General features: G+C 68.3%; 53 protein-coding genes and 1 pseudogene. 27 read left to right on the forward strand and 27 right to left on the reverse strand.

Annotated elements, in window-relative coordinates; genetic code table 11:
- The 5 genes from D0D37_RS26740 to D0D37_RS26760 all read right to left on the reverse strand — a co-directional run.
- Positions 1-1,202: serine hydrolase domain-containing protein (locus tag D0D37_RS26740; RefSeq protein WP_162834487.1), on the reverse strand; the 1,202-nt coding region annotated here is incomplete at its 3' end.
- 23 nt (positions 1,203-1,225) lie between these two features.
- Positions 1,226-1,849 carry a response regulator gene (locus D0D37_RS26745; RefSeq protein WP_116203360.1) on the reverse strand — a complete coding sequence of 208 codons (624 nt, stop codon included), beginning with the start codon at positions 1,847-1,849 and terminating at the stop codon, positions 1,226-1,228.
- Positions 1,846-3,036: a sensor histidine kinase gene (locus tag D0D37_RS26750; protein WP_244223685.1), complete on the reverse strand. Its 1,191-nt coding sequence runs from the start codon at positions 3,034-3,036 to the stop codon at positions 1,846-1,848. Before D0D37_RS26750 ends, D0D37_RS26745 begins: the two co-directional genes overlap by 4 nt.
- Positions 3,015-3,830, reverse strand: coding sequence for an ABC transporter permease (locus D0D37_RS26755; protein ID WP_116203362.1), 816 nt, complete (start codon positions 3,828-3,830; stop codon positions 3,015-3,017). Before D0D37_RS26755 ends, D0D37_RS26750 begins: the two co-directional genes overlap by 22 nt.
- The gene (locus D0D37_RS26760) at positions 3,827-4,666 is read right to left on the reverse strand and encodes an ABC transporter ATP-binding protein (protein ID WP_116203363.1); all 840 of its coding nucleotides are present in this window, start codon (positions 4,664-4,666) and stop codon (positions 3,827-3,829) included. The genes D0D37_RS26755 and D0D37_RS26760 overlap by 4 nt, the downstream gene beginning before the upstream one ends.
- Before the next feature lie 152 nt (positions 4,667-4,818).
- Here D0D37_RS26760 and D0D37_RS26765 point away from each other — a divergent pair, with 152 nt between their 5' ends.
- Both D0D37_RS26765 and D0D37_RS26770 read left to right on the forward strand, forming a co-directional pair.
- A complete protein-coding gene (locus tag D0D37_RS26765; protein WP_116203407.1) occupies positions 4,819-6,525 on the forward strand; it encodes an SDR family oxidoreductase in 1,707 nt (568 codons plus the stop codon).
- Positions 6,526-6,539: 14 nt separating this feature from the next.
- Positions 6,540-7,121: a TetR/AcrR family transcriptional regulator gene (locus D0D37_RS26770; protein ID WP_116203364.1), complete on the forward strand. Its 582-nt coding sequence runs from the start codon at positions 6,540-6,542 to the stop codon at positions 7,119-7,121.
- Between the two features lie 54 nt (positions 7,122-7,175).
- Here the strand turns inward: D0D37_RS26770 and D0D37_RS26775 are convergent, their stop codons facing one another.
- Entirely contained in the window at positions 7,176-8,315 is a 1,140-nt protein-coding gene (locus D0D37_RS26775) for a citrate synthase 2 (RefSeq protein ID WP_116203365.1), read from the reverse strand.
- 479 nt (positions 8,316-8,794) lie between these two features.
- Here D0D37_RS26775 and D0D37_RS26780 point away from each other — a divergent pair, with 479 nt between their 5' ends.
- The 10 genes and pseudogenes from D0D37_RS26780 to D0D37_RS26825 form a co-directional block, all read left to right on the forward strand.
- The gene (locus tag D0D37_RS26780) at positions 8,795-9,097 is read left to right on the forward strand and encodes an urease subunit gamma (protein WP_116203366.1); all 303 of its coding nucleotides are present in this window, start codon (positions 8,795-8,797) and stop codon (positions 9,095-9,097) included.
- A gap of 10 nt (positions 9,098-9,107) precedes the next feature.
- Positions 9,108-9,413, forward strand: a complete 306-nt coding sequence (locus tag D0D37_RS26785; protein WP_116203367.1) for an urease subunit beta — start codon at positions 9,108-9,110, stop codon at positions 9,411-9,413.
- On the forward strand, positions 9,413-11,134 hold the full coding sequence (locus D0D37_RS26790) for an urease subunit alpha (protein ID WP_116203368.1): 1,722 nt from the start codon (positions 9,413-9,415) through the stop codon (positions 11,132-11,134). The genes D0D37_RS26785 and D0D37_RS26790 overlap by 1 nt, the downstream gene beginning before the upstream one ends.
- Positions 11,134-11,820 (forward strand): urease accessory protein UreF, encoded by a 687-nt coding sequence (locus tag D0D37_RS26795; RefSeq protein WP_116203369.1) that lies wholly within the window; start codon positions 11,134-11,136, stop codon positions 11,818-11,820. Before D0D37_RS26790 ends, D0D37_RS26795 begins: the two co-directional genes overlap by 1 nt.
- On the forward strand, positions 11,810-12,511 hold the full coding sequence (gene ureG / locus D0D37_RS26800) for an urease accessory protein UreG (protein WP_116203370.1): 702 nt from the start codon (positions 11,810-11,812) through the stop codon (positions 12,509-12,511). The genes D0D37_RS26795 and ureG overlap by 11 nt, the downstream gene beginning before the upstream one ends.
- A complete protein-coding gene (locus D0D37_RS26805) occupies positions 12,508-13,221 on the forward strand; it encodes an urease accessory protein UreD (RefSeq protein ID WP_116203371.1) in 714 nt (237 codons plus the stop codon). The genes ureG and D0D37_RS26805 overlap by 4 nt, the downstream gene beginning before the upstream one ends.
- 162 nt (positions 13,222-13,383) lie before the next feature.
- On the forward strand, positions 13,384-14,049 hold the full coding sequence (gene pdxH, locus D0D37_RS26810; RefSeq protein WP_116203372.1) for a pyridoxamine 5'-phosphate oxidase: 666 nt from the start codon (positions 13,384-13,386) through the stop codon (positions 14,047-14,049).
- A gap of 282 nt (positions 14,050-14,331) precedes the next feature.
- Positions 14,332-15,609: an MFS transporter gene (locus D0D37_RS26815; RefSeq protein WP_116203373.1), complete on the forward strand. Its 1,278-nt coding sequence runs from the start codon at positions 14,332-14,334 to the stop codon at positions 15,607-15,609.
- 36 nt (positions 15,610-15,645) lie between these two features.
- Positions 15,646-16,209: a DUF3558 family protein gene (locus tag D0D37_RS26820; RefSeq protein WP_167493575.1), complete on the forward strand. Its 564-nt coding sequence runs from the start codon at positions 15,646-15,648 to the stop codon at positions 16,207-16,209.
- A gap of 88 nt (positions 16,210-16,297) precedes the next feature.
- A pseudogene (locus D0D37_RS26825) lies at positions 16,298-17,059 on the forward strand (amino acid permease); the annotation flags it as partial.
- Here D0D37_RS26825 and D0D37_RS26830 read toward each other — a convergent pair.
- Both D0D37_RS26830 and D0D37_RS26835 read right to left on the reverse strand, forming a co-directional pair.
- Positions 17,019-18,647 (reverse strand): thiamine pyrophosphate-binding protein, encoded by a 1,629-nt coding sequence (locus D0D37_RS26830; RefSeq protein WP_116203375.1) that lies wholly within the window; start codon positions 18,645-18,647, stop codon positions 17,019-17,021. The pseudogene D0D37_RS26825 and the gene D0D37_RS26830 overlap by 41 nt on opposite strands.
- Positions 18,644-19,441, reverse strand: coding sequence for a cyclase family protein (locus D0D37_RS26835; RefSeq protein WP_116203376.1), 798 nt, complete (start codon positions 19,439-19,441; stop codon positions 18,644-18,646). The genes D0D37_RS26830 and D0D37_RS26835 overlap by 4 nt, the downstream gene beginning before the upstream one ends.
- 257 nt (positions 19,442-19,698) lie before the next feature.
- Between D0D37_RS26835 and D0D37_RS26840 the strand changes: the two genes are divergently transcribed.
- Together D0D37_RS26840 and D0D37_RS26845 are read left to right on the forward strand one after the other, a co-directional pair.
- On the forward strand, positions 19,699-20,841 hold the full coding sequence (locus D0D37_RS26840) for an aminotransferase class V-fold PLP-dependent enzyme (RefSeq protein WP_116203377.1): 1,143 nt from the start codon (positions 19,699-19,701) through the stop codon (positions 20,839-20,841).
- A 9-nt stretch (positions 20,842-20,850) separates the two neighbouring features.
- The gene (locus D0D37_RS26845) at positions 20,851-22,287 is read left to right on the forward strand and encodes an amino acid permease (RefSeq protein WP_116203378.1); all 1,437 of its coding nucleotides are present in this window, start codon (positions 20,851-20,853) and stop codon (positions 22,285-22,287) included.
- Here D0D37_RS26845 and D0D37_RS26850 read toward each other — a convergent pair whose 3' ends face one another.
- Positions 22,288-22,851, reverse strand: coding sequence for a TetR family transcriptional regulator (locus D0D37_RS26850; RefSeq protein WP_116203379.1), 564 nt, complete (start codon positions 22,849-22,851; stop codon positions 22,288-22,290).
- A gap of 86 nt (positions 22,852-22,937) precedes the next feature.
- Here D0D37_RS26850 and D0D37_RS26855 point away from each other — a divergent pair, with 86 nt between their 5' ends.
- Positions 22,938-23,663 (forward strand): SDR family oxidoreductase, encoded by a 726-nt coding sequence (locus D0D37_RS26855; protein ID WP_116203380.1) that lies wholly within the window; start codon positions 22,938-22,940, stop codon positions 23,661-23,663.
- Here the strand turns inward: D0D37_RS26855 and D0D37_RS26860 are convergent.
- Genes D0D37_RS26860 through D0D37_RS26875 form a run of 4 tightly spaced genes read right to left on the reverse strand, consistent with a single transcriptional unit; the run spans position 23,650 to position 26,646 of the window.
- Positions 23,650-24,402, reverse strand: a complete 753-nt coding sequence (locus tag D0D37_RS26860) for an MBL fold metallo-hydrolase (protein ID WP_116203381.1) — start codon at positions 24,400-24,402, stop codon at positions 23,650-23,652. The two genes, D0D37_RS26855 and D0D37_RS26860, sit on opposite strands and share 14 nt — an antisense overlap.
- 8 nt (positions 24,403-24,410) lie before the next feature.
- A complete protein-coding gene (locus D0D37_RS26865; protein WP_116203382.1) occupies positions 24,411-25,259 on the reverse strand; it encodes an MBL fold metallo-hydrolase in 849 nt (282 codons plus the stop codon).
- Entirely contained in the window at positions 25,256-26,071 is an 816-nt protein-coding gene (locus tag D0D37_RS26870; protein WP_116203383.1) for an MBL fold metallo-hydrolase, read from the reverse strand. Before D0D37_RS26870 ends, D0D37_RS26865 begins: the two co-directional genes overlap by 4 nt.
- A complete protein-coding gene (locus D0D37_RS26875; protein ID WP_116203384.1) occupies positions 26,071-26,646 on the reverse strand; it encodes a TetR/AcrR family transcriptional regulator in 576 nt (191 codons plus the stop codon). The genes D0D37_RS26870 and D0D37_RS26875 overlap by 1 nt, the downstream gene beginning before the upstream one ends.
- Before the next feature lie 88 nt (positions 26,647-26,734).
- Between D0D37_RS26875 and D0D37_RS26880 the strand changes: the two genes are divergently transcribed.
- The 3 genes from D0D37_RS26880 to D0D37_RS26890 are packed head-to-tail and all read left to right on the forward strand — an operon-like array spanning position 26,735 to position 29,351.
- On the forward strand, positions 26,735-27,640 hold the full coding sequence (locus D0D37_RS26880) for an aldose 1-epimerase family protein (protein ID WP_116203385.1): 906 nt from the start codon (positions 26,735-26,737) through the stop codon (positions 27,638-27,640).
- The gene (locus D0D37_RS26885) at positions 27,637-28,110 is read left to right on the forward strand and encodes a GNAT family N-acetyltransferase (protein WP_425266972.1); all 474 of its coding nucleotides are present in this window, start codon (positions 27,637-27,639) and stop codon (positions 28,108-28,110) included. Before D0D37_RS26880 ends, D0D37_RS26885 begins: the two co-directional genes overlap by 4 nt.
- Before the next feature lie 20 nt (positions 28,111-28,130).
- A complete protein-coding gene (locus D0D37_RS26890; RefSeq protein ID WP_116203387.1) occupies positions 28,131-29,351 on the forward strand; it encodes an amidohydrolase in 1,221 nt (406 codons plus the stop codon).
- 25 nt (positions 29,352-29,376) lie between these two features.
- Here D0D37_RS26890 and D0D37_RS26895 read toward each other — a convergent pair whose 3' ends face one another.
- Entirely contained in the window at positions 29,377-29,952 is a 576-nt protein-coding gene (locus tag D0D37_RS26895) for a Uma2 family endonuclease (protein ID WP_116203388.1), read from the reverse strand.
- 5 nt (positions 29,953-29,957) lie between these two features.
- Positions 29,958-30,782: an NmrA family NAD(P)-binding protein gene (locus D0D37_RS26900; RefSeq protein ID WP_116203389.1), complete on the reverse strand. Its 825-nt coding sequence runs from the start codon at positions 30,780-30,782 to the stop codon at positions 29,958-29,960.
- 66 nt (positions 30,783-30,848) lie between these two features.
- Here D0D37_RS26900 and D0D37_RS26905 point away from each other — a divergent pair, with 66 nt between their 5' ends.
- On the forward strand, positions 30,849-31,211 hold the full coding sequence (locus D0D37_RS26905; protein ID WP_116203390.1) for a winged helix-turn-helix transcriptional regulator: 363 nt from the start codon (positions 30,849-30,851) through the stop codon (positions 31,209-31,211).
- On the opposite strand, the gene D0D37_RS26910 is transcribed toward D0D37_RS26905, so the two are convergent.
- Positions 31,208-32,353 (reverse strand): acyl-CoA dehydrogenase family protein, encoded by a 1,146-nt coding sequence (locus tag D0D37_RS26910; RefSeq protein WP_116203391.1) that lies wholly within the window; start codon positions 32,351-32,353, stop codon positions 31,208-31,210. The two genes, D0D37_RS26905 and D0D37_RS26910, sit on opposite strands and share 4 nt — an antisense overlap.
- A gap of 104 nt (positions 32,354-32,457) precedes the next feature.
- On the opposite strand from D0D37_RS26910, the gene D0D37_RS26915 reads away from it, so the two are divergent.
- The 4 genes from D0D37_RS26915 to D0D37_RS26930 all read left to right on the forward strand — a co-directional run bounded on the left by D0D37_RS26915 (position 32,458) and on the right by D0D37_RS26930 (position 36,971).
- The gene (locus tag D0D37_RS26915) at positions 32,458-33,045 is read left to right on the forward strand and encodes a TetR/AcrR family transcriptional regulator (protein ID WP_037369544.1); all 588 of its coding nucleotides are present in this window, start codon (positions 32,458-32,460) and stop codon (positions 33,043-33,045) included.
- Positions 33,046-33,100: 55 nt separating this feature from the next.
- Positions 33,101-34,042, forward strand: a complete 942-nt coding sequence (locus D0D37_RS26920) for a carbohydrate kinase family protein (RefSeq protein ID WP_116203392.1) — start codon at positions 33,101-33,103, stop codon at positions 34,040-34,042.
- Between the two features lie 190 nt (positions 34,043-34,232).
- On the forward strand, positions 34,233-35,549 hold the full coding sequence (locus tag D0D37_RS26925; protein WP_116203393.1) for a citrate synthase: 1,317 nt from the start codon (positions 34,233-34,235) through the stop codon (positions 35,547-35,549).
- A 63-nt stretch (positions 35,550-35,612) separates the two neighbouring features.
- Complete coding sequence (locus tag D0D37_RS26930; protein ID WP_116203394.1) at positions 35,613-36,971, forward strand: cryptochrome/photolyase family protein; 1,359 nt, start codon at positions 35,613-35,615, stop codon at positions 36,969-36,971.
- On the opposite strand, the gene D0D37_RS26935 is transcribed toward D0D37_RS26930, so the two are convergent.
- A complete protein-coding gene (locus D0D37_RS26935) occupies positions 36,958-37,395 on the reverse strand; it encodes a MerR family transcriptional regulator (protein ID WP_116203395.1) in 438 nt (145 codons plus the stop codon). The genes D0D37_RS26930 and D0D37_RS26935 overlap by 14 nt on opposite strands.
- 37 nt (positions 37,396-37,432) lie before the next feature.
- On the opposite strand from D0D37_RS26935, the gene D0D37_RS26940 reads away from it, so the two are divergent.
- Positions 37,433-38,062 (forward strand): class I SAM-dependent methyltransferase, encoded by a 630-nt coding sequence (locus tag D0D37_RS26940; RefSeq protein ID WP_116203396.1) that lies wholly within the window; start codon positions 37,433-37,435, stop codon positions 38,060-38,062.
- A gap of 8 nt (positions 38,063-38,070) precedes the next feature.
- On the opposite strand, the gene D0D37_RS26945 is transcribed toward D0D37_RS26940, so the two are convergent.
- On the reverse strand, positions 38,071-38,406 hold the full coding sequence (locus tag D0D37_RS26945) for an EthD domain-containing protein (protein ID WP_116203397.1): 336 nt from the start codon (positions 38,404-38,406) through the stop codon (positions 38,071-38,073).
- A gap of 106 nt (positions 38,407-38,512) precedes the next feature.
- On the opposite strand from D0D37_RS26945, the gene D0D37_RS26950 reads away from it, so the two are divergent.
- Positions 38,513-38,890, forward strand: coding sequence for a MerR family transcriptional regulator (locus D0D37_RS26950; protein ID WP_116203398.1), 378 nt, complete (start codon positions 38,513-38,515; stop codon positions 38,888-38,890).
- Here the strand turns inward: D0D37_RS26950 and D0D37_RS26955 are convergent.
- The 5 genes from D0D37_RS26955 to D0D37_RS26975 all read right to left on the reverse strand — a co-directional run bounded on the left by D0D37_RS26955 (position 38,887) and on the right by D0D37_RS26975 (position 43,561).
- Complete coding sequence (locus D0D37_RS26955; RefSeq protein ID WP_116203399.1) at positions 38,887-40,065, reverse strand: ABC transporter permease; 1,179 nt, start codon at positions 40,063-40,065, stop codon at positions 38,887-38,889. The genes D0D37_RS26950 and D0D37_RS26955 overlap by 4 nt on opposite strands.
- Positions 40,062-40,961 (reverse strand): ABC transporter ATP-binding protein, encoded by a 900-nt coding sequence (locus D0D37_RS26960; RefSeq protein ID WP_208720161.1) that lies wholly within the window; start codon positions 40,959-40,961, stop codon positions 40,062-40,064. Before D0D37_RS26960 ends, D0D37_RS26955 begins: the two co-directional genes overlap by 4 nt.
- 2 nt (positions 40,962-40,963) lie before the next feature.
- Positions 40,964-41,218: a helix-turn-helix transcriptional regulator gene (locus D0D37_RS26965; protein ID WP_116203401.1), complete on the reverse strand. Its 255-nt coding sequence runs from the start codon at positions 41,216-41,218 to the stop codon at positions 40,964-40,966.
- Between the two features lie 166 nt (positions 41,219-41,384).
- Positions 41,385-42,920 carry a glycerol-3-phosphate dehydrogenase/oxidase gene (locus tag D0D37_RS26970; protein ID WP_116203402.1) on the reverse strand — a complete coding sequence of 512 codons (1,536 nt, stop codon included), beginning with the start codon at positions 42,918-42,920 and terminating at the stop codon, positions 41,385-41,387.
- Positions 42,917-43,561, reverse strand: coding sequence for a TetR/AcrR family transcriptional regulator (locus D0D37_RS26975; RefSeq protein ID WP_116203403.1), 645 nt, complete (start codon positions 43,559-43,561; stop codon positions 42,917-42,919). Before D0D37_RS26975 ends, D0D37_RS26970 begins: the two co-directional genes overlap by 4 nt.
- A 16-nt stretch (positions 43,562-43,577) precedes the next feature.
- Here D0D37_RS26975 and D0D37_RS26980 point away from each other — a divergent pair, with 16 nt between their 5' ends.
- Positions 43,578-45,188, forward strand: a complete 1,611-nt coding sequence (locus tag D0D37_RS26980) for an FAD-binding oxidoreductase (RefSeq protein ID WP_208720159.1) — start codon at positions 43,578-43,580, stop codon at positions 45,186-45,188.
- A gap of 28 nt (positions 45,189-45,216) precedes the next feature.
- Positions 45,217-45,948 (forward strand): class I SAM-dependent methyltransferase, encoded by a 732-nt coding sequence (locus D0D37_RS26985; protein WP_116203404.1) that lies wholly within the window; start codon positions 45,217-45,219, stop codon positions 45,946-45,948.
- A 27-nt stretch (positions 45,949-45,975) separates the two neighbouring features.
- Here D0D37_RS26985 and D0D37_RS26990 read toward each other — a convergent pair whose 3' ends face one another.
- The 4 genes from D0D37_RS26990 to D0D37_RS27005 form a co-directional block, all read right to left on the reverse strand.
- Positions 45,976-46,506 carry a gamma-glutamylcyclotransferase gene (locus D0D37_RS26990; protein WP_116203405.1) on the reverse strand — a complete coding sequence of 177 codons (531 nt, stop codon included), beginning with the start codon at positions 46,504-46,506 and terminating at the stop codon, positions 45,976-45,978.
- 92 nt (positions 46,507-46,598) lie between these two features.
- A complete protein-coding gene (locus tag D0D37_RS26995; protein ID WP_116203406.1) occupies positions 46,599-47,696 on the reverse strand; it encodes an S-(hydroxymethyl)mycothiol dehydrogenase in 1,098 nt (365 codons plus the stop codon).
- A gap of 127 nt (positions 47,697-47,823) precedes the next feature.
- Positions 47,824-48,330 (reverse strand): DinB family protein, encoded by a 507-nt coding sequence (locus tag D0D37_RS27000; RefSeq protein ID WP_208720160.1) that lies wholly within the window; start codon positions 48,328-48,330, stop codon positions 47,824-47,826.
- A 45-nt stretch (positions 48,331-48,375) separates the two neighbouring features.
- Positions 48,376-49,535 (reverse strand): peptidase C39 family protein (locus D0D37_RS27005; protein WP_162834488.1); only part of this gene is annotated, 1,160 nt, incomplete at its 5' end.

A 49,535-nucleotide genomic window follows, 5' to 3' on the forward strand; every position in this document is an offset into this window, starting at 1 on the left:
GAGCCGTCCCGGCCGGTCCAGGTGTCCGGTCCCTCGGGACGGAACGGCGACGCCCGTCCGCCGCCGACGGCCGGGTTCAGCGAGATCAGGCCGTCGCCCTGCACGCGCAGGAAGTACGGCGACGGGCCCCAGTGCCACAGGCCGGTCAGCGCGAGCAGCTCCGGGTCCACAGTGGACGGAAGCCACTCGTCGGGCAGCGCGGGTTCGAGGTCGTCGGCGGTGGTGAGCAGGTCCAGGCACAGCTGCGTGATGTTGACGCCCGAGGTGGAGTTCGCGAGGCACAGCGCGCCGGTGCCGCTGCGCGGGTCGACCAGGGTCGCGGCGAGGAAGCCGGGCATCGAGCCGGTGTGCCCGGCCAGGTGCCTGCCCTGGTAGCGCACGACCATCAGGCCGAGGCCGAACCCGGTCGACCACACCTCGGTGTCGTCGACGGTGTTCATCGTCCGCATCTCGTCGACGGTGTCGGCGGACAGCACGTCTCCGGTGTGGCCGCCGAGGAACGACGTCCAGCGGCCGAGGTCGGTGATCGTGGACCAGAGCTGGCCCGCGGGAGCCATCGCGCCGGCGTCCGGCCACTTCTCCGGCATCAGCACGTCGGCGAACGGGTGCACGGCGAATCCCTCGGCGTGTGCGCCTTCCGGGTGCGGGGTCGTGCGGTTCATTCCCAGCGGGGTAAGGATTTCGTCGCGCACGACGTCATACCAGGGCCGCTCGCGGTGCCGGGCGACCAGCTCGCCGAGGACGCCGTAGCCGACGTTCGAGTAGTGGAACTTCGAGCCGGGACGCAGCTTCGTCGCGCCCTTTTCCAGGCTCGAGACGAGTGCCGCCCAGTCCGCGCCGGGCGCGCGTTCCCACCACTGGCCGGGCGATTCCGAGGTGAGGCCGGAGGTGTGCGACAGCAGCTGCGCGATGGTGACCGAGCCGAACGCGGTGCCCGGCAGGTGCCGCTCCAGCGGGTCGGTGAGGTCGAGCTTGCCCTCGTCGCGCAGCCGCATGACCGCGGTCGCGATCATCGTTTTGGTGATCGACCCCAGCCGGTACTGCGTGTCGTCGTCCGGGCGCTGGTCGCCGACGCGGCCGCGGGCTCCGGACCAGACGACCTCGCCGCCTCGCACGACAGCGGCGAGCAGGGACGGGGCGCGGCTGACGGACTGCTCCTGCGCGAGCCGTCGGTACAGGGCGAGTTCGGTGGAGTCGAGCATGGTCGTCATTCTGCCCGGGCGGCTCAGCCGAGCAGCTGCCGGTCCAGCGCCGTCGTCACCGCCGCGGTGCGGTCGGAAACGCCGAGCTTCGAGAACACCCGCAGCAGGTGCGTTTTGACCGTTGCCTCGCCGATGTGCAGCTCGCGGCCGATTTCGGCGTTGGTGCGGCCCTTCGCGACCAGCCGCAGCACTTCCACCTCGCGTGCGGACAGCGGAGAGGCCGGTGTCGGGTTCCGCATCCGGTGCACGAGCTTGCCCGCGACCGACGGCGCCAGCACGGTCTCGCCACGATGCGCGGCCCGGATCGCACCGGCCAATTCGGTGCGCGACGCGTCTTTCAACAGATATCCCGACGCGCCAGCCTCGACCGCGCGCAGGATATCCGCGTCGGTTTCGTACGTGGTCAGCACGACGATCCGCCGGGCGGGCGTTTCCTTGAGGATCGCGTGGATCGCGCCGACGCCGTCTAGGCCCGGCATGCGCAGGTCCATCAGGACGACGTCGGGCTGTTTCACGCGGTCGAGCGCGATTGCTTCGTCGCCGGAACCAGCTTCGCCGACCACCGTGAGGTCGTCCTCGGCTTCGAGCATGCCGCGCAGTCCTTCGCGCACCACAGGATGGTCGTCGACGAGCATGATCGTGATCACGCGGGCACCTCCAGTTCCAATTCGGTGCCGCCGTTCGCGCCGGTTCGCACTTCCAGCTTGCCGCCTACTTGTTCGGCCCGGGAACGCATGCCGCGCAATCCGAATCCGGTTCCGTCGGCGTCCGGGGCGAACCCGCACCCGTTGTCCTCCACCCGCAACCGTATCGCTCCATCCACAGCGGACAGCCGCACGCGGACGAGGGACGCGCCCGAGTGCTTGCGCACGTTCGACAGCGCTTCCTGCGCCGCGCGCAGCAGCACCACTTCGACCGCAGTGGACAGTGGCGGCAGCGCATCGTCCACTTCACACTGGACCGGAATGCCGATCTCCTCGGAGAGCCGATCTGCCTGGCGCTGCACGGCTTCCGGCAAGGACCCAGTGGCCAAATCGGACGGTGCGAGCGCGGCGACCATCGCGCGCGCCTCGGAGAGATTCTCCCGCGCGGTGCGATGTGCGAGAGCGAGATGTCTGCGCACTGTGGACAGATCAGTGTCCAGTTCGGACTCCATCGCCTGAGTCAGTGTGATGATGCTGGTGAATCCTTGCGCGAGAGTGTCGTGGATTTCCCGCGCCAGCCGTTCGCGTTCGGCGGCAGTGCCCGCTTCCCGCGACAGCCGGGCGACTTCGGCCTGACTGGACTCCAGTTCGCGGATCAGCTCGGCGCGGGCGTGGCTCTCCTTCAGCACGTCGGTGGTGAACTTCCCGGCCAGCACGCTGAAGGTGATCAGGATCGCGGTCATCGGCAGCAGGATCGACAGCAGCCTGCTGTTCCAGCCGCCGTTGAGCACCGCCGAAACAGGCTCGAACGCGATCAGCAGCGTTGCCGCTGCCGCCGCCGGGCGCAGCTCCAGCAGCATGAACAGCAGCGGGCAGGCGATGAACAGCGCGAAACTGGCGGTGGTGGTCGCGAGGATGGCGGTGACCATCAACGCCATCAACACCCCCGCCGCCACGATCTGCGCGCGTCCGCTGTGGTCTCTCTGAACGAGGCGCCGCCCGACGGCGAGGTACCCGGCCGCGATCGCCGCCAGCGCCGCCTCGGCCACGATTTTCGCCGTCGTCGGCCCGTTGTCGTCGAAGAGCACCAGGAGGGCGGTCGCCACGTAGGCGACCGCGAACAGCACCTCCCAAGACCAGTACGACCGCTGCCACACGCCGGTCTGGTTCACTTCGCTTCGTTCGTCCACCGGAACGTCACCCTCGCGAGCACCAGGCCCACCACGCACCACACCGCCAGCACCAGCGCCACCTTCGGAAGCTCCCATGTCCCCGCCATTTCCTGGGTCGCGGCCTCCGGCGGCAGGAACACCGAGCGGAAGCCCTGGCAGATCCATTTCAGCGGGAAGAACGACGCGACGTCGACCATGATCCTCGGCAGGTGCGTGATCGGCGTGACGAACACCCCGGAAATGAACTGCAGCACCAAGTACACCAGCTGCACCAGCGCCACGGTTCCGGCCGCGGAACGGGCGACCGAGCTGATCGAGATGCCGAGCAGCGTCGAGGAGACGATCCCGAGCAGCAGCACCCAGAGCAGGGTCAGCCACTTCGCCGGGTCGGACGGCAGTTCGAGGTGGAACATCAGCATCGCCACCGCGGCCATCAGGACGGTCTGCGCCACGCTGGTCACGGCGACCATCACCATCTTGCCGACGAAATACGCCGCCGCGGGCATCGGTGTGCCGCGCAGTCGTTTCAGCGCACCGATTTCCCGGTCCGCGGCGATGCCGATGCCGACGCTGTTGAACGACGTCGACACGATGCCGGCGCCGATCATCCCGGCCGCGAGCAGTTGCCCGGAGGACACCCCGGTCTGCGCGGTCGGGCCGTCGAGGATGGAGCCGAGCAGGATCATCAGCACCGCGGGCAGCGAGAAGGTGAACACCACCTGCTCGCGGTTGCGGAAGAACTGCCGCAGTTCGAGCGCGCCGCGGGCCAGGCCGAGGCTGAACGTGCCCGGTACGGCCGTTGTCGTGGTCACGGTTTATCCCCGATCAGGTCGAGATAGACGTCTTCCAGGCTGGGGCGCGTCACGGTGAGCCCGGCGAGTTCCCCTTGCGCGCCAGCGAGTTGCGAGACGAGCTTCGTCGGGAACTGCGTGCGTTCCTCGTGACTGCCGCGTTCGTCCTGCCACCGCACGACGGCCTCGGCGCGTTCGCGGCCACCGAGCGTCGCCGGCGTCCCCTCCGCGACGACCGAACCTCGGGCAAGCACCGCGAGCCGGTCAGCCAGCGCTTCGACCTCGTCCAAGTAATGCGTCGTCAGCAGGATCGTGGTGCCCTCGTGGGCGAGCCCGTCGATGAGTCCCCAGAACTGCCGCCGCGCCTCCGGGTCGAAGCCGGTGGTCGGCTCGTCGAGGAACAGCAGTTCCGGACGGCCGACGATGCCGAGCGCGACGTCCACGCGGCGGCGTTGCCCGCCGGACAACGACTTCACCCGCGCGCCCGCCTTCTCGGTGAGGCCGACCTGGTCGATCACCTCTTCCGGATCCGGCGGGTTCGGGTAGTACTTCGCGAAGTGCCGCACGGTCTCCGCGACGGTCAGTTCCGCCGCGTCGGTGGCCGTTTGCAACACGATGCCGAGGCGGGCGCGCCACGCGCGTCCCGCGGTACCCGGGTCCTCGCCGAGGACAGCGGCTTCCCCCGCCGTCCGCTGCCGGTGCCCCTCCAGGATCTCGACGGTGGTCGTCTTGCCCGCGCCGTTGGGCCCGAGCAGGGCGAACACCTCCCCGTCGTGGATGTCGAGATCGATCCCGGCCACGGCGAGGTGGCCCGGGTACTCCTTGCGCAGTCCGCGCACTCGCACTGCTGTGCCCATGCCGTTCAGCGTGCGCCGTGGAGAGCGATGCGCGGGACGTCCGGGCAGTGGAATCCGGCTGTCCACCGAACGGTGGACACGCTGGTTTCCCGTGGAACCACGACACTCACTGTTGACAAGTTGTCTAACATGACAAGATGTCTCACAAGCAGGTGACTGCCAGCGACGGAGTCCGCCTTTCGGTCCGGGTGAGCGGCAACCCGGACGGGCCCACGGTCGTGCTCGTGCACGGGTACCCGGACAACAGCTCGATGTGGGACGGCGTCGCCGAGGAGCTGCGCCGCGAGCACCGCGTGGTCGTCTACGACGTGCGCGGCGCGGGCGAATCCGACAAACCGCGAGCGCGCTCGGCGTACCGGCTGGACCAGCTCGCCGACGACCTCGCCGCGGTGGTCGACGAGGTGCAGCCGTCCGGCAAGGTCCACCTCGTCGCGCACGACTGGGGTTCGATCCAGGCCTGGCACGCGGTCACCGGCGACCAGTTGCACGGCCGGATCGCCTCGTACACCTCGCTTTCCGGACCCAGCCTCGATCACGCGGGCGCGTGGTTCCGGGACCAGCTGACCCGGCCGACGCCGCGTCGGCTCGGGCACGCGCTGCGGCAGTTCCTGCACTCGTATTACATCGTCGCGTTCCAGGTTCCGTTGATCCCGGAACTGTTGTGGCGCACCGGAATCATGCGCACGATGATCCGGAAGCTGGAGCCTGCCGAAACGTCGCCGAAGACCGCGGACGGCGTGCACGGCCTGAAGCTGTACCGGGCGAACATGGGACCGCGGTTGTCCCGGCCGCGCCCGCGTCCGGCGGAAATCCCGGTGCAGGTGCTCGCGCCGAACGGCGATTCGTATGTGACCACGCCGCTGCAGACCGAGGTCGAGCGCTGGGTGCCGGATCTGCATGTCCGGCGCGTGATCGGGTCGCACTGGATCACCCGGACTAAGCCCGCAGTGGTCGCTTCCGCGGCTGCGGAACTGATCGCGTCGGTGGAAACCGGTGAGGAAACCCGGGCGCTGCGGCGGGCTCGGGTCGGCGGCTCCAGCGGTCGCTTCGCGCACCGTCTCGTGGTCGTGACCGGTGCGGGCAGCGGGATCGGCCGGGAGACCGCGCTGGCGTTCGCGGCCGAGGGCGCGGACGTGGTCGTCAGTGACATCAACGGCGATTCGGCCGCGGAGACCGCGAAACTGGTGCGGGAGCGCGGAGTCGACGCCGGTGAGTACACAGTGGACTCTTCGGACGGCGAGGCGGTCGCTCGGTTCGCCGAGCAGGTGCGCGACGAGTTCGGCGTGCCGGACATCGTGGTCAACAACGCCGGAATCGGCATGTCCGGCCCGTTCCTCGACACGACGATCGAGGACTGGGAGAAGGTCGTGGACGTCAACCTGTGGGGCGTGATTCACGGCTGCCGCGCGTTCGCGCCGATGATGAAGGACCGCGCCGAGGGCGGGCAGATCGTGAACCTCGCGTCGGCCGCGGCTTACCTGCCGTCAAAGATCCTGACCGCTTACGGCACCACGAAGGCCGCCGTTCTCGCGCTGAGCAATGGCTTGCGCGCGGAGCTGGCGGCCGAGGGAATCGGTGTCACGGCAGTGTGTCCGGGACTGGTGAACACCAACATCACCAGCACCACCAAGTTCGTCGGGGTGGACGAGGTCGAGCAGAAGCGGCGGCAGAAGGAATCGTCGAAGCTTTACGCCCGGCGCAATTTCGGCCCGGAACGAGTGGCGCGCGACATTCTGCGTGCGGTGGAGAAGAACGTCGCTATTCAACCGTCCACTCCGGAAGCTAAGGTCGCGCTGGTCCTTTCGCGACTGACGCCCGGATTGCTGCGTGCGGCGGCGAAACTGGACGTCACGCCGTGAGCCGTCCGCGCCGGATGACCGCGCAGGCCCGGCGGGACGACCTCATCGCGGCGGCGCTGGACCTGTTCGGCACCAGGGCTCCGGAATTGGTTACGGTGGATGACATCGTCGCGCGCGCTGAAGTGTCGCGGCCGTTGTTCTACCGGTATTTCCCGAGCCTGCGGGAACTGCAAATGCAGGCGCTGCGGACGGTCACCGACGGTTTGGTCGACCGGCTCGCGACGCTTGAGGAAGGCCCGCCGGAAGAACGGCTGCGCGCGGCCGTGCGCGGTCTTGTCGATGTCGCCGCGCATTACCGCGAGGGCTATGTCGCGTTGCTGCGCAGCGGTTCAGTCATCGCTACTTCGGAAACGGACGCGGCGATCGACGAAGTCCGCAACCGGGCCGTCGAGCTGATCCTGGAAGCGCTGCCGATCCCCGAACCATCGCCGCTGGTCTTGTTGACCCTGCGCTGCTGGACCGCAGTCGTCGAAGGCGCTTTGTTGTCGTGGCTCCAAGAAGGCACCGTCCCGCGCGAAACGCTGGACGGCTGGCTCGTCGATCAGCTCACCGCGATGCTCGCCGCCACCGACGCGCACCTGGCCAAAACGCCGTGAAGGACTCCTTGAGGGAATCTGATTCCCTCAAGGAGTCCTTCACGGACAAACGGCTCAGGCCTGGGAGATGAGGTTCCAGCCCTCGACCTCGGAAGGCGTGCGCGGGCCGGGGCCGACGTACTTCGCCGACGGACGGACCAGTCGGCCGGTCTGCTTCTGCTCCAGGATGTGCGCCGCCCAGCCGGCGGTGCGCGCGGAGGAGAACATCGCCGGCATCATGTGCGGCGGCACCTTCGCGAAGTCCAGGATGACCGCGGCCCAGAACTCGACGTTCGTTTCGATCGGGTGGTCCGGACGGCGTTCGCGCAGTTCGGACAGCGCGGCCTGCTCCAGCGCGGCGGCCACCTCGTAGCGTTCGGCGCCCAGTTCCTTGCAGGTGCGGCGCAGCACGCGGGCCCGCGGGTCCTCCGCGCGGTACACGCGGTGGCCGAAGCCCATCAGCCGCTCCTTGCGGTCGAGGATGCCCTTGACCAGCGCACGGGCGTCACCCGAGCGCTCGACCTCCTCGATCATCGGCAGCACGCGCGCCGGGGCGCCACCGTGCAGCGGGCCGGACATCGCGCCGATCGCACCGGACATGGCCGCCGCGACGTCCGCCCCGGTGGAGGCGATGACGCGCGCGGTGAAGGTGGAGGCGTTGAGGCCGTGCTCGGCGGCGGAAACCCAGTACGCGTCGACCGCCTTGACGTGCGCCGGGTCCGGTTCGCCGCGCCAGCGGATCATGAACCGCTCGGTGATCGACTTCGCCTCGTCGACCCGCGACTGCGGCACCGCGGGCTGCCCGATGGCGCGCGCGGACTGCGCGACGTAGGACAGCGCCATCACCGAAGCGCGGGCGAGCTGGTCGCGCGCGTCGGCGTCGGTGATGTCGAGCAGCGGACGGTAGCCCCAGATCGGGGCGAGCATGGCGAGCGCGGCCTGGACGTCGACCCGGACGTCACCGGTGTGCACCGGAAGCGGAAACGGCTCGGCGGGCGGAAGCCCCGTGCCGAACCGGCCGTCGACCAGGAGGCCCCATACGTCGCCGAAGGTCACCTTCCCGGCGAGGTCCTCGATGTCGACGCCGCGGTAGCGCAGTGCACCGCCGTCCCGGTCGGGTTCGGCGATCTCGGTCCGAAACGCGACGATGCCCTCGAGGCCAGGCCGGAACCCGTCGTCGGCTTCGTTGGTTTTGCTGATCGTGGAGGTAGTCACTCTTCGCGAACCCTTTCGATGCGCATTCCCCGGCTGTGTTGTGCACGCGCGGACGGGATACACGCTGGCTCCTGGCGCGCCTCATCGCACGGTGGGACAAACCATGCTCCCTTTGCCCGGCTGAGGCAACGGAAGAAGTCGTGGTTTCGGTCACGATTACGAGAACGATTCAGTCCAGGTGAGCTTAGGACGCCACTTTCTCCCGTCCAGTGAGGTGGCGACAGTCTGGTACCCCGGTGGACTGGAGGTGAACCCCGGCTTGCCGCGGCGGAGGAGGTGTCACGCTCGGTGAGCGGGGCGGGTGTCGGCGTGCTTCGGGAGCGGCAGGCCGCTGCAGGGCGGAATTGCGGAATCCTCGCCGAGGCGTTCCCGGCTTGTCCGAATTCTTTTCGAGTTCGGCCGACAAGCGCTGTCCGCGCTACGTAAACACTGCGTTTCCGAAGCAGGCGGAGCGCGCCCTCCGGTGGTAGACCTTTGCCATGCACCTGAGCCCGCAGGAACGCGACAAACTGCTGGTCCACGTCGCGGCGGACGTTGCTCGCAAACGGCTCCAACGCGGTGTCCGGCTCAATTACCCCGAAGCCGTCGCGCTCATCACCGACTACGTCATCGAAGGCGCCCGCGCCGGTCGCACGGTCAGTGAATTGGCCGAGGGCGGGCGGTCCGTGCTCACGCGGGCGCAAGTGCTCGACGGGGTGCCGGAAATGGTGGATTCCGTGCAGGTGGAAGCGACCTTTCCGGACGGCACAAAGCTCGTCACGGTGCACGAACCGATCGGTTGAGGAGGAGTTCTTGCGGCCAGGCGAGATCATTCCCGGCGACGAGCCGGTGCCGCTGAATCCGGGTCGCGCCCGGGTTCGGCTGCGCGTGCGCAACCTCGGCGACCGGCCGGTGCAGGTCGGTTCGCACTATCACTTCGCCGCGGTGAACCCCGGCCTGGAGTTCGATCGCGAAGCGGCCCGCGGGCATCGGCTCGACGTGCCCGCTGGGACCTCGGTGCGCTTCGAGCCGGGCATCGATCGCGAGGTTGACCTGGTGCCGCTCAGCGGAAATCGCCGGGTGCCGGGGCTGCGCGCCGAATACGCGGGGGAGTTCTGATGCCGGAGATCGACCGCGTCCGCTACGCCGAACTGTTCGGCCCGACCGCGGGCGACCGGATCCGGCTCGCCGACACCGATCTGCTGATCGAGGTGACCGAGGACCGGTCGATGGGCCCCGGCGGCAGCGGCGACGAGGTGCTTTTCGGCGGCGGCAAGGTGATCCGCGAGTCGATGGGCCAGGGCATGGCCACCCGCGCCGAGGGAGCGCCGGATCTGGTCATCACCGGCGCGGTCATTCTCGACCACTGGGGCGTGGTGAAGGCCGACGTCGGCGTCCGCGACGGCCGGATCGTCGGCATCGGTAAGGCGGGCAATCCGGACACTATGGACGGTGTCGATCCGGCGCTGGTGATCGGACCGTCCACGGAAGTGCTGGCGGGCAACGGGAAGATCCTCACCGCGGGCGGCATCGACTGTCACGTGCACTTCGTCTGCCCGCAGCTGGTGGACACCGCGCTGGCGGCCGGACTGACCACTTTGGTCGGTGGCGGCACCGGGCCGAACGAGGGCACCAAGGCGACCACGGTGACTCCCGGTACCTGGAACCTCGGCCGGATGCTGTCCGCAATGGACGGTCTGCCGGTGAACGTGTTGCTGCTGGGCAAGGGAAACACTGTCCGGCACGAGGCGTTGCGCGAGCAGTTGGCCGCCGGTGCGGGCGGGTTCAAGCTGCATGAGGACTGGGGTTCGACGCCCGCCGCGATCGACGCCTGTCTCACCGTCGCGGACGAATCCGGCGTGCAGGTCGCGATCCACACCGACACTCTGAACGAGGCTGGGTTCCTGGAGTCCACTGTAGAGGCGATCGGCGGCCGGTCGATCAACGCCTATCACACCGAAGGCGCGGGCGGCGGGCACGCGCCGGATATCATCGAGGTGTCCGGGATGGCGAATTTCCTTCCGTCGTCGACGAATCCGACCCGGCCGCACACCGTCAACACCCTCGACGAGCACCTGGACATGCTGATGGTGTGCCATCACCTGAACCCGTCGGTGCCCGAGGACCTGGCATTCGCGGAAAGCCGGATCCGGCCGAGCACGATCGCCGCCGAAGACGTCCTGCACGACCTCGGCGCGATCTCGATGATGAGTTCCGATTCGCAGGCCATGGGACGGATCGGCGAGGTCATCATCCGAACTTGGCAGACCGCGCATGTGATGAAAGGCCGCCGTGGTGCGCTGCCCGGCGATGGCGCGGCGGACAATCTGCGCGCCCGTCGTTATGTCGCGAAGTACACGATCAACCCGGCGATCGCGCACGGAATGGACGCGGAGATCGGGTCGGTCGAGGTCGGCAAACTGGCCGATCTCGTGCTGTGGGAACCGAAATTCTTCGGCGTGCGCCCGCATGTGGTGGTGAAGGGCGGTTTCCCGGCGTGGGCGGCGATGGGGGACGCGAACGCTTCGATCCCCACACCGCAGCCGGTGCTCGCGCGGCCGATGTTCGGCACCGTGCCTGCCGTGGCGGCCGCGTCCAGCCTGCACTTCGTCGCCCCGGAAGCACTGGAGTCCGGTTTATCCGAACGCTTCCGCATCGGCCGGCCGCTGGTGCCGGTCGCCAACACCCGCCGCCGGACGAAAGCGGACATGGTGCTGAACGACGCGACCCCGGAGGTGCGAGTGGATCCGGACAGCTTCGCGGTACGGGTGGACGGGGAACTGATCGAACCGCATCCGGTGGCCGAATTGCCCATGGCGCAACGGTATTTCCTGTTCTGATGGACCCAGTCGCACTCATCCTCGCCGACTCCCGGTTCCCGGGTGGCGGACACGTGCATTCCGGCGGTCTCGAAGAGATAGCAGCACGAGGTCTTGTACGGTCCGAACGGGACTTGCCGGGATTCCTCTTTGGACGGTTGCGCACCGCGGGATTCCTCGCTGCCGCATTCGCCGCCGCCGCAGCGCATGCGGCCGCCCGAGGCGTCGAGAGCAGCCATTGGCGTCGGTTGGATCAGGAACTCGACGCCCGCACGCCCTCGCTCGCGCAACGGGAAGCGTCACGGGCCCAAGGTCGAGGCACCGCGCGGTCCGGACGTGCGGCGTGGCCGTCACCAGTGCTGTCGCAGCTTCTTGCCGAAACTCCGCGCCCGCACCACCCGATCATCAGCGGCGCACTCGTCGGAATCGGCGGCGGGAGCCCGTACGACGCAGCCATGACGGTGGCCTACCTCGCCGTGAGCGGTCCGGCGAGCGCGGCCGTGCGGCTGCTCGGGCTGGATCCGTTCGCCGTGAATGCGGTGGTCGCGCGACTGGCCGGACCATTGCGCGAAGCAAGCGGCCAGGCCGCCGAGACCGCCGGTGCCGATCCGGCCGATTTGCCAGCACCAGCGTCGCCGGCGCTGGATTTGTTCGCCGAGGAACACGCTCGGCATCACCAGGAAGAGGTGCGTCTCTTTGCCAGCTGAACACGGTCACGGGCATTTCCACGCCGTCAACTTCGACCCGACCGCCTCCGAACCGGATCACTACGACGCGGCACCGACCGCCGGACGGGCGTACCGGATCGGCATCGGCGGCCCGGTCGGCAGCGGCAAGACCGCGCTCACCGCGGCGTTGTGCCGGGCGTTGGGCGGCGAATACAACCTGGCCGTGGTCACCAACGACATCTATACGACCGAGGACGCGGACTTCCTGCGCCGAGCAGGCGTGCTGGACCCAGAACGGATCGAGGCAGTGCAGACCGGAGCCTGCCCGCACACCGCGATCCGCGACGACATCACCGCGAATCTGGACGCGGTGGAAAAGCTGGAAGAGAAATTCCCCGGCCTGGAACTGGTCATCGTGGAGAGCGGCGGCGACAACCTGACCGCGGTATTCAGCCGCGGACTGGCCGACAGCCAGATCTTCGTGGTCGACGTCGCGGGCGGGGACAAGGTGCCGCGCAAGGGCGGCCCCGGCGTCACGACGGCCGACCTGCTGGTGATCAACAAAACGGATCTCGCGCCGCTGGTCGGTGCCGACCTGACCGTGATGACCTCGGACGCCCACCACATGCGGGGCGAGCTGCCGGTGTTCACGCAGTCCCTAGTGGACACTCCGGACGCCCCGGCTGTCGCGGACTGGGTGCGCTCGCTGGTGCCGGTCAGGCAGGGGTGAAGGCACACGCACGCCTAGTCGCCGTCCTCGACAACGGACGGACGGTGCTGCGAGAACTGAAGTCGATGGCACCGCTGACGCTCGTCCCGCGTCGCCAGCGCGGTCCGGGAGCGGTGGTGCACCTGGTCAACTCGGCCACCGCCCCGCTCGGCGGTGATGAGCTGCGGCTCGAGATCCACGTCGCGGCTGGGGCAGACCTGACGCTGTCCGGCGTCGCGGCGACCCTTGCGCTGCCCGGTCTGCGTGAGGTGCCGAGTTTGTCCACTGTGGAGGTGGTCGTCGAGGACGGCGGATCGTTCGAGTACCTGCCGGAACCGACGGTCGTTACCGCTCGCGCCGACCACGTCGCCGTGCTGCGCGCCGACCTGGCTTGTGCTGCCCGGTTCCACACCCGCGAGGTGCTCGTCCTCGGTCGAGAAGGCGAGCGCCCAGGCCGCTTGTCCTCCACAGTGCACGTGACCTGCGGCGGCGTCCCGGCACTCCGGCAGACGCAGACCGTCGGCGACGCTTCCCTGGACGCGAGCCTCGCTGTGCTGGCCGGACACCGCGTACTGCTGACGGACGTCGAGTTCGGCGGGCCTTCTGGCCGAGCCGAGTCGGGTCCGTGGTGGTCGCGAACGCCGTTGGCCGCGGGCGGGATGCTGACCACCGCGCTGGCCCCGGACGTCGTGACAGCGTCCTCTCTGGATCGATCCCGCACCGGCAGGTGAACAGCGGAATGGCAGCTGGTTTCCGCCGGATTGCGGGCCGGTGGCGGGGCGGGCGTGGCAGGAGTCACCGTTCGGTGGGTTTCGCCGGGACCGGCGACCCAATACCGTCGCTGGATAGCCGTGATTCGACACCCTCACCAGGGGTAACGGAGGTTGGGCCGGATGACACCGGAGATCGACGAGGCGGTCGTGCGGCTGCCTGGCATGCGGGTGGCCTACGACGGTGCGCCGTTTGACGAGTCGGCGCTCGCGGCCACGTGGCATGAACAGCTGGAAAGCTGGCTGAGCCAAGCGGTTTCCGAAGCGCTCGCGGAACCCAACGCGATGGTGCTCGCGACCGCCGACGCCGAGGGCAGGCCCTCCTCTCGCACGGTGCTGTGCAAGGGCCTCGACGAACGCGGAGTGGTTTTCTACACGAACTACACCTCGTCGAAGAGCCACGACCTCACGGCCACGCGCTACGCGTCGGCCACCTTCCCCTGGTACCCGCTGCACCGCCAGGTGACGGTCCGCGGCGAGGTCGAGAAGGTCAGCGCGGACGAGACGGCCGCCTACTGGGCCCAGCGCCCGCGCGGTTCGCAGCTGGGAGCGTGGGCGTCGCCGCAGTCGCGAGTGGTCGACGGACGGCGCGCGCTGGACAACGCCCTGCGCAACATCGAACGCCGCTTCGCCGACGTCGAGCAGATCCCCGCCCCGCCGCATTGGGGTGGTTGGCGGATTCGGCCGGACTTTGTTGAGTTCTGGCAGGGCCGTGAGGATCGGCTGCACGATCGGCTTCGCTTCCACCGCACCCACGACGGGTGGCATGTGGAGCGGTTGGCTCCCTGAGGTTTCGTTGCGGCTTGTCGCCTGGCGGCGACATTGCGCACGGATGGTGAGGCGGGCACCCCGATTTTTTAGTGTGACTACGGCGCCGGGGTGCGTCGGCTGCGGGGGCGGTCGTGAGGGGAACCCTGAGGGACTCTGAGTTCGTGAGGGTTCCCCTCACGAACTTCACGGGGTCGGGGAGCAGGCGGTGTGGAGGCCTCGGCTGCCGTGCGGGGAAAATCACCTGCGCCAGCTTCGTTAGCGCAACTAAGCTGACAGCTCGTGACTTCAGAACCGGGGATAATGCCGCCCCGAAACGGGGCCCGCAAGCTCCTCGGCCGGATCGTCGTCGACACTCGTCCGCTCAAGATTCCGGCTTTTCGGCGGCTGTGGATGTCCACCGCGGTCACCGCGGTCGGGTCGCAGCTCACCGCGGTCGCGGTGCCGAAGCAGGTTTTCGACATCACCGGATCGTCCGGTTACGTCGGGCTGACCGGCGCGGTCGCGCTCGTGCCGTTGCTCGTGTTCGGGCTGTGGGGCGGGGCGATCGCCGACGCCGTCGACCGGCGGAAGTTGCTGCTCGTCACCAACGTCGGCGTCGCGGTCACCTCCGCGCTGCTGTGGCTCCAGGCGTTCGCCGGGATGCATTCGGTGTGGCTCGTGCTCGGGCTGCTCGCCGCGAACCAGGCGTTTTTCGCGATCAACATGCCCACTCGCGGCGCGGTCGTCGCGCGGCTGGTGCCTGCCTCCTTGCTGCCGTCGGCGAACGCGCTCAACACCACGATGGCCACGTTCGGCGCGGTGTTCGGTCCGTTGTTCGGCGGGGCGCTGATCCCGGTGATCGGACTGTCCACTTTGTACTTGGTGGACGTCTGCGCGCTGGCGATCACGTTGATCGCGGTGTGGCGGCTGCCCTCGATCCCGCCGCTCGGCGAGGGGGCGCGCAAGGCGGGGATCGGCTCGGTCATCGACGGATTCCGTTACCTGGCCAAGCAAAAAGTGCTGCTGGCGTCGTTCGTCGTGGACATCATCGCGATGGTCGCCGGCATGCCGCGTGCGTTGATTCCGGAGATGGCCGAGCGGACGTTCGGCGACCCTCCCGGCGGCGGTCCGGCGCTCGGCATGCTCTACGCCGCGCTGCCCGCGGGCGCGATGCTGATCGGGTTGTTCTCCGGCTGGCTGCACCGGGTCCAGCGGCAGGGGGCCGCGGTCGTCATCGCGATCTGCTGCTGGGGCGCGGCGATGGCGGCGTTCGGGCTCGCGCATTCGCTGTGGCTGGCGCTGGTGTTCATGGCGCTCGGCGGCGCGGCGGACATGGTCAGCTCGGTGTACCGGCAGGCGATCCTGCAGACCGCCACCACCGACGAGATGCGCGGACGGCTCCAGGGCGTGTTCACCGTGGTCGTCGCGGGCGGGCCGCGGATCGCCGACCTCACGCACGGCTGGTCCGCCGCGGCGTGGGGGACCAGGATCGCGGCGACCGGCGGTGGGCTGCTGGTGATCGTGCTGACGGTGGCTTCGCTGGCCGTTCTGCCGGGGTTCTGGCGGTACCGGGCACCGGTCGAAGAAGAGGGCCACTGACACTCGCGTTACTCCAAACGGAATAGCATGCCCGATATGCGTGCATACCCGATCGCTTTGTTGATCTCCGCCGCCGCTGTCCTCACCGCCTGCTCTTCTGGCGAGCAGAAAGCAGCCGCGCCGCCGCCCGCAACCAAGGCTCCGTCCTCTCCGCCTTCTTCGTCCGCGCCCGCCAACAAGGCGTCGGACACCTGCGCTCTGCTGCCCGCCGACGACGTCAGCAAGGCGATCAAGATCCCCGGCATCTCGTCGAAGGCCGGTCCCGCCCACGACAACCCTGCCAACGGCGGCAAGGCCACGAGCTGCGAATACGTCGTCGAAGGCAAGACCGCCGGCGCGCTCGCGGTGACCCGTTACGAGGGTCGCAAGGCCAAGACCGCGGACATGATCGCCGCGATCAAGAAGGCCAAGCCGGGCGCGGTCGACGTGCCGGGCTTCCCGGACGGCGCCGTCTTCTACACCGACGAGCAGAAGACCGCGACGCTCGCCGCGGCCAAGGTGTCCAACGGGGTTCCGGTGCTGGTCAACTACACCGGACCGGTCAAGATGACCAAGGAAATGATGACCCCGCTCGTGCACACGGCGGTCGCCAAGGCCTGATCGGCCGACTTCCCGTCCAGGTCCGGACAAGGCACACTAACCGCCCATAGCGGACGTGAGCGAGGGTGCCGCCAAGGTCGGCGAGCCGTTCCTGACCTTCATGGTCGCGTTCGCGGTGATGTGTTCCGGGATCACCTCGGCGTCGTCGGCGGCTGTCGCGTTCGGCGCGACCTATCTCGCGGCGTTCGTGAAGCTGCCGACGGTGCTGGTCGGCATCGCTTTCGTGGTGCTGCTGGCGCTGATCAATTTCCGCGGCGTCGGCGAGTCGGTGAAGGCCAACGTCGTCCCTACCTGCATCGAGCTGTCCGGCTTGCTGATCATCGTCGGCGTCTGGGCGGTGCTGAACGGCGACGGCGAACCGTCCCGGCTGGTCGAGATCGACACCGCGGACAAAACGTGGCTGGTCGCCATCTCCTCGGCGACGTCGCTGGCGTTGTATGGCCTCTCGAATAAACGCGTCCTGCCGCCGGTGTTCGGCCGCGTGCACCCGACTCGCCGCACGCCGTGGGTGTCGATCATTTTCACCAGCGTCATTGCCATCGGATTAGCGTCCTTTGTGGACACAAGTGCACTCGGCGGCACGACCGCGTTGCTGCTGTTCGTGGTGTTCGCCATCGTCAACATCGCGCTTCTGGTGCTGCGCAAGGACAAGGTGCCGCACAAGCATTTCCGTGCCCCGACAGCCGTGCCGGTGCTGGCCGCGATCTTCTGCCTGTACCTGGTGAGTCCACTGTCCGGCCGACCGGCGCAGGATTACCGGGTGGCTGGCATCCTGTTGTGGGTGGTGAACCTCCTGGTGAAGCGCGCGCTCAGTGGTGCGTCATCGCGGCCTGAAGCCACCAGGCGCTGAACCCGGCGATTTTCGCGTCGACCACCAGCGGACGGTCGAGTCCGGCAGCGACCCGGGTGGCCACTTCGTCGAGGTCTCCCTTGCTGCGGACGGTGATCCCGTCACAGCCGTAGCCGCGGGCGATAGCGGCGATGTCGGTGTCCGGGAAGGTCACCGTGTCGGCGGGGTGGCCGCCGGGTTCGAAGAAGTAGACCTCGGCACCGTAGGCGTGGTCGTTGTAGACGACGATCAGCATCGGCAGCTTCAGACGTACGACTGTTTCCAGTTCGGCGATGCTCATCAGGAACCCGCCGTCGCCGCACGCCGCGACCGGGAAGCGGTCTGGCTGGGCGAGTGCCGCGCCGATCGCGGTGGCCAGTCCGAGGCCGATCGACTGGAACGCCTGGGTGAAGCAGAAGCCGTTCTCGTCGGGGACGTCGAGGTACATCGTGGGGTAGCCCATGAAGTTCCCGGAATCGACGCCGACGACGCGGTTGGCCGGAAGGAGGTCATCCAGCGCGACGGACAGGGTGCGCGGGTCGATGACGTCGGTGGTCCCGGCATCGTCGTGCTCGTTGTCCCGCCAACGGATTCCCTCGGCGATCCGTGCTTTAAGCTCATCGCTTCGGTATCCATTGTGGACCTCGACCTGCTCGGCCACCGCTGCAGCGGTACCGGCGACGTCGCCGACAATGCCTAAGTCGACTGGTCGGATCCGGCCCAGCGCAGCAGATTCCAGGTCGACCTGCACGAGAGTCGTTTCCGGCGAGAGCAACCGTCCGTGCGCGGTGGTCCAGTCGTTGAGCGCGGAACCCCAGCCGACTACGACGTCCGCGCCCTGGATCAGCTCGGTCGTCAGCGGAGACGAAAACCCGCCGGACACCCCGATCGACCAAGGCTCACCAGTGAACAGTCCTTTCGCGACGGCGCCCTCGGCGAGTAGCGCACCACAGCGGTCCGCCAGCGCGACCAGTTCCGTCCGCGCGGCCCGGGAACCGCGTCCACATAGGAATACCGGACGTTCGGCGCGTTGCAGGATCGAAGCGAGCGCCTGCACCTCGGCCTCCGCGGCTCGCGGTTGAGGCAATGGCGCGATGGCCGCCAGACCGTCAAGGAGGCTTTCCTCGAACGGCTCGGCTTGCACGTCCAACGGGAGTCGCAAAAGGACAGTCCGTCGATCCCGCCGCGCTTGAGTGAACGCACGCCGCACATCGGCCAACGCGGTTTGAGCGGACCGCACCAGGATGCTGCTCGCTCCCACCGACCGGGCGAGCGCGTCCTGGTCGATGTGGAAGTTCGACAGCGGATCAGTCGCCTCGCCGGTCACGATGATCAGCGGCGTCCGGCTCTTCGCCGCCTCCCCGATCCCGGTGGTCGCGTTGCCCAGCCCGCAGCCCTGATGCACCGACACCGCCGCGACCTCGCCGCTGCACCGCGCGTAGGCGTCGGCCATGGTGGTCGCGCCGCCCTCGTGCCGGGCCGCGACGAACTCGGCCCCGCCCTCGATCAGGCCGTTGGTGAAGTGGAAATTCCCGCTCCCGACAACGCCGAACGCCTTGCGGACGCCGAATCGGGCCAACGCGATCCCGACGGCTTGAGCGACGTTCACGCCTGGCCTCCTGGCGTCACCGCGAGCACCCGCGCCGGGCTGCCGGTTCCGCCGACGATCGGCAGCGGGCAGACCACGACAAGCGCCCCGGTCGGCGGCAGCGAGCCGAGATTCTGCAACGAGGTGATGCCGTACTTGTCCGCGCCGAGCAGGTGGTGGTGCGCGGGCATCGGCGGGTCGAGCGCGAAGCCGTTCCCGGCGTCGATGCCGACAGTTTCCACGCCGTAGCCAGCGATCGGCGTCTCCTCGGCGAGCCACTTCGCCGCCTCGGCGGAGATGCCGGGAGTGTGGCTGGCCCCGTCGGAGAAGTTGAGGAACGCGTCGCGGTCTTGCGCGTATTGGTCCCACCCGGAGTGCACGAGCAGCCAGCCGCCCGCCCGTAACGACCCGTGCTCGGCTTCCCAGGCCCGGATGTCGTCGATCTCCAGCAGGAAGTCCGGATCGTCCGCGACGCGCGCGGAGATGTCGAGGACGTGCGCGGGCCCGATCAGCCGGCCGACCGGCAATTCCGAAACGTCCGCGCCGTCGCGGTTGGAGATCCAGTGCCGCGGCGCGTCGAGGTGGGTGCCGATGTGCTCGCCGGTGTGGATGTTGTTGTGCCGCCACAACGGCCCGGAGTCGTCGAACTCGCTGACCGATTCGAGGCTGAAGTCGATCAGATTCGCGAACGGTTCGGGCAGTTGCAGGGTCGGGGTGGCGGCGCTGAGCTTGTTGGTGAGGTCGACGACCTGCAGCCGGCCCTCGGCCAGCTGGGTCAGGAGCTGGTCGACCGCGGTGTCGGCGGGGGTGCTCATCGGTGCGTCCTCTCGGTCGCGGGGCGCGCTATTGCGGATCCTTGACGGTCGTTGACAGCGCGGAAGGCCATATCTACAGTACCGGTTTCAACAGCACTGACGGAATAGCTGCCGAAGATCAGTCAGGGTGAACACGGGGCCTCGACCAGGGCTTCCGGTGCCGCAAGGCCGCCGGGACGGAGCATCGACGCACGGTGCTCGCGCCGTTACGGTGGCGAACGGACCGGTCTCGCCCGCCAAGCAAGGAACGGAGTGTCGTGACCGACCAGCCCAGCCCAGTCGCTTTCCGGGCGCATTTCCCTGCCTTCGCCGACTCGGTGCACCTCGCGAGCTGCAGCCAGGGCGCGCTGTCGGACGCGCTGACCGCGGAGCTTTTCGAGTTCCAGTACACGATCCGCGAGTACGGGGCGCCGTGGGACAAGTGGATGGCGAAGGTCGCCGAGGCGCGGACGTTGTTCGCCCAGTTGATCGGCGCGGACGCCGACGACATCGCCGTCGTGCCGTCCGCGTCCGAAGGCGCGTATCAGGTCGCGTCCACGCAGGCGTGGTCGAAGCGGCCGGGAATAGTCACGACCGACCTGGAATTCCCGTCGCTGGGCCATGTTTGGCTGGCGCAGCAGGGTCGCGGCGCGGACGTCCAGTTCGTCGCACACCACGACGGCCTGGTCGACACCGAGGATTACGCCGCGCTCATCACCGAGCAAACGCAACTGGTGTCCGTCCCGTTGGTCAGCTACGCCAACGGCTTGCGGTTCCCGGTGCGCGAAGTTGCCGCACTGGCCAGGGAAAACGGTGCCCGAAGCTTCGTCGATGCCTACCAGGGTCTCGGCGTCGAGCCGGTCGACGTCACCGAACTCGGCTGCGACTATCTCGTCAGCGGCAGCCTGAAGTACCTGCTCGGCATCTCCGGGATCGCCTTCCTCTATGTGCGGCCGGGCTTGCGCGATGAGGTTTCCCCGCCGCTGACCGGCTGGTTCGGCCGGACGAATCCGTTCGAATTCAACCCGCGGCACCTCGACTATCCCGAACACGCCCGCCGATTCGAGACCGGGACACCGTCGATCCCGTCCGCGTACGGCGCGGTCGCCGGGCTGAAACTGTTGCACCAGTTGGACGCGCACCGCGTGCGTGACCACATTGGCGGGTTGACCGGGCAGCTGCAGCAGCGGTTGCTCGACGATGGGGAGCAGCTCCGGTCCCCGCTGGACGACGCGCGGCGCGGTCCGCTCGTCGCCCTGGCCGACCGGGATCCCGACGCGCTGGCGGCGTTCCTCGCCGGGCGGCGGATCGTGTGCAGTGCCCGCGGCGACGTGCTGCGGATGTCCTTGCACTACTACAACGTCGAGTCCGATCTCGACGCCGTCGTCGCGGCGATCGCCGAGTACCGGGCGAGCCAGTAGGGAGCAGACATGGCCGAGTCCCCGTCCCCGAACCGGTTGCAGCGGAGGCTGCGTGGCAGGCAGTTGACGATGATCGGAATCGGCGGGGCCATCGGCACCGGCTTGTTCCTCGGATCGAGCCTGGCGATCTCGCACGCGGGACCGGGCGTGGTGCTCGCTTACGTCCTTTGTGGACTGGTGGCGCTGACGATTTCGTGGGCGCTGGCGGAAATGGTGGTGGTGCACCCGGCCGCGGGCGCGTTCGGCAGCATCGCGCAGAAGTATCTCGGCGCGGGCAGCGGGTTCGTGGTGCGCTGGGCGTATTGGGCGATGCAAGTGATCGCGATCGGCGGCGAGACGATCGCGGCCGGCGTGTACGTCCAGTTCTGGTGGCCGCAGATTCCGTTGTGGGTGCCGGTCGCGGTGTTCTCGCTGCTGGTGATCGTCGTCAACGGCGCGGCGGTGCACATTTTCGGCGAGTTCGAGTACTGGTTCGCGATGATCAAGGTCTGCGCGATCCTGGTGTTCGTCGCGCTCGGCTTGATTCTGGTGTTCTTCGGCCTGCCGAAGGCGCCCGCACCCGGTCTGACGAATCTCAGTGCGGGCGGCGGATTCCTGCCGAACGGGATGTCCGGTCTGTTGCTGGCTATGGTGTTCGTGCTGTTCAGCTACATCGGCACCGAGGTGGTTTCGGTGACCGCGGCCGAATCCGAGAACCCGACCCGAGACATCCCGCGTGCGGCTCGGGCGATGGTGGTGCGGCTGGCGATCTTCTACGTCGCCGCGATGCTCATCGTCGTCTTGGTGGTGCCGTGGACTGTCACCGGCGAGGGCGGTTCGATCACCGCCAGCCCGTTCGTCCGCGTCTTCCAGGCTGCTGGAGTTCCGGCGGCGGCAACAATCATGAACTTCGTGGTCCTGACTGCCGCGTTGTCGAGCGCGAACACCAACCTTTACCTCACCACGCGGATGCTGCATTCCCTTGCCGAACACCGGTTCGCCCCGTCCTGGGCGGGACGGCTCACCCGGTCCGGCGTGCCGCGCAACGCGCTCGTCCTGTCCACCGCGGGCCTCGTGATCGCGACCATCCTGTCCAAGAATTCCGATTCCAACGCGTATCTCGTGCTGTTCGGCATTTCGATCTTCGCCGCGCTCATCGTGTGGATGATCATTCTGGTGACGCATGTGGCGTTCCGGATCCGCCGTCGCCGGGCCGGATTGCCGCCGTCGCCAGTGCGGTTGTGGGGCGCGCCGGTGGTGAACGTCGTAGTGATCGCTTTCCTTGCCACGGTCCTGATTTCGACGTTCTGGATCGAAGGTCTCGACCCGGCGTGGAAGTTCGGGATTCCGTTCTTCGTCCTGCTGGTGGTGGCCTACCTGGTGCTGCGGGCGACCGGGCGCACGAAACAAGCCACGGAAGCGGAATTGGAAGACTCGACGTTGGTCGAGGTGCGCGAAAAGGCGTGATCACGGGGTCAGGTGGGCGGCGAGTTCGGCCGCCGCCTCCTGTACCCGCGCCGCGAAATCCGCGCCTTCGGGATGATCGGTCCATCGCTCGAACGCGGTTTGGAAGACCGCGATGCCGACCTGTGCGAGCATCTTCGCGCTCGACTCGGTCGCACCTCGTTCTCGCAACGCCTCGACGACTGCTTCGGTGACGGCCGCGAGTTTCGTGCGCTCGCGTTCCTGCAACTCCGGGCTGGACGCGATGACCGCACGGCGTTGCGCGGCATGCGAAACCAGGCCAGCGAACAAATCACCAGCCTCGACCAACGCGGCCAGTAGCGCTTGGAACGGCGGAAGCGCGAGGTCCGCGCGCCGGACAGCGTCGGCCATGGCGTCCGGGAGCTGCTCTGACCCAGCGAACAACACGTCGCGTTTGTCGGCGAAGTAGCGCGAGAACGTGCGACGGGTGAGCCCGGCACGCTCGGTGATCTGCGTGACCGTGGCGTTCTCGTAGCCATGCTCAGCGAACAGCTCCAGCGCGGCCGCGCGGAGCCGCTCCTTGGCTTCCGGATCCCAGCGCGGCATGGGGTGATCCTAGCAGTGATGACTCAATGGGACATCACTGCTACTGTTGATGTCTCACTGAGTCATCAACTTCGAGAGGACCGATCATGTCTTTGGTTGACCAGCGGGTCGTCGTCATCGGCGGCAGTTCGGGCATGGGATTGGCGACCGCGCGCGCCGCGGCGGAGGCGGGCGCGTCCGTCACGATCGCGTCGAGCGGCAAGGAACGGCTGGACGCGGCGCTCGCCGAATTGCCGGATAGCTGTGAAGGATTCGTCGCCGACGTACGCGACGACGCGAACGTCGCGGCCCTGTTCGAGCACGTCGGCACGCTCGACCACCTCGTGTACACCGCAGGCGACGCGCCACATCAACAGCCGCTCGCCGACCTTTCGCTCGATGACGCGCAGAGCGGGTTTTATGTCCGTTATTGGGGCGTCGTGAGTGCGGTGAAGCACGCTGCGCCGCGGATCCGGCCGGGCGGTTCGATCGTGCTGACGTCCGGGATCATCGGCGTCCGCCCGACGCCCGGCGCGGCGCTCGCGGCCGGTTCCGTGGGCGCGGTCGAGGGGCTCGCGCGCGGTCTGGCCGTCGACCTGGCCCCGGTGCGGGTCAACACGGTCCGCCCGGGACCGGTCCACACGCCGATGTGGGACGGGCTGCCGCAACCGCAACTGGACGCGATGGTCGCCGCGTTCACCGAACGAACGCTGACCAAATCGGTCGGCGAGGCGGACCAGGTGGCGGCGACCAACGTGTACTTGATGGAGAACAGTTTCGTGACCGGTGCGGTGATCACCGTCGACGGAGGGTTCGTGCTTACGGGAAGCTGACCTGCTCGCCGGGCTTGAGCAGATGCAGCCGGTCCGCGAGCCCGGCCTGGGCGAAAGCCGGTCGAAGGGTGTCCGGGCCCTGGGTGAAATGCGCCCAATGCTCGAAGTGCAGCGGGACGACCTGACGCGCGTTCAGGATCCGGGCCGCCTCGGCCGCGCCGTCGCTGGGCAGCGTGAGGTACGCGTCGCCGACCAGCGGAGTTTGCGCCCCGCCCGCGAACAGGACGGCGAGGTCGATCCGCTCGAAGCGTTCGGCGATCTGTCGCACTACGTCGAGGGATGCGTTGTCGCCGCTGACGTAAACGGTCGGCTGGCCCGCGCTTTCGAGCACGAAACCGGTGACCTCGCCGACGAGATGCTCGCTGCCGTCGGGACCGTGCTGCGCGGGCACTCCGGTGATGCGGACGCCGCCGAGGTCGTACGACTCCCAGTTGGCCAGCGCTCGAACGGGGTCGCCGATCCGTTCCCTCGCCGAGGCGGTGGACAGGACGAGCGGGGCGTCGAGGGCGTACTTTCGCCCCGCCGCGTCCAGGTTGTCGGGGTGCTGATCGTGGGAGAGCAGCACCGCGTCCACCGCGCCGACCTCCGCCGCGGTGAGCGCGGGGCCGACGGTTTTCGCCAGCTTGCGGGTGCCGATCGGGTAGTCGCCGGGGGCGTCGAAGGTGGGGTCGGTGAGCAGGCGGGTCTCGCCGTACTCGATGAGGGCGGTCGGGCCGCCGACGTACCGGATGCGCGTCATGCGGGTACTCAACTCGGGGAGGGCTGCGAGGTATTCCGGCGCAGCGCCTGGAATTCGACCGGGCTGTGCGCGCTGAACACCGACACCTCGTCCTGCTTTTCGCGGGCGAGAGTCTGCAACCGGGCGAGGTTGGCGCGGCGGGCGGACCCGTCCATCTGATTCATCACCTCGAACGCGCGCATGCCGGGCGGGCAGTGCGGGCGCACCGGGGCGACTTCGCCGTGGAAGAAGTACGCGTCGCCGGCGTGCAGGAGCCAGCTGTCGCCGGTGTCGACCGCGACGCCGGAGTGACCGTGCGTGTGGCCGGGCAGCGGGACGAGCAGGATTTCCGGCGGCAGACCCCGCAGCGGCTGCACCGCGTCGAAGCCGAACCACTTTTCGCCGGCCTCGTCGTAGGTGCTCCACAGTGGACTGTGCGCGAATTGTTCGGCCCGGTAACGCGTTTTCTCCGGGAAGCTCTTCGGGTTGTCCGCGGCGCGGCGTTCGGTGGTGCGGACATGCACTGTGGCGTCCGGGAAATCGGCGAGACCGCCGGCGTGGTCGACGTCGAGGTGGGTCATCACGATGTGCCGGACGTCGGCGGGGTCGTGTCCCAGCGCCCGGATCTGCGCGACGGCGGTCTCCTCCATGGTCGGCTTCGCGCCGACCATCGCCATGAACGGACCGCCGAGCCAGCGCCGTGATTCGGTGACGCCGCGGGTGCCGAACCCCGTGTCGACCAGGACGAGCGAGTCGGCGGTCTCCACGAGCAGGCAGTGCGCGACGATCGTGCTGCGCCGCAGCATTCCGGGGCGGCCGTCGAGCGCCTTGCCGCCGAGCGGGCGCATCGTGCCGCAGTTGAGGTGGTGCACCTTCATACCGTGCTCCTCTCGCTGAGCCGGACGAAATCGGTCAGGTCGTGCGAGGCGAACACGGTCACCTCGTCGGCGTGGTCCCGGCGCAGCTCGCGCAACCGGCGCTGGTTCTCGCGCCGCGGCCCGGGCAGCGTCTGGACCCGCCGTTCGAACATAGCCAATCCGGGCGGGCAAGAGGAATCGGCGTCGATCTCCTGGTGGAAGAAATACGCGTCGCCCGCGTTGAGCACCCAGCCGGACCCGGTGTCGACGGCCACCCCGGCGTGTCCGACGGTGTGCCCGGCGAGCGGCACGAGCGCGACGCCCTCGACTCCGTCCAGTTCGCGGACCGCGTCGAGGCCGAACCAGCTTTCGCCAGCGTCCGAATAGGACTTCCACTGTGGACCGTGCCGGAACTGGACGTCGCGGTACCGCGGATTTCCGGCGCGGTAGGCGTCAAGTTCCTTGCCGTAGACGTGCACGCGTGCCTGCGGGAAGTCGACGAGCCCGCCGGCGTGGTCGAGGTCGAGGTGGGTGAGGACGATGTCGCGGACGTCCGCCGGGTCGAAGCCCAGCGCGCGGATGCGGCTCAGCGCGGTTTCGCTTTCGTCCGCCACCGGGTTCGACGTCCGCAGGAAACGCGGACCGAGCCAGCGCGCCGCGTCGGTGACGGTGGGTGAACCCATTCCGGTCTCGATCAGCGTCAGCCCGGTGCCGGTCTCCACGAGCATGCAGTGGCAGACCAGGGTGGCGCGGCGAAACAGTCCAGGCTTTCCGTCGACCAGCTTGCCGCCGATCGGACGCATGGTGCCGCAGTTGAAGTGGTGTACCCGCATTAGGCGAACTCCCGTTCGACAGTGGTGTGCAGATGAGCGGCGACGGCTTGTAGCGGCGCGGTATCCCGCCGGGTGCGTGCGAGCAGCAACGCGCCTTCGATCGCGGAAAGCACGATGGTCGCCAGAGAATCCGCGCGATCTTCGGGGAGACCGCGCTCGGTGAAGTAAGCGGAAATGCCGCGCAGCCAGCCTTCGTAACCCTGGTCGCAGGCCGCGCGGATCGGCTCGCTGTCGGCGGCTTCCAACGCGACCGTCGCGATTGGACAGCCGCAGCGGAAGTCCGATTCGGACAGTGAGGCGGCCAGAGCGGCGACGATGAGGTCAATGGCGGTGGCCGGATCCGGTGCGCCAGCGGTGATTTCGCGGAACTGCCCGGCCAACCGTTCCCCGGAAAGCTGTACCGCTTCGGCGGCCAACTGTTCCTTGCCGCCGGGGAAATGGAAGTACAGCGAACCCTTCGGGGCCCGGCTCTCGGACACGAGCTGCGTCATCCCGGTGGCGTGGTAGCCCTGGGTGCGAAACAGCTCAGCCGCCGATTCGAGCATCCGGCGGCGCGTGTCGGTGCGGTTGACCATGCGTCCACCGTAGCTCAAACTATGACGACCGGTCTAGTTAGTTTCGAGCCGTGCCCGCCCGGCGCGGCCGATCGGTAACCTCAGCGCCATGGCGAACCCCACCGGAGAGCAGTTCGAGATCACCCGCGGCAACGCGCGCGCCGTCGTCACCGAGATCGGTGCCGGACTGCGCGCGTTCGAGATCAGCGGAGTGCCGTACGTCGAGACGTTCGCCGAGGACGAGAAGCCGCCGAAGGGGCTCGGCCAGGTGCTGCTGCCGTGGCCGAACCGGACCAAGGGCGGCAAGTGGGAGTTCGAGGGCGAAGAGCAGCAGTTGGAGATCACCGAGGAAGCGCGCGGCAACGCCATCCACGGCCTGACCCGGCACCTGGAATGGGAGCTGGTGGAGCACGCCGAAACGTCGATCACGCTCGCCATTGACGTCGAGGTGCAGCCCGGCTGGCCGGTCCCGCTGCGCGCGACGATCACCTACGACCTGCAGCCGCGCGAACTCGTCATCACCCACGAGATCCGCAACGAGGGGGAGAAGCCGATCGGCGTCGGCGTCGGGACCCACCCGTACTTCCGGATCGGCGACGCGCCCACCGACGAGCTGACTCTCACGCTGCCCGCCACGCGCGTCCGGCCGTACGAGGGCGATCAGCAGATGCCGTACGCGGACGAGCAGGACGTCGAAGGCACCGAGTACGACTTCCGCCAGGGGCGCGTGCTGGAGGGCGTCGACTTGGACACCGCGTTCGGCGGGCTGGAACTGGCCGCCGACGGGACTCATCACCACGTGCTGTCCCACGGCGACCGCCAGCTGGTCGTCTGGACCGGCCCGGACTTCCGCTGGGTGCAGGTGTTCACGCCGGACGACCTGACCGGCCGCGGCCGCGCGGTGGCGATCGAGCCGATGACCTGCCCGGCGGACGCGCTCAACACCCGCACCGACCTGATCGAACTGGAGCCGGCCACGTCGTGGACCGGCAGCTGGGGAATCCGGGTCCCGTGAAGCTCGAGCTGCTGACCGACACCGCCGCGGGGGAGCTGTTGACCCTGCAGCAGGCGGCATACCTCACCGAGGCGCGGGCGCACCAGAACTTCGACCTGCCGCCGCTGATGGACACCCTCGACGACGTGCGCGCGGCGCTCGCCGACCCGTCGATCGCGATCTGGGGTTTCCGCGACGACGGCCGGCTCGTGGCGGCCGTGCGGATGCGAGCGGACGGTCCGGTCGGCGAGATCGGCCGGTTCGTCGTGGCGCCGGATCGCCAAGGCGAGGGACTCGGTACCGCGCTGCTGGCGGCCGCGGAGGAGGCGACCCCGGCGGAGGTGACGGTGTTCCGGCTGTGCACCGGCGAGCGTTCGGCCGGACCGCTCTATTTGTACCGAAAGCTCGGTTACCGCGAGACGCACCGCTCGCCGGAGGCGGACTATCAGTTGGTGCACCTGGAAAAACCCCGGATGCGCGAACCCGGGTGAGTTCGTTAGCGTGTCAAACTATGGCTTACAAGGCGATTGTCGGGGGCTATGTGGTCCCCGTCGGCGCCGCTCCGATCGAGGGCGGCACTGTGCTCATCGAAGACGGCCGGATCACCCATGTCGGGACTGAGGCCGACGTCGAGATCCCAGAGGACGCGGAGCTGGTGGACGCGTCCGGCAGCTGGGTCCTGCCGGGATTCGTCGACGCGCACGCGCACCTCGGCGTGCACGAGGAGGGCGAGGGCTGGTCGGGCAACGACACCAACGAAATGACCGACCCGAACGGCGCGCGCTTCCGCGCGGTCGACGGGATCGACCCGTACGAGCCTGGCTTCGACGACGCGCTGTCCGGCGGCGTCACGAGCGTGGTGATCAAGCCGGGGTCGGGCAACCCGATCGGCGGCCAGACCATCGGCGTGAAGACGTGGGGCCGCTCCATTCTGGACATGACGTTCGCCGAGCACGTGAGCGTGAAGAGCGCGCTGGGCGAGAACCCGAAAAGGGTCTACGGCGATAGAAAGGTCACCCCGTCGACGAGGCTCGGCGTGGCCGCGATCCTGCGCGAGGCGTTCACGAAGGCGCGCAACTACCAGGCGAAGCGCGATCACACGCTGGCCGAGGGCAAGCCGTTCGAAACGGACCTGACCAACGAAACGCTGGCGAAGGTCCTGGACGGCGAGCTGTACTGGGACCAGCACGTGCACCGCGCCGACGACATGGTGACCGCGATCCGGCTCGCCGACGAGTTCGGCTACAAACTGGTGATCAACCACGGCACCGAAGGCCACCTGATCGCGGACCTGCTGGCCGAACGCGACGTCCCGGTGATCCTCGGCCCGCTGTTCACCACGAAGTCCAAGGTGGAACTGCGCAACCGAAGCCTCCGTTCGGCGGGGATTCTCGCGCGGGCCGGGGTTCGTATTTCCATCACCACTGACCACCCGGTAGTCCCGATCAACTTCCTGGTGTACCAAGCCGCTCTGGCGGTGAAGGACGGTCTCGACCCGGAGACCGCTTTGAAGGCACTGACGCTGCACCCGGCGCAGATGCTCGGCCTGGACGACCGGATCGGCACGCTGACGCCCGGTCTGGACGCGGACGTGGTGCTGTGGTCGGGCGACCCGCTGGACGTGATGAACCGCGCGATGCGGGTGTTCGTGCGGGGCCAGGAGGTCTACCACTTCGACGAGACGACCGGCGAGGGTGTGTCGAAGGATCGACGGTACCGGGAAACTCGCTGAACGGTTGAGGCTTTCGAGCTGGACCTCACCGAAGCAGGGCGGTGGGATCCAGTTCGAAAGGGAACGGCTCGGCGGCGCGGAATTTCCCGGTGACGGCTGGGGAGTTCTGGTAGCCGAGCTTCCCGTCCTGACGACAGGTGACGAGGGAGACCGGGTCGTCGAGATCGAGGATCCAGTAGAACGGGATTCCGGCGTCGGCGTACTCCTGGTGCTTCGTGACGTAGTCGGTGCGCTTCGAATCCGGCGCCGCGACTTCGACCACCAGGACGAGGTCTTCGGCGCGGAGGATGTCCTCCTCGCGAGTCCGGGCGATTGCGCCCGACGTGGTGACCAGGAGATCGGGGCATCGGGAGAAACCCGGTGCCCCGTCCGGCGCGAGACCCAGATCGATATCGACGCGCGGCACCACGTAAAAGTCGTCCGACAGTTGCTCGTGCAGCTGGAAAGCCAGTGCGTACGTCGCGTGGTTGTGCCAAGCACCGGGGCTCGGCGAGAACACCAGACGGCCTTCGACGAGTTCGGTGAAACCCGGCTCGACCTCGCCGAGTGCGAGGTATTCCTTGATCGAGAGCAGTTGCCGCGGAAGTGTCCTGGTGTCCATGCCGCTCACGGTAAGCGAGGGGTACGACACTTTCCGCCAACACAGTCCGCGAGGAACGTCCGCAACCCCCGCGGCGCGCCACCGGTGACCGCGGCGAAATCCTCGCTCAGCCAAGCCCCGTCGCCCTCCGCCAGCAAGCCGAAAACCTGCGCGTTCGACTCCGCCTCCGGCACCCCGTTCGCGACCATCGCCGCGCAATGCTCCTCAGCCGAGATCCGCCGATACTCCACCGGCTGACCTGTCGCCGAAGCCCATTCCCGCGCCACATCGGCGAAGGTGACCAGGTCCGGCCCAGTCAGCAGATACGTCCGCCCGGCATGCTCCGTCGGAGCCGCGGCGATCGCAGCAGCCGCCGCGGCGACGTCTCGGGCGTCGATCATCCCGATCCGGCCCTCGCCCGCGGACCCCGAAAAGCCGCCGGTTGCCGCGATCTCCGGCGCGAGGGCCAGCAGATTCTGCATGAAGAAGTTCGGCGCGAGAAGCGTGTACTCCATCCCCGACGCCTTGAGGTGCGCGTCGATCCGCGCGTGCGCTCGCCGCCGGGCGACTGGTGAATCAACGTAGGACTTGTGGTTGGTGATCCGGACAACGTGCCGCACGCCGTGCGCGGCCGCGCGGTCGAGAACCGCGATCTGCGACTCCACCGCAGGCCCGATCAGTAGCAGAGTGTCGACGCCGCGCAGGGCCGCGTCGAGAGTGTCCGGACGGTCGAAATCGCCGACGACTTCGTCGGCACCGCCGGACGGGGTGCGGACGAGCGTCCGGACCGGCCCGAGCAGCCGGACTGCTTCGCTGCCGATTTTGCCAGTAGCACCGGTAACCAAGACCATGCACCGATCCTGCGCGCCGCCGGTATCGTTTGTGAAGAAGGCACCTCAACGATCTATAGGTACCCAATGGATACCAAGTATGCGAAAGCGTGCCCGTCGCGCACCGTGATGGACGTGCTGGCCAACAAATGGACGCTCTACGTCCTGGGCCTGCTCCGGCAGTACGAACGGCCATTGCGCTTCACCGAACTGCGTCGAGGCGTCGAGGGCGTGACGCAGAAATCGCTCACCCAGGTGCTGCGCAACCTCGAACGCGACGGGCTGGTCAGCCGCACCATCTACCCGACGATTCCGCCGCGCGTGGAGTACGCGCTCACCGATCTCGGAAGGGACGTCGGCGCGTTGACCGGCGCGATCGCGGACTGGTCGAAAGCCAACGCGGGCCGCGTCCAGGCGGCCCGCGCGGCTTATGACAACCGTCCGGACTAGGCGTTCTTCAGCGAACGAGCGATCACCATCCGCTGAATCTGGTTCGTCCCCTCGAAGATCTGCGGCACCTTCGCCTCCCGCATGTACCGCTCCACCGGGAAGTCCTTGGTATATCCCGCCCCGCCGAGCACCTGCACCGCGTCCGTCGTCACCTTCATCGCGCCGTCCGTCGCCACCAGTTTCGCGATCGACGATTGCCGCTGGAAGTCCAGTCCGCGGTCGCGTCGACGGGCAGCGTCCAGGTAGGTCGCACGGGCTGATTCGACCGTCGCCGCCATGTCGGCCAGCAGGAACTCCATGCCCTGGAAATCCACGATCGGGCGGCCGAACTGCGTGCGTCCCTTCGCGTACTCCACGGCCTCGTCCAGCGCCGCCTGCGCCAAGCCCACCGCGCACGCGGCGATCCCGAGCCTGCCGGAGCTGAGCGACGCCAAAGCGATCTTCAGGCCCGCGCCCTCGCCGCCGATGAGCCGGTCCGCCGGGACCCGGGCGTTGTTGAACAGCATCTGCGCCGTCGGCGACCCGGTGAGGCCCATCTTCCGCTCGCGCGGGGCCGCCGAGAGACCCGGAGTCGACGAGTCGACCAGGAGACACGAGATGCCGTGGCCGCCGTCGTCGCTCGTGCGGACCATCGTCGTGTAGAAGTCCGCGACGCCGGCGTGGGTGATCCACGCTTTCGTGCCGTTGACGACGTACTCGTCCTCGGATAGCCGCGCGCGGGTGGACAGTGCCGCCGCGTCCGAGCCGGCCTGTGTTTCCGACAGGGCGTACGCGCCGAGCAGCGAGCCGCCCAGCATGTCCGGCAGCCAGCGGTCCTGCTGTTCTTCCGTGCCGTAGTTCGCGAGGGCGTAGCAGGACATCGTGTGCACCGACAGCCCCACGCCGACGCTCATCCACGCGGCGGCGATCTCCTCCAGTGCCTGCAGATAGACCTCGTACGGTTGCTCGGCCCCGCCCCAGCGCTCCGGGTACGGCAGGCCAAGCAGGCCGGACTTGCCGATCAGGGCGAACAGGTCGCGCGGGAAGTTTTCGGCCTCCTCGTCGGCTGCGGCGCGCGGTTTCAGCTCGTCACGGGCGATTTCCGTGACGAGCGCGAGCAGATCCTCGGACTCCGGCGTCGGCAGCAGACGGTCGACCGGCATGGTTCCTCCCAGAACGCGGCGGTACTGAAAACAGTACTAACGGCTGATTGAGAGTACCGTATGCGGAGCGGGACTGTCCCTGATCGATAGGAGATAGTGACGTGATGTCCACCCCTGAAGCCCGTCGCCGGCCCACCGCGCGGCAGCAGGCGCTGCTGCGCGAGCTAGAGGCGCTGTTCCTGGCGGAGGGCTTCGCCGGTTTCACGCTCGACGACCTGGCCGCCCGGCTCCGCTGCTCGAAGTCGACGCTGTACGCGCTCGCGCCGAGCAAGGAGCAGCTCGCGGTCAAGGTCGTGGCGCACTTCTTCCGCGACGCCGCCGAGCGCCTGGAGAAGCGGATCGCGGGCATCGACGACGCGCGCGAGCTGATCGGCGAGTACCTCTCCGGCGTCTCCGAGCACCTGAACCGGGCGTCACCGGAGTTCATGGCCGACATCGCCGCGTTCGCCCCGGCCCGCGACACCTATCAGCTCAACAGCCGCGCCGCCGCGCGCCGGATCCGCGCGTTCATCGACAAGGGCGTCGCCGACGGGGTGTTCCGCGACGTGCACGCGCGGCTCGTGGCCGAAATGACCGGACTGATCATCGAAGGCATTCAGACCGGCGTGCTCGGCCGCCGGACCGACGTGTCCGACGCGGAAGCGTTCACCGCGCTCGGCGAACTTCTGCTCGGCGGACTCGACAAGAACTGATTTGTCCGTCCGCGGACAGGAATTGTCAGCGCCGGTTCCTCTACACTCGCCGCTTGTGATCGTGGTGGGTGGAGAGGCGCTGGTCGACCTCGTTCCGGGTGAACCGTTGGATTCCACTGTGGACGGTGGGCTGCGCGCCTTGCTGCCCCGGCTCGGCGGTGGTCCATACAACGTCGCGCTGGCCGCGGCCCGGCTCGGCGTGCCCGCCTCGTTCCTGTCCCGGGTTTCCACTGACCGGTTCGGCGTCGCGTTGGCGGATCGCCTTTCCGCTTCGAACGTCGACACTTCGTTGCTGCAGCGCGGCAACGAGCCGACGACGCTCGCCGTCGTGGCGCTCGACGAACGCGGCGCCGCGCAGTACACGTTCTACGTCGAGGGAACCGCCGATCGGCTGGTTTCCGATCCTGGTGCGCTGCCGGAAGAAACCACCGCGCTGTCGCTCGGAACGCTCGGCATGGTGCTGGAACCCGGTGCGAGCGCGTACGAGCGGATTCTGCGCCGCGAATCCGCGCGTGGGACGCTGACCGTGCTCGACCCGAACATCCGGGAGGCCCTCATCGCCGACCCGGCGGCTTATCGCGCGCGCTTCGCGTCGTGGCTGCCGGACGTGCGGCTGCTGAAAATCTCCGACGACGACGCCGCGTGGCTCGTCGAAGGAGCCGACCCGGTGGCCGCGGCGAAGTCGTGGGTGGAGTCCGGTGTGGACGCCGTCGTGCTCACCCGGGGCGCGGACGGCTTGTCTGTGATCACTTCGGCCGGTGAGCTGGCCCACGTTCCGTCCCGGAAGGCCGCGGTGGCCGACACGATCGGCGCCGGCGACACCGTGCAGGGCGCGTTGCTGGCCTGGCTGCACGAGCGCACCGTGCGCGACCTGGCCGCACTCGACGCCGGCGCGTGGACCGAAGCGCTTGCTTATGCGGCGAAAGCGGCCTCGATCACGGTTTCCCGCAGCGGGGCGGAGCCGCCGACCGCGGCGGAGATGGCGGCCACCGTGTGAACCTGGTCCCAATGGGGCCTTTTGGGGCAACGCAGCGAGTGCGGACTGACCCACCCTTCGACTAGCGTAGTGGTGAATTCATACCCAGCGGGGCGGTGTGCAGCGAGGCGCGTGTTTCCTCGCGTGAACACGTGGCTACTGCGCAACCTGCAGGCGCCGCCGTCCCGTGCCCAACGTGAGAGGGACCTGCATGTCCGACGCGACGAATGCGGGGCAGTCCGGCGGCGAAACCGCGACGCTGCGCCTGCCGAACGGCGAGCACGAGTTCAAGGTCGTCAACCCGGTCGAGGGCGCGCCGGGTATCGAGCTGGGAAAGCTGCTGGCGCAGACCGGGTACATCACTTACGACCCCGGGTTCGTCAACACCGGCGCCGCGTCGTCGGCCATCACCTACATCGACGGTGATGCGGGCATCCTGCGCTACCGCGGCTACCCGATCGAGCAGCTGGCGGAGAAGTCCACCTTCATCGAGGTGTCCTACCTGCTCATCTACGGCGAGCTGCCGACCGAGGCCCAGCTGGCCGACTTCACCGAGCGGATCCAGCGGCACACCCTGCTGCACGAGGACCTCAAGGCGTTCTTCTCCGGCTTCCCGCGCGACGCGCACCCGATGCCGGTGCTGTCCAGCGCCGTTTCCGCGCTGTCGACCTTCTACCAGGACTCGCTGAACCCGTTCGACGAGCCCAACGTCGAGCTGTCCACCATCCGCCTGCTGGCGAAGGTGCCGACGCTCGCGGCGTACGCGTACAAGAAGTCCGTCGGCCAGCCGCTGCTGTACCCGGACAACTCGCTGGGCCTGGTGGAGAACTTCCTGCGGATGACGTTCGGCTTCCCGGCCGAGCCGTACGAGGTCGACCCGGACGTCGCGAAGGCGCTCGACCTGCTGTTCATCCTGCACGCCGACCACGAGCAGAACTGCTCCACCTCCACCGTGCGGCTCGTCGGCTCGTCCGAGGCGAACCTGTTCGCCAGCATCTCGGCGGGCATCAACGCGCTGTTCGGCCCGCTGCACGGCGGCGCGAACGCGGCGGTGCTGGAGATGCTCGAGGGCATCCGCGACGACGGCGGCGATGTCGCGACGTTCGTCAACCGCGTGAAGAACAAGGAAAAAGGTGTCAAGCTCATGGGCTTCGGGCACCGGGTCTACAAGAACTACGACCCGCGCGCGAAGATCATCAAGAACACCGCGGACGAGATCCTCGGCAAGCTCAAGGGCGGCGACCAGCTGCTCGACATCGCCAAGAAGCTCGAGGAAACCGCGCTTTCCGACGACTACTTCGTCGAGCGCAAGCTGTACCCGAACGTGGACTTCTACACCGGTCTGATCTACCGCGCGCTCGGGTTCCCGACGAAGTTCTTCACCGTGCTGTTCGCGCTCGGCCGGCTCCCCGGCTGGATCGCGCACTGGCGCGAGATGATCAACGACCCGCAGACGAAGATCGGCCGCCCGCGCCAGATCTACACCGGCTACGAGTCCCGGGACTACACCCCGATGTCGGAGCGCTGAGTTTCTGCTTGGTGAAACGCCCCGCCGTGCTTTCGCGCGGCGGGGCGTTTATCGTTGTGCTACATGACGATGGAAGCGCCGGTCGTGCTGTGGTTCCGCCGGGATTTGCGGCTGCGAGACCATGCCGCGCTCTTCGAAGCAGCCAAGCACAGCAAGCACATTCTGGCGCTGTACGTACTGGACGACCGGCTGCTCAAACCCGCCGGTTCGCCACGGATCGCGTTTCTGTTGAATTCCTTGCGGGAGCTGGACAAAGCGTTGTCCGGCCGGTTGATGATCCGCCACGGAGATCCGGCGCAGGAGGTTGTCGCCGCAGCACGGGAGATCCGGGCGGCGGCGGTGCATGTCTCTGCGGATACCGCACCATATGGACGTGAGCGCGACGAAGCTGTGGCGTCCGCCTTGGCGGAGCATCGGATTCAGTGGGTGGAGACGGGTTCTTCGTACGCCGTGACGCCGGGTCGGGTCACCAAACCGGACGGCACCCCGTATCGGGTCTTCACTCCGTTCTATCGCGCTTGGTCGCAACACGGCTGGCCCGGTCCGGCGGACACCGATGTGTCTATTGTGGACTGGATTAAGCCTTCTTCGTCGTCGGCGTTGCCGGAATCTCCGGAGGTGGATTGCGAACTGCCGCCAGCGGGGGAGGACGCCGCTTTGTCGGTGTGGCACGACTTCCTCTCCGATGGCCTCGCGGATTATGCTGCCGAACGCGATCGCCCGGATCATGCTGGCACCACAAGGCTTTCTCCCTATTTGCGGTGGGGTGCGATTCATCCGCGGACGATGCTGGCCGATCTGGCTTCCCAGCGGTCCGAGGGCGCACAGGCGTTGCGTTCCGAGCTGTGCTGGCGCGAGTTCCATGCCGACGTCCTGTGGAACCGCCCGGAAACCGCACGGCAGAACTACGACCGCCGGTTTGACGGAATGCGTTACGACACCGGGAAAACCGCGCAGGAGATGTTCGCGCGGTGGTGCGAGGGACGGACTGGTTACCCGATCGTCGACGCCGGAATGCGGCAGTTGCTGGCCGAGGGCTGGATGCACAACCGGGTCCGGATGATCGTGGCGAGTTTCCTGGTGAAGGACCTGCATCTGCCGTGGTGGTGGGGTGCGCGGCACTTCATGAAGCACCTGGTCGACGGCGATCTGGCGTCGAATCAGCTGAACTGGCAATGGGTCGCTGGCTCCGGGACGGACGCCGCGCCGTACTTCCGGATCTTCAACCCGGCCACGCAGGGCCAGAAGTTCGACCCGCAGGGCGATTACGTGCGCCGGTATGTGCCGGAATTGCGTGGGGTGGAAGGGAAAGCGGTGCACGTGCTGAAGGAGCGTCCGGAGGAGTATCCGGAGCCGATCGCCGACCATGCGGAGGAACGGCAGGTCGCGTTGCAGCGGTATGGGGCTATTACGAAGTCTTAGGGTGGTGCGCCCGTTCGTGGCTTTCGGCCAGCGACAGGCCGCGTTGCCGTTCTTCGATGATCGACCAGAAACGGGGACACTTCAGGGGATCGCTGGCCGGGCACTCCCGCCCGTGTTCGAGCGCGGCGCGGGCTGCCTCGATGCGGCGCTGCTGCTCGGTCAGTTCGGCGAGTTTGCCGTCGATCATTTCCTGTCGGCCGGTTTGTTCGCCGGTCAGGAAACGACCGATTTCGGACAGCGTGAAGCCGATTTCTTGGAAGAAGAGCAGCACGCCGACGTCCTTGACCGCGGACTCGGCATAGCGCCGTCGGCCAGCTTCCCGTTCTGCCGGGCGCACGAGGCCGAGTTCGTCGTAGTAGCGCAGGGCGCTCGTCGGCACGCCGGTGCGCTCGGCGAGTTCGCCGATGGACAGGGTGGCAGTCATTTGACTTCAAGCGTACTCGAAGTGGTTTGCTCGCCCCATGAACGTGATGGAACGGGCTCTGCGATGGTGGGGTCCGCGTGGCGGGATCGCGCAGTTTCATCGGCCGACGGGGGTCCCGGGGCGGGTCGCGGGCTGGATCATGGGGCGGCGGTCGTCGAATGTGACCCGGAATCGGTGGGCGGTGCGGTTGCTCGACATCCAGCCTTCCGAGCGGGTCCTCGAACTCGGCTGCGGTCCGGGCGTGGCCGTGGCCGCGCTGGCTGAGCGGGCGGCGCTGGTGGTCGGCGTCGACCACTCGGCGGTGATGATTCGTCAAGCACGGCACCGAAATCGGTCGGCAGTCCGGGCCGGGCGAGTGCGTTTGGGGTGCGCGTCGGTGGAGAATCTGTCGCTCCGCGAGGGAACGTTCGACGCCGCGTTGGCCGTCAACACGCTGGCCATGTGGCCGGATCCGGTTGCCCGGCTAGGCGAACTCGCCCGGTTGTTGCGTCCAGGAGGGCGTGTTGCGCTGGTATCTCAACCACGGCAGCCTGGTGTCACTTCGGCCGCCGTGGTCGAGGAGTTGACCGGATTGCTGGCAGAGGCTGGCTTTTCCCGGCTCCGCACCGAAATGCTCGAATTGGATCCGCCAGTTGTGTGCGTCCTGGCGTTTTCCGGTGGTCAGTGACGCTGCCCTCAGAGCACGATCTTCTCGTTGGAGACGATAGTCCCGACCGAAGCCAGATCGATGAACTTCGCCTCGTCCGGGTTCACCAGCGTCCGGTAGTTCTCGGACGCGAAGAACGCGTCGTGCCCGGCCCAGTCGTCGAACCAGATCTCGGTGATCCCGTCGTAGGCGGGAGCGGGATACGCCGAGGCGGGCACCGGGTGCGAGACGGTGTACTTGCGCACATGCCGGTGCGCCTCGGGGATCGAGGTGAACAGCGGTGCGTGGCGGTCACGGTGGTACTCGACGAACTCCTCGAAGGACATGCCGTTCGCGCGGTTGATCAGATAAACGAATTTGATCACGGGTTTCTCCTCGTACGGTCTCGGCGCGGGTGCCGCCAGCTACGCTAAAAGCTCACATCTATGTGAGGGGCAAGCTGGTGTGGCCCAGGCCACCGGAGGGAGCGGCATGCGGATCGGGGAGTTGGCCGCCCGGACGGGGGTGAGCCGACGGCTGCTGCGCTACTACGAAGAGCAAGGATTGCTGTCCAGCGAGCGGGCCGGCAGCGGCCAGCGACACTACGACGACGAGCACGTCCGCCGGGTCGAACTCATCCGCGCCTTCCTGGCCGCGGGACTGTCTACTCGGGTCATCGCCGAGATGGTGCCGTGCATGGCCGAACCGAGCGCGAGCAAGGCGCGCCGCACCCTGGCGACGATGCGACGAGAGCACGATCGGCTGTCCTCGGCGATCGATCGTCTCGCCGAGGCGCGGTCCGCGCTCGACGGGCTGATCGAGGTAAACCAGAGCTACCTCGCCGACGACCACGCGGAGCCCACGCCCTAACGGCGCAACGCGTCCATCAACCGCACGCGGCTGCCGACTCGCAGTACGCCATTCCGATACACCCGCGCTCCCGCCCAGGTGACTACGGCGATCAACGCCACCGTCAGCACCAGAGACAGCACCACTTCCCACGGCTCCACCGCCCCGAGCGCGATTCGCGCGGGCATCAGGATCGGCGACAGCAACGGGATCAGCGAAACGACCCGCGTAGCTGTCCCGTGCGGAGCTTGGGTCAGCAGGTTGATCCCCGCGACAAACCCGATCACCAATGCGATATTCACCGGCCCGACGACCGCCTGCGTGTCCTCCTGCCGCGACACCAGCGCGCCAGCCGCGCCGTACAGCATGGCGTAGAGCAGGAAACCCAGCAGGTACCAGACAAGACCCCAGCCCAACGTCCCCAAAGCGACGCTCGAGATCGAGAACACGCCCGACACGCCACCGGCGATCAAACCCGCCGCGGCGAGGATCGCGAGCTGTGTCAACCCGACCAAGCCGAGCCCGATGACCTTGCCCAGCAGCAAATGCACCGGCCGGACGGTCGCGAGCAGAATCTCCACCACGCGGCTGGATTTCTCCTCGACCACACCCTGCGCGACGAACATCCCGTAGGTCATGATGCTGATATACAACAGAATCGCGACCACGATCGCGGTCACGAGCTTCGTCCCGGCTTGCGGATCCACCGGTTCGAGTGCCTGTACGTCGGCGTGGGTAGCGGACACTGCCTGGTGCACCGCAGCGGGATCGAGGTTCGCGGAATACAGCTGAGCGTCCAGAACCTGTTGCTGCGCGATGTTGTCCAGCACGGTCCGCAACTGGGGATCCAAAGTGGACTTGACGATCACCCGCGGCCGCGAAGCGCTGCCGGAGACAAGAGCGTCGACATCGCCGTCGCGTACCTGAGTCAGTCCGTCCGATTCGGACTGTACCCGGACGATCTTGAGGTGCCGGTCGTTGTTCTCCAGTTGCGTGGCGATGCCCTGCGCTTGCCCGGCCAGTGCGACGCGAGTCGTCTCCCGGTCTCCGGCGAGGAAAACCTGCAGCGTGACGTAACCCAAAAGCAGCAACAGCATCACCGCGGTACTGACCACAAAGGACCGGGTGCGCAGCCGTGCGTTGAGTTCCCGTTTGGCCACCAGCCGCACCGCGCGGGTCGGACGGATCCGGCTCATCGAGGTGCTCCCGGGGTGGCGACCGAATCGCGAAACAGGTCGGCCAGCGTGCGACGGCGGTGGCTGAATTCCGTCACCGGGCCAGTGGCGAGCGCGGCGGCGAGTACGGCCTGATCGTCGGCGCTCGGCGACAGCTCCAGTACGGTCGTGGGGCCGCGGTCTTCGAGCACGCGCGCACCGGGAACCGTTGCCGCCCAACCGGGATTCGCGCTGGGGGCGGTGACGACCAAGCGGCGTCCGGCGTCGCGGGTCAGCTCGTCCACGGTGCCGACCGCGACCATCCGGCCGTCGCGGATGATGCCGACCCGGTCGCACAGCCGCTCCACGAGGTCGAGCTGATGGCTGGAAAACACCACCGGCACGCCCGTTGCCGCTTTCTCCCGCAGTACGCCGCTCAGCACGTCCACGGCGAGCGGGTCGAGGCCGGAGAACGGTTCGTCGAGCACCAGCAGCGCCGGGTCGTGGACGAGTGCGGCGGCGAGCTGCACGCGTTGCTGGTTGCCGAGGCTGAGCTTCTGGATGTCGTCCTTGCGCCTCGGCCCGAGACCGAGCCGCGCGATCCACAGTTCGGCGGCGCGGTGTGCGTCGTTGGTGCTGAGACCGTGCAGTTCGGCGAGGTAGACGAGCTGGTCGATGACCTTCATTTTCGGGTACAGACCGCGTTCCTCGGGCAGGTATCCGATTTGCGCCCGGGTGTCGTGCGTGACCGGCTGCCCGGCGAAGCGCACCTCGCCGGAGTCCGCGGCCAGCACGCCCAGCGCGATCCGCATTGTGGTGGTCTTGCCCGCCCCGTTGCTGCCGACGAACCCGAACAGCTCGCCCGGCGCCGCGGTGAAACTCACGCCGTCGAGCGCGGTTTTCGTGCCGAACCGCTTGCTGAGCCGGTCGATCTCCAGCGTCACGCGTCCCCCTTCGCCTGGTCCGAGAACGACGCGCGGCTGAACACGGCTTCCACCGGAAGATCGAACACCGCGCAGATCCGCAACGCCAGGTCGAGGCTCGGGTAGTGATCGCCGCGCTCCAGCGCCCCGATGGTCTGCGGATTGACCTCGACCGCCTCGGCAAGATCCGCCCGGCTCATCCCGCGCTCCGCGCGCAGCACCGGCAGCCGGTTGTGGATCGGAAGCTCCTTGCCACGCCGCACCGGGCTCATGGACCGCACTGTTGCAAAAACCCAACGAGGCGTCAAGCTGCCTTGCCGAGGTCCGTGAGGGGAACCCTGAGGGAATCAGAGTCCCTCAGGGTTCCCCTCACGGACTTTCGCAGGAACGGAGCCACGTAGTCCGTCCAGGCAGGGGCTGCGCGGGCCGGGGCAAGTTTCAGGACAGTCCGGCCAGCGTTTTCTCCACCAGGTCGGCCACTCGGTCCCGCGCGGCTTCGGCGTCGGCGGGCACGAGGGCCAGCCGGGTGCGGCGTTCGAGGACGTCCTCGACAGTTGTCGCGCCTTCGTGGCGGACGGCCCACACCACCTCGGCCGCGGTGATTTCCGTCGCCGCGCACAGCGGGGCCGCGAATTCCGGTTCCAGTTCGCCGAGTGCTGCCACTCGGGGTGCTTCGGTGCCGTACTTGGCCACCAACCGCGCTGGAGCGTCCACAAGCGACAGTCGGGAACGCGGTGCAGCGCCGAGCAGGGGCAGCTTCGCCGTACGTGAAGGGCCAGCGGGCAATCCGGCGTGCGTCAGAGCGGCGTCGACGGCGTCCTCGGCCATCCGCCGATACGTCGTCAGCTTTCCGCCGACCACGGTCAGCACGCCGTCGGAACCGGTGATTACCGCGTGTTTCCGCGACAAATCCGCGCTGCGTCCGGCAGAACCGGAAACGAGCGGTCGAAATCCGGCGTACGAGCCGATCACGTCCGCGGCGGTCAACGGGCGGTTCAGGACCGAAGAAGCCGTCGAAAGCAGGAAGTCCACATCGGACTCGGGAACGGAAGGGACATCGGGCACCTCGCCGGACACCGGTTCGTCAGTGAGTCCTAAGTAGACCCTACCGTCCAGTTGCGGCAGCAGGAACACGAACCGGTTGGTCTCGCCGGGAACCGGAATGTTGACCGACGTGGCTCCGACCCGCACGGTGTCCGGCGCGAGCACCAGGTGCGAGCCGCGCGAAGGGCGGAGCTGGACGGAATCAGTCAGGGTGTCCGCCCAGACACCGGTCGCGTTGATGACCTGGCGCGCGCGAAGGGTGTACGAAGAGGTGCCGTCACTGACCTGGGCTTCGTTGCCGGACAAGGAAACCGCAGACAAGCGCGTGAGGATCCGAGCGCCGAGCAGGGCCGCGGTACGGGCGATGCTGACCACCAAACGCGCATCGTCGACCAACGCACCGTCGTAAGCCAGCAGAGCGCCGCGCAACCCGGCGGGAGCAAGTCCAGGGGACAAGGCCAGCGCTTCGGCAGCGGGGATCCGGCGCGGTCCAGGCAATACGGACGACGGCGTACGCGCCGCCCGCCGCAACCCGTCCCCGGCCCGGAGACCAGCGGCGATCAAAGCCTGCTGCGCGGCAGAAGTACCGGGATAGAGCGGAAAAAGCTGCGGCATCGCGCGCGTGAGGTGCGGCGCGGTGCGGGTCAGGAGAATCCCGCGCTCGACGGCACTCTCGTGGGCGAGCCCGAGTTCGCCCTTGGCCAGGTACCGCAATCCGCCGTGTACGAGCTTGCTCGACCAGCGTGACGTGCCGAACGCGAGATCGTGCGCCTCCACCAACGCGACGGAAAGCCCCCGAGCCGCCGCGTCGAGCGCGATGCCCGCTCCGGTGACGCCGCCGCCGACCACGAGCACGTCGACCTGCTCGCCGTCGACCAGCCGGGTCAGCTCGCGTTCGCGGCGGCGCGCGTTGAGGGATCCGGTGCTCATGGTTTCAACCCCGCTTCGACCAGGTGCCGGAATTCGGCGAGCAGCGCGGCCTCGTCGACGTCGGCGGTGGCCGGGCGCAGCGAGAACGCGAACGACTGCACGACCAGCAGCACCGACCGTGCCTGGGCGGCCACCTCAGCGAGGCGCACCGAGCCGTCTCGGTGACCTTCTTCGAGAAGGCTTCGGAGCACGTGCTCGGCGAAGTGCTGCGTCGCACCGAGCCGCTCCACGATGTACGGCAGCACCAGTTCGGCGTCGACATCCAGCAGTGTCCGGAACAGCGGATCGGCCGACAGAGCGCCGACGCTGGCCGCCGCCAGATGCACGATGCGGTCGCGCGCGTGCGCCGTGTGGTCGCCGGACTCGTTCACCCGCTGCAGCAGGCCGCTGAACTCGCGGGTCATCAGCGCGGCGAGGACACTGCGCACATCGGGGAACCGCCGGTACACCGTCATGCGGCTGACCTGCGCGGTTCGGGCGATTTCGGCGAGCGTCGTACGCCGGACGCCGACCGCGAGCACGCACTGGCGCGCGGCGTCGAGAAGCTCGTCGTCGGCGACGCGGGCCGAGGTCGGGCGGCTGCGAGCGTCCGCGAGCGCGGAGGGGGCCGCTCCCGGGCGGGAGTGACGTTTGACGTCCATGTGTCACACTGTAGTCGTGAGCGATCTCATCAACCACCGCATCCGGCGTTCGTGGACCGAAGAGGGCTCGGCCGCGGCCGGTCTGCCCGATCGCGCGGTCCGGTGGCTAGGCCAGCGTATCGGCCAGGTCGGCCCGGATCGAGGCGGGAAAACCAGCTCTCCGAGGCCGGTCGCCGAGTCCGCGCTGACTGTGCCCGTCCGTACCGAATTCGAGGAACTTCTCGGCGCGGACCACGTGCTCCTCGACTCGCGGGAACGGCTCGGCCGGGCCAGCGGTCTGTCCTATCTGGACCTCCTGCACGCACGGGCGGGCGACGAGGTGCCGGTGCCGGACGCGGTGCTGCTGCCCGCGGACCCGGACCAGGTGCAGGCCGTGCTGGACGTCTGCGTGCGGCACGACATCGGCGTGATCCCGTTCGGCGGCGGTACCTCGGTGGTCGGCGGGGTCGCGGCGCTGCGCGGCGACAAGACCGCGGTGGTCGTGCTGGACCTGGTGCGGCTTGACGAGCTGGTGTCGGTGGACCCGATGTCGCGGATCGCCGTACTGCAGGCCGGCGTGCGGGGCCCGGAGGCGGAGCGGCTGCTCGCGGCTCATGGGTACACGCTCGGTCACGTACCGCAGTCGTTCGAGCGCGCCACCATCGGCGGATTCGCGGCTACGCGTTCGGCCGGGCAGGCGTCGTCCGGTTACGGCCGGTTCGAGGACATGGTCGCCGGGGTCCGGCTGGCCACGCCGAAGGGCGAGTGGCGGCTCGGTGTCGCGCCGGCGTCCGCGGCCGGGCCGGATCTGCGGCAGCTCGCGGTCGGCAGCGAGGGCACGCTCGGCGTGATCACCGAGGTCGCGCTGCGGGTGCGGCCGTTGCCGGAGCAGCGGCATTACGAGGGCTGGATCGTCGACGGCTGGGAGGCCGGAGCGGCCGCGGTGCGGAAGCTCGCGCAGGACCACGCCTTGGCGGATGTCACTCGTCTGTCCGATGTGGACGAGACGAATGTGTCGTTCTCGCTCAACGCCGGGCTGAAGACCACCGCGTTGAAGACTTATCTGGCGGCGCGCCGGATCAAGAACCCGTGCCTGCTGATTGTCGGCTGGGAAGGCGATGTCGCTCGGCGTCGGCGGCGGACCTCAGCGATGCTGCGCTGTTCGGGGGCCTTGCGGATCGGCAAGGTGCTTGGCGAATCTTGGCGGCACGGCCGGTTCTCGGGTCCGCGGCAGCGCGACGCGTTGCTGGATCTCGGGGTTTGCGTGGAAACCCTGGAGACCGCCGCCTATTGGTCCAATTTGGACGAACTGCACGACGCGGTGCGCGCTGCTCTGGTGGCTTCGCTGGGCCGCGCGATCGTGATGTGCCACGTCTCGCACGCTTACGAAACCGGTGCGTCGCTGTACTTCACCGTGCTGACCTCGCGCGACGACACTGATCCCGTCGGACAGTGGCAGCGCGCGAAAGCGGCGGCGTGCGAGGCGATCATCGGCATCGGGACGATCAGCCACCACCACGCGGTCGGCGTCGACCACGCGCCGTACCTGGAGGCGGAGATCGGCCGGATCGGGCTGGACGTGCTGCGCGCGGCCAAGTCCGCAGTGGACCCGACCGGAATCCTGAACCCCGGAAAACTGCTCGGCTGAACGCGCCCGCGCGGGCAGACTGGCGCGGGTGAGCGATGCAGTGGGTTCCTTTCCGCAATACGAAGTGTTTGCCGACGAATTCCTCGACCACGCGCAGAACGGGTTCTACAACGCGCACTACGACCGCCCGGCCTGTCTGGAATTGCTGGGCGACGTCGCCGGGCAGCACGTCCTCGACGCCGCGTGCGGCCCCGGCCTCTACGCCGAAGAACTGACCGCACGCGGCGCGCGGGTGACCGGCTTCGACCTCAGCCCGCGCATGGTCGAGCTGAGCCGCGAACGGGTACCAGCAGGCGAATTCCGCGTGCAGGACCTGGCTGAACCGCTGTCCTGGCTGCCGGACGCGTCGGTGGATCAGGTGCTGTTCGCCCTCGCGCTGGAGTACGTGGACGACCGGGTCGGCGCGCTGCGCGAGTTCCGCCGGGTGTTGCGGCCAGGCGGTGCGCTGGTGTTGTCGAGGCAGCATCCGACCGGCGATTGGCTCCGGCACGGCGGCAACTACTTCGACGTCCGGGTGGTCGAGGAGGTCTGGAGCCGCGGCTGGAAGGTGCGGTACTGGCTGGCTCCGCTGGAACGCACCTGCGAGGAACTGCGCGAGGCCGGGTTTCTGATCGAGCAGCTGCGCGAGGGACGTCCGCCCGAGGCGGCGGCCGCGGTCGATCCCGAACGCCACGCGCGGCTGGCACAAGAACCGCTGGGCTTCCTGACCATCCGCGCCGTCCCTGCCACTGGCCGTGAAGGACTCCTTGAGGGAATCTGATTCCCTCAAGGAGTCCTTCACGGACGGTCAGCTGAAGGTGTGCTCCGGCGGCAGGACGGTGCACGCGAGGCCGTGCCCCGCCGCCGGTTCGCCGACGAGCGACGCCGCGTCAGCCTGAGCCACGTCGGCGACCCGGACCGGGGAACCGTTGACCAGCAACGGAAACCGGATCGGCGAGGCTCCGACGTAAGCGTGCACCCCGGAAAGCAGCACGTCGTCCAACCGGATGTCGGCGTTGTCCAGCATCGCCAGGTCGTACCGATTCCCGCGACCCTCGCAAACGTCCAGCACGGCCAGCTGCTCCGGCGTCGCGAACCAGACGAAGTGGTCCTCCGCCACGCCCGGCAGCGCGGTGAGCGTTGCCGGACGCTGGCCGTCGCGCTGGCGCAGCCCGGCAGCCCACACCGCGGCGAGCCCGGTGCACCGGACACGAGCCACGACGACCGGTCCGGTCAGGCCGAGCTGGCTGCGCAGCCAGGTGATCTTCGACGGACACGCGTTCGACCCGTACGTGAGCACCGGCGTGCGCGAACGCCACCCCGGCGGCGCGGTGTCCAACGCGTGGCCCGCGCCGTCGAGGTGGACGTACGAGCAGTCCGGCCGCGTGCCCGGGTACGGGTCGGCCGGATAGTCCGCGTCGGCGAAAAGGATCAGAACTCCACCACGCTGCGCAGTACGTCGCCGTGGTGCATTCGCTCGAAAGCCTGCTCCACGCCGTCGACGCCGATCCGCTCCGTGACGAACTTGTCCAGCGGCAGCCTGCCCTGCAGGTACAGGTCGACGAGCATCGGGAAGTCCCGCGACGGCAGGCAATCGCCGTACCACGACGACTTCAGCGAACCGCCGCGCGAGAAGAAGTCGATCAGCGGGAGGTCGTTGAGCTTCATGTCCGGGGTGGGCACGCCGACCAGCACGACGGTGCCGGCGAGGTCGCGGCCGTAGAACGCCTGCCGCCAGGTCTCCGGACGGCCGACCGCGTCGATCACGACGTCCGGGCCGAACGAGTTCGTCGCGTCCTGCATCGCGGCGACCACGTCCTCCTCGCTCAGACCGCGGCTGTTGACCGTGTGCGTGGCCCCGAAGTCCTTGGCCCACTGCAGTTTCCGGTCGTCGGTGTCGATCGCGACGATCGTGGTCGCCCCGGCCAGTCGCGCACCCGCGATGGCGGCGTCGCCGACACCGCCGCAGCCGATCACCGCGACCGAATCGCCGCGTCCGACCGCGCCGGTGTTGATCGCCGCGCCGAGCCCGGCCATCACGCCACAACCCAGCAGCCCGGCGACGGCGGGTTCCGCGCGCTCGTCGACCTTGGTGCACTGTCCACTGTGGACGAGCGTCTTCTCGAGGAATGCCCCGACGCCCAGCGCGGGGGACAGTTTCGTGCCATCGGTGAGCGTCATCGGCTGCTCGGCGTTGAAGGTCGAGAAGCAGTACCAGGGCTTGCCGCGCTTGCAGGCCCGGCAGGTGCCGCAGACCGCGCGCCAGTTGAGGATGACGTAGTCGCCGGGTGCGAGATCGGTGACGCCCGCGCCGACCTTGTCCACCCGTCCCGCGGCCTCGTGCCCGAGCAGGAACGGGAACTCGTCGTTGATCCCGCCCTCGCGATAGTGCAGGTCGGTGTGGCACACCCCGCAAGCCTGCACCGACACGACGGCCTCGCCCGGTCCGGGATCAGGCACCACCACCGTCTCGAGCGAGACCGGCTGGCCCTTGGCCCGCGACACGACTCCCTGGACCTCGTACGGCATGCGCACAACCTTTCACCCGCGACAGCGTTCTCGCGGGCAGCTAATCACGGATCATGCGCATGTGGCCATAGCCCGGTCTCGTGAGTGTTTATGCCGGTTAGAACCGGGATTGCCACGCACGAGCCACCTACTCACCGGTCGCCCCGTCAGCCAGCTCACGCACCACATCCAGCTGCCCCACGTGCCGCGCGTACTCCTGCAGCAGATGAAAGAGGATCCAGCTCAACGCAGGCGGCTGCTCCGGAGTATCGAAGCGACCGCCGCCGCTTGCGATGTCCTGGAGCTGCGCACCGGCCACGATCGCGCGAGAGGCCTCGCACTCTTCCAGGAAAAGCGCCCGAACCGACTCCGCCGATTCGTCCGCCCTCACGGACCACTTTCCGGTCTCGGGGTCGTTCTCGCCCCAGACCGGATCCACGTCTTCGCCCAGGAATCCCCAGCGCAGCCACCGTCGCTCCACGAACGCGAGATGCTTGAGCAACTCGAGCGGGGTCCAGCCCGACGGGACCCTGCTGGTGCGCAGCTCGTCGTCGGACAGGCCGTCGAGCTTGCGCAGCAGCGTGTCGCGGTAGTAGTCGAGGTAAGCGAGCAGCAGCTCACGGGGGTCCGACAGGCTGTCCGGGGGCTCGGTCACGGACGGCACTGTAGCGCCGTGACGGCAGGGCGAACCAGCCAATAATTACGGCGTGATCAGGTAAACGACCCCGCCCGGCCCGCCAGCCACCGCGCCGCTCTCGGTATGCCGCTTCGTCCGCTGCCAGATCTTCTCGAACTGGTCCCGCTTGTACACCGTGCGCACGCGGCCGTCGGAGCTGGACGCCGGGTCGTTCGCGATCACATCGCCCGCCTGGGTGAATCCGACGACGACCATCAGGTGTCCGGCCGTGCCGTAACCCGCGCCGTCCAGTTCGCTGGCCAGGAACGACTGCGAGGTGATCACCGGGATGCCGCGTGCGATGTAGCCCTCGAGTTCGTTCAGGTCGTGCAGTCGCGTGATGTGCCCGCGCAACCCGAGCGAAGCGGCGTACGCGGTGTTGAACGGCCAGTTGCCGGTGCCGTCGTAGGCGTAGTCGAAGGTGTTGCGCGCGGCGTAGACGACCGACCGGTCCTGGTAGTCCGCCGGGATCCAGTCCATCTGCTGCGCGGACGGCGTGCGGCCCCAGTATTCGGCGACCATCTCGGTCGACGTCGGGCTGCACCAGGCCTCGCCGCCACCGCCGTACTGCGGGAACTGTCCTTTGTGGATGTTCTGGGCGAACGGAGGCACCTTCAGCTCGATCCCGCGAGCCCGGCCGGGTTTAGTGGTCTGGACGTCGAACCGGTCGGGAACGTTCGAGGTCATCGCGCCGAGCGAGGACAGTGTCGGCGTGGTCGGCGAACCCTGCTCGCGGTACAGCGTCACGCGCAGCTGATACGAGCGCAGCGTGACGCCCGCCTTCGTGGCGAGCGTGTCGACGTCGACCGAGGCGTTGGCGTCGCTCTGCCCGTCAACGCTGGTGCGGTGGATGTCGGCATCCCCGCTGGCCCAGCGGCCCATTGTGTACCAGGTGGTTTCGGCCCCAGCCGAAGTCCGGCCGCGCGCCTGCACCTCCAGCCACGTCTTCGCCGGGGTGCGCGCGTTCCACGACGCGATCAGCTGCGTCGCGTCGAAGCCCTGCCGGTACTTCGGCGACGTCCAGGTGCCGTAGTCGTAGGTGCGCGTAGTGCCGAGCCCCGGTTCGGTGTGCGCGACGCTGCCCGCCGGATGCGTGATCCGCAGGCCGCCGTAGCCGAAGCCGAGCCCGTCCAGCCGGCCCGCGAAGAACGAGCCGGACGACCATTCGTGGTAGTCGATGGCCT

The sequence above is a fragment of the Amycolatopsis circi genome (genome assembly GCF_003385235.1).
Lineage (GTDB): Bacteria > Actinomycetota > Actinomycetes > Mycobacteriales > Pseudonocardiaceae > Amycolatopsis > Amycolatopsis circi.

Bases quoted from the DNA above. Each gene is read 5' to 3' on its own strand.
- D0D37_RS26760 (WP_116203363.1), bottom strand. From the start codon at position 4,666: ATGGGCACAGCAGTGCGAGTGCGCGGACTGCGCAAGGAGTACCCGGGC.
- D0D37_RS26770 (WP_116203364.1), top strand. From the start codon at position 6,540: ATGACCGCGCAGGCCCGGCGGGACGACCTCATCGCGGCGGCGCTGGAC.
- D0D37_RS26780 (WP_116203366.1), top strand. From the start codon at position 8,795: ATGCACCTGAGCCCGCAGGAACGCGACAAACTGCTGGTCCACGTCGCG.
- D0D37_RS26790 (WP_116203368.1), top strand. From the start codon at position 9,413: ATGCCGGAGATCGACCGCGTCCGCTACGCCGAACTGTTCGGCCCGACC.
- D0D37_RS26795 (WP_116203369.1), top strand. From the start codon at position 11,134: ATGGACCCAGTCGCACTCATCCTCGCCGACTCCCGGTTCCCGGGTGGC.
- pdxH (WP_116203372.1), top strand. From the start codon at position 13,384: ATGACACCGGAGATCGACGAGGCGGTCGTGCGGCTGCCTGGCATGCGG.
- D0D37_RS26815 (WP_116203373.1), top strand. From the start codon at position 14,332: ATGCCGCCCCGAAACGGGGCCCGCAAGCTCCTCGGCCGGATCGTCGTC.
- D0D37_RS26820 (WP_167493575.1), top strand. From the start codon at position 15,646: ATGCGTGCATACCCGATCGCTTTGTTGATCTCCGCCGCCGCTGTCCTC.
- D0D37_RS26835 (WP_116203376.1), bottom strand. From the start codon at position 19,441: ATGAGCACCCCCGCCGACACCGCGGTCGACCAGCTCCTGACCCAGCTG.
- D0D37_RS26845 (WP_116203378.1), top strand. From the start codon at position 20,851: ATGGCCGAGTCCCCGTCCCCGAACCGGTTGCAGCGGAGGCTGCGTGGC.
- D0D37_RS26850 (WP_116203379.1), bottom strand. From the start codon at position 22,851: ATGCCGCGCTGGGATCCGGAAGCCAAGGAGCGGCTCCGCGCGGCCGCG.
- D0D37_RS26855 (WP_116203380.1), top strand. From the start codon at position 22,938: ATGTCTTTGGTTGACCAGCGGGTCGTCGTCATCGGCGGCAGTTCGGGC.
- D0D37_RS26860 (WP_116203381.1), bottom strand. From the start codon at position 24,402: ATGACGCGCATCCGGTACGTCGGCGGCCCGACCGCCCTCATCGAGTAC.
- D0D37_RS26865 (WP_116203382.1), bottom strand. From the start codon at position 25,259: ATGAAGGTGCACCACCTCAACTGCGGCACGATGCGCCCGCTCGGCGGC.
- D0D37_RS26870 (WP_116203383.1), bottom strand. From the start codon at position 26,071: ATGCGGGTACACCACTTCAACTGCGGCACCATGCGTCCGATCGGCGGC.
- D0D37_RS26875 (WP_116203384.1), bottom strand. From the start codon at position 26,646: ATGGTCAACCGCACCGACACGCGCCGCCGGATGCTCGAATCGGCGGCT.
- D0D37_RS26880 (WP_116203385.1), top strand. From the start codon at position 26,735: ATGGCGAACCCCACCGGAGAGCAGTTCGAGATCACCCGCGGCAACGCG.
- D0D37_RS26890 (WP_116203387.1), top strand. From the start codon at position 28,131: ATGGCTTACAAGGCGATTGTCGGGGGCTATGTGGTCCCCGTCGGCGCC.
- D0D37_RS26895 (WP_116203388.1), bottom strand. From the start codon at position 29,952: ATGGACACCAGGACACTTCCGCGGCAACTGCTCTCGATCAAGGAATAC.
- D0D37_RS26900 (WP_116203389.1), bottom strand. From the start codon at position 30,782: ATGGTCTTGGTTACCGGTGCTACTGGCAAAATCGGCAGCGAAGCAGTC.
- D0D37_RS26905 (WP_116203390.1), top strand. From the start codon at position 30,849: ATGGATACCAAGTATGCGAAAGCGTGCCCGTCGCGCACCGTGATGGAC.
- D0D37_RS26910 (WP_116203391.1), bottom strand. From the start codon at position 32,353: ATGCCGGTCGACCGTCTGCTGCCGACGCCGGAGTCCGAGGATCTGCTC.
- D0D37_RS26915 (WP_037369544.1), top strand. From the start codon at position 32,458: ATGTCCACCCCTGAAGCCCGTCGCCGGCCCACCGCGCGGCAGCAGGCG.
- D0D37_RS26925 (WP_116203393.1), top strand. From the start codon at position 34,233: ATGTCCGACGCGACGAATGCGGGGCAGTCCGGCGGCGAAACCGCGACG.
- D0D37_RS26930 (WP_116203394.1), top strand. From the start codon at position 35,613: ATGACGATGGAAGCGCCGGTCGTGCTGTGGTTCCGCCGGGATTTGCGG.
- D0D37_RS26935 (WP_116203395.1), bottom strand. From the start codon at position 37,395: ATGACTGCCACCCTGTCCATCGGCGAACTCGCCGAGCGCACCGGCGTG.
- D0D37_RS26940 (WP_116203396.1), top strand. From the start codon at position 37,433: ATGAACGTGATGGAACGGGCTCTGCGATGGTGGGGTCCGCGTGGCGGG.
- D0D37_RS26950 (WP_116203398.1), top strand. From the start codon at position 38,513: ATGCGGATCGGGGAGTTGGCCGCCCGGACGGGGGTGAGCCGACGGCTG.
- D0D37_RS26955 (WP_116203399.1), bottom strand. From the start codon at position 40,065: ATGAGCCGGATCCGTCCGACCCGCGCGGTGCGGCTGGTGGCCAAACGG.
- D0D37_RS26965 (WP_116203401.1), bottom strand. From the start codon at position 41,218: ATGAGCCCGGTGCGGCGTGGCAAGGAGCTTCCGATCCACAACCGGCTG.
- D0D37_RS26970 (WP_116203402.1), bottom strand. From the start codon at position 42,920: ATGAGCACCGGATCCCTCAACGCGCGCCGCCGCGAACGCGAGCTGACC.
- D0D37_RS26975 (WP_116203403.1), bottom strand. From the start codon at position 43,561: ATGGACGTCAAACGTCACTCCCGCCCGGGAGCGGCCCCCTCCGCGCTC.
- D0D37_RS26995 (WP_116203406.1), bottom strand. From the start codon at position 47,696: ATGCCGTACGAGGTCCAGGGAGTCGTGTCGCGGGCCAAGGGCCAGCCG.